We start from the raw sequence: 44,935 nt of genomic DNA, 5'->3' as shown, positions 1-44,935 counted from the left end.
CTGAGTAGTGAGTGCTGAGTAGTGAGTGCTGAGTAGTGAGTGCTGAGTGCTGAGTAGTGAGTGCTGAGTAGTAAAGTGAGTAGTGAGAGTTCATTTATAGCCGTAGTCACATAGGTTAGGACAGTGTTAATTGCTCAAAGGCTTGAAAAAACTGGGTTTTTACTCAGCATTTAGCACTCAGCACTTTGCTTTAGTTATGGAGGCTGAGTTTTGTTGATGTTTTTGTTTACTAACTGATATACGAAGACCGCCAATAATTTTGCCTACTTCTTCTGCTTGATTTAAAAGTTGGTTGAATTTGGCTTGATCGAGATAGCCAACATCTAGAGCTATATAAAGTTGAGAACGCAATTCTGCACAAGATGACTTCGATATCGAAAGAAACTGATGAAATTCTCCTAAATAACTTCTTTCAAAACCCTCTGCAATGTTAGACATGATAGACACTGCTGCTCTTTGTATTTGTCCTGATAATCCAAAGTCTCTAGCAAACGCGCCCTGCTGAGTAACCTGATAAATATCTTTAGTAAGAATTCTTGCTTTTTGCCAAGCAATCAAATCTTCAAAACGCTCAACTTTACTCATTCTACTGACTACTCAATTTTCAAAATTGACACTAAATAACTTAGCACTCAGAACCCAGCACTCACTACTCAGCACTCAGCACTCAGCACTCAGCACTCACTACTCAGCACTCTTAAACTTAGTCGCTTCTTAAAGCATTGATTGGATCTAATTTAGATGCGTTCCGTGCTGGAATCACGCCAGCAATTAAGCCAACGGTTAACGAGAGTACAAAGCCAGCAACGATCGACAAGAAAGAAATTACAAAGGGAAATTTGAAAACGCTTGCAGCTATAAAGGCTAATAAAACGCCAGTCACCATGCCAATACCTCCGCCGACAATGGAAATCACGATCGCTTCGGCTAAAAATTGATTGAGAATGGCTGAATTAGTTGCTCCTACGGCTTTGTGAATCCCAATTTCCCGCGTCCGCTCAACCACAGAAACCAGCATAATGTTAGCAATACCAATACCACCAACCACTAGAGAAATTCCAGCGATCGCTACCACCATGACTGTAAATAAACCCACAATATTAGTGAAGGTACTAACAATATCAGCTTGATTAGTCAGTCGGAAATCATCAGCTTGTGGCGGATAAATATTATGACGCAGCCGTAAAAGATTGGTAACTTGAAACTGAGCGGCTTCTAACTGCTCCTGATTAGCGCCTTTAACTAAAATTCCACTTACAGAAACGCCCACCAGGGCATTGTTCCCAACTAGTCTCTTCGACATACTAGTTAGAGGAATGAAAACTTGGTCATCTCGATCCATTGGCCCTTGAGAACCTTTAGGTTCCATCACCCCAATTACTTCATAAGCCTCTCCCTGAATCCGAATTTTCTCACCGATCGGATTTACACCCTGTGCAAAGAGTGTTTTTTGCACTGTAGGGCCAAGAATGGCAAGTTGTGCGGCACTATCTAGTTCTTCTTGAGTAAAATATCTCCCTTGTTGGGGACGGGTATTTCTGATTTCTGGGTAGTTCAAATCTGTGCCATAAATGGTAGTTGAGGTGTTTTGCCCTGCATATACAACTTGAGCGCTGCGTTGGAGATAAGCAGAAACCATCTGTGCTGATGGCGCTTGTGTAGCGATCGCCTTAGCATCTTCCCAAGTCAAGGTGCTGCTAGAACCTACTCCTTGACGGACATTCCCACTTCTTGCTGCACCCGCCAAGATTTGGATCACATCTGTACCCAATGCTTGTATCTGTTGCTCAACCCCTTTTTGCACTCCCTGACCAACAGAAGTAATGGCAATAACTGAAGAAATCCCAATAATTACGCCCAACATAGTTAGACCCGTGCGTAATTTGTTACTCCACAGAGTCTCTGCCGCCATTGTCAAGATTTCCAGCAATGGTACTGTGCGGGTATTCTTCGCTTTATAAAAGCCCTTAAATATCTTAAACATAATGTTTTATTTAAAACTAACTTTAAGGGGAACCACCGCCTTGAGAACGACCACCACCTGAACGACCTCCGCCGCCATCTGCTCCTCTTCCGCCTCCTCCGCCTCCTCCGCCTCCACCTAGACCAGGGAAAACTCCTCCTCTTGGTGTTGATTGCGGACGCGATCCTGGTGGGAAACTGAGCAATACCCTTTCGTCTCCTGTCAATCCAGACTTAACTTCGGTAAAGTTATTCGCGGTGACGCCAGTCTCTATGCGAGTAAACACAGGTCTGTTATTTTTTCCTTGCACAAACACGCCTGTAGCATTTTCTTGGCGAACCACTGAAGCCGTTGGTACCACTAGAACATTTTGAACTTGACCGACTTGAAAATCTACTTCCGCATTCATCCCAGACCGGAGTAGTCTTTGAGGGTCTGAAAGTGATACTCTCACTTCAAAACTGGTGACGTTTTGCTCTACTATTGCTTGGGCAGCAATTTGGCTCACTTTACCTTCAAAGGTCTTTCCTGGGTAGGCATCTGCTTTAATCGAGACTTTTTGACCAAGGCTGATTTTGGAAATATTTGTTTCCGCTAAATTGGCGACGACTTCATTTGTAGAAGCTAGAGACAAGATTGAAGAAGAAGAAGAAGAAGCTACTTCACTACTGGCAGTTGTAGGTGTCACGAAAGCACCTGGATCGGCATACTTCTTTGTCACTACACCATCAAAGGGTGCGCGAATAATCGTGTCATTGATTTCGGCTTGGATGTTTTGCAGCGAACCACGAGCCGATGTTACCTGGGCGCGGGCTGCGTTAATATCTTCTTGGCGCGTTCCGGCTTTCAAAAGTGCCAAAGCTTGCTGTCTCTGCTTTACTACAGCTCGTGCTTGCTCAACGTCTTCTGGACGCGATCCGGCTTTTTGCAGAGCCAGTGCTTGCTGTGCTTCATTTACATTCGCTTGGGCACTGTCACGATTGGAGCGGCTTTGGTTAAGAGTCTGAAGGGAAATACCGCCTGCATTGTAAAGTTGCTGATTGCGAACAAAATCATCTTCTGCTTGGCGAAGGGCGGCTTGAGTGCTTTGTAAGCGTGCCTGTGCTTGGGCAATATCTTGGGAACGATTACCTGCTTGTACCTTTTGCAGATTCGCCTCGGCTTCGTCTAATGCTCCTTGTGATTGGGCAATATCTTGAGGACGATTACCTGCGATCGCTTTTTGCAAATTTGCCTCGGCTTGTGCCAATTGTCCTTGTGCAGAGGTAAGTTGCCCCCGGAGGTTGGAATCATCCATGTAAGCGACAATCTGTCCTTGCTTGACGATATCTCCTTCTTTCGCCAACAGGCTTTTTAAGATGCCGGAATTTTTTGGGCTGAGGTTGATTGACCGCTCAGGTTTCACTGTTCCGTTCGCTGAAACTGTAATTGTTAAACTCTGTCTTTCTACAGGTCTTGTCAGCACCCGACGGCTGGCTTGTTGACGCGGAGCAACCGTTACTTGGTAATAAACGGCATAGCCAATTCCACCCAAAAGGCAAAGAGCAATTAGCCAAGAGAGCCAATTACGTCTGCCCTTTTTTTTCTTGACCTCTGGAACCAAAACTGATGAATCTACGGTATTTGGTGTATCAATTTTCATATCCATTTTGTTTATAAGGAACGGCTACCAAGCTACTTATTTACGGCTAAAACTATAGCCTGGTAGCCTAATACTGACAATTATTTTTAGTTTTTAGTGTTTTAAAGGTTTATTTGCAGTACCAATCCACTAGGAAGTCTGAAGTAATCATCACGCACTCTTACTAATCTCCCAGCCGGAACAATTTCCTGATTGGGAAGCAGAATATCCCCGTTAGGAAGTCTGAAGTAACCTTGATCGCGCAGTCTGACTATGGATCTAGCAGGAATAATTTGCCCATTGGGATATCTGATATCACCATTACCAAGTCTGACTACTCTGCTATTAAATTGGTTGTTACGATTCCAATTATCCCGATCTCTAGGGTTTCTGACTTCTACAGGATAGGTTCTGTCGTCGCGGTTCCAATTATCCCGATCTCTAGGCTTTCTGATTTCTACAGGATAGGTTCTGTCGTCGCGGCTCCAATTATCCCGATCTCTAGGGTTTCTGATTTCTCTAGAATTCGATCTGCTGTCGCGGTTCCAACTATCCCGATCTCTAGGGTTTCTGATTTCTCTAGAATTCGATCTGCTGTCGCGGTTCCAATTATCTCTGTCTCTAGGATCGGATCTGCCATCACGATCCCAATCTCGATCGCGATCGCCAACAACGTAGACTTTCGTCTGGGCGTTTGCAGGCGCAGTCAAGAGAGTAGGAACAATTATCACAGCAGCAACTAATACTATCGATATACGGTTTGGTTTCAACATAGAATTGATTCCTTATTTGGATTAAAGTTCTATTTTGCTGAATTCAAACTTCAGCAATCTTTAGATAGTTATTTTTGTTTTGGCATTAAGGTGTTTAATATTTACCTCGTCGTATAAATTCATACATAATAATTATTGATCAAAAAATTGAAACCAATGTATGACGAAAGTCACTAGTAATTCCAGGCTGATGTATGACCAAAGTCACCAGTTTTTTAAGATTGAGAAATTCAGATCCTAATCTCTAACTCCTATAAAAGTAGGGCGTAAGGTCTTGCGCCCCTACCGCGTGGTCGATTTAGCTGAAAATAGTTGTAATACCTAATTCCCCACTGCTTATACTCCCTATTTAATCTTGGCTTGGTACAATTCCTTGCCAGACAATATCCACAAGACTCTGGATAAATGGTGATACTTCTGTTGGACGCTCTCCAAAAAATTAAAAATTTGGTGTTATTATCTTAAACCCTTGCTCACGAGCGATCGCGGCAGAGAGCAAGAAGCAGTATTCCTCCTGCCTCCTGCCTGGTTGTTGAGCGACTTGCCCTGAGCGTAGTCGAAGGGAGTCGAAACACTGCCTTCTGCCTTTATTTGTAAGATTTTGCTGCCGTCAAGAGCGCAGATCGTTTAAGCTAGCTGAAAGATTCTTTGATTAGTGGCTTAAAGGCGGTAGTGTGCCTAAACATGTTCGTTTGATTTCTCTTTTAATAGTCTGTAGTTTATGGAGTATGCCAAAAGCCGCTAACGCGCAGGCATTAATACCCCATACACTGCAACTAGATGCGACAAAGTTAGAAAAGCAGGGGTTGAGCTTGGCACAAGAGGCGGCTCAACTAGCTCAGTTTCAACAGGTTGAATTAGCTTTGCCACGAGCGCGGCTGGCTAGTCAACTGGCTCCGGGGAATGATAAAGTGTGGTTGCTCTTAGGTGGATTGCAACTGCAAACAAAAGAGTTTGATGGGGCGATCGCTAGCCTGAAAAAAGCACAATCTATCAATCCTAAAAATGGTGATATTTTGTTTGCTTTGGGTTCAGCAAATTTTCAGCAGAAAAATTATCAGGCTGCTGCTGTCAATTATCAAGAAGGTTTGAAGTTAAAACCCAACGATCCAGAGGGGTTATTTGATTTGGGTAATGCTTACTATTTGCTGGGTAAATTGCCAGATGCGATCGCCCAATACAATAAAGCTGTCTCCCAAAATAAAAAATTCTGGCCCGCGCTGAACAATATTGGTTTAATCAACTACGAACAGGGTAATATCCCCGAAGCAATTAAGCGATGGCAATCTGCTGTAACCCTTGATAAACAAGCAGCAGAACCTTTATTGGCCTTAGCGGTGGCACTATATACTAAAGGCGAGCGCCAACAAGGACTAACGTTGGGAGAAACTGCACTCCGTATCGATTCGCGCTATGCTAATTTAAATTTCCTCAAAGAAAATCTCTGGGGCGAGCGTCTACTGTCTGATACGAAAAAATTCCTAGAATTACCCCGTATTCAAGCAGCCCTACAGCAACCAGCAAACTCATCATCAGCGCCTACGCCTAGAAAACAGCCGACTCAATAACAGTGCTGAGTGAGGAGTGAGGAGTGAGGAGTGAGGAGTGCTGAGTGCTGAGTGAGGAGTGAGGAGTGCTGAGTGCTGAGTGCTGAGTGCTGAGTGAGGAGTGAGGAGTGCTGAGTGAGGAGTGAGGAGTGAGGAGTGAGGAGTTATGAATTTACGAGTTCAAATATTCAACTGTTAATTCCAAACTCTTTACTCAGCACTCAGCACTCAGCACTCACTACTCCTTACCACTTGCCTAATAGTACCTTTTCGTAGTACATCTATACTAGATAAATACAGGAATTATCGCCCAAAAACATTTGCGGGCGAGTATTCCTGAAATAAGTCTTTAATTCTCAGTTTTCGTCTGTGGGTAGAAGTGCGATGATTTGGTCAACGAACTGTTGATGATCAACAACTGGCTTCGAAATGTAGCCATCAGCACCGCTTTGCTTGAGAAAGTTCTCGCGATCGCCTTCCATTGCATGTGCTGTCACCAGAATCACAGGTAAGTTTGCTGTTTTTGGATCGGATTTTAACATTTGTGTAATCTTGATTCCATCAACCGACTTGCCTTGGTAAACACTTCTGGAGAGAGAAACATCCATCAAAATTAGGTCGGCTTCTCCTGATTGGGCAATTTTGATGACTTCTTCCACATTTTCGGTGTGTTTCACACCCAAGCCGCCACGCTTGGACAAAATTTTGGAAAAAACACGAGCATTAATTAGATCGTCTTCGACAATTAAAACAGTTTTCATGAGAATTTTAGTTATAGAGGTGAAGAGATTCAAGAATTCCAGAATACAAAATTAAGAAATGCAATCATGATCAAAAGAAGTCAGAAAACAGAATTCAGAATTCAGAATAACCCAGCAGTCAAGTCAGGCGTAACAGTCATGGAAAATTTTTTTCTTCTCCCAAGGGGAGATGCTAAGAGCGAACACGCACGTTTAAAATCGCTTGCTTTAAACCTCGATTCTCTATCCAGTCTCACAAAATCCATTCTGGATTCTGTCTCCTGAATTCTGAATTCTTCTTCGGTAAGCATCATGCCTACTAAGTTTATGTAGATTATACTCGTGTGCATCCTTTTTAATAATCAATATGCATCTTCGTCATCAAGGATGATACTACTGCTTTTTCTTCTGTGACTATCAAAATTTTGTTATGAATCTCATTTCATCCGTTATGCTGTGGTTGCCGCAGTGTTGAGTTCCATCGGCTTTTGTGTAGTTAAATTTCAGGGAAAAAACTCATGGCAAAACAGTTAAACCTTCTCTCAACGGGACAGGTAATTCCAACAGCCCTGCACACCGAGATGCAACGGTCTTATCTAGAATATGCCATGAGCGTGATTGTCGGGCGAGCGCTACCAGACGTGCGTGATGGCTTAAAACCAGTGCATCGGCGCATTTTGTATGCAATGCACGAACTCGGTTTGGTACCAGATAGACCCTATCGAAAATGTGCCCGTGTAGTGGGTGATGTGTTGGGTAAATACCATCCCCACGGCGACCAATCAGTTTACGATGCTTTAGTCAGGCTGGTGCAGGACTTTTCTAGCCGCTATCCCTTGCTGGCAGGACACGGTAACTTTGGCAGTGTCGATAATGACCCACCAGCGGCGATGCGCTACACAGAAACGCGTCTCGCACCGATCAGCCATGAGGGAATGCTGACAGAAATTGGTGAAGAAACTGTGGAATTTGTCGGTAACTTCGATAATTCCCAGCAAGAACCAACGGTGTTACCTGCTCAGTTGCCGTTTCTGTTACTCAATGGCTGTTCTGGTATTGCCGTGGGAATGGCGACAAACGTTCCACCCCACAATCTGGGGGAAGTTGTCGATGGGTTAATTGCCTTAATCGACAACCCAGATTTGCCAGATGAAAAATTATTTGAGCTAATTCCAGGGCCAGATTTTCCCACTGGTGGAGAAATAATTGGTGAAGCGGGAATTCGAGAAGCGTACACCACAGGTAAAGGTGGAATTCTGCTGCGGGGAGTTGCAACTCTGGAGGAAATTCCAGCCGCGAGAGGAAACAAGCGACGGACGGCAATTATCATTACAGAATTGCCTTATCAAGTGAATAAAGCTGCCTGGATTGAGAAGGTAGCGGATTTAGTAAATCAAGGACGCTTGCAAGGAATTTCCGATCTTCGGGATGAGAGCGATCGCGAAGGGATGCGGGTGGTAATTGAACTCAAACGCGACACCAATCCCCAAGAAGTTCTCCAGAATTTATATCACCAAACTGCTTTACAAATGACTTTTGGGGCAATTCTCCTCGCAATAGTGGATGGACAACCCCGCCAGTTAAGTTTGCGTCAACTCTTGCAGGAGTTTTTGAGATTCCGAGAAGAAACGCTGAACCGTCGCTACAATTACGAGTTGGGTAAAGCCCAAAGTCGCGTGCATTTGGTCGAAGGTTTGCTGAAAGCGCTGTCGAATTTGGATGAGGTAATTCAAATTTTGCGCCAAGCTCCCGATGGTAGTACGGCAAAAATTAACCTTTGTAGCCGACTGGATTTGAGCGAGGTACAAGGAGATGCAATTCTCGCTATGCCGTTGCGCCGCCTCACTAGTTTGGAACAGCAAAATTTGCAGCAGGAATTTGAGCAGATCAGTGAACAAATTAGGTTATTGGAGCAATTACTGAGCGATCGCCGCGAATTATTGAAGGCGCTGAAAAAAGATTTGCGATCGCTCAAGCGCAAATACAGCGATCCCCGACGGACAAAAATTGGAGAGGAGCAGAAGTTTAGGGTAGAAGAGCAGAAGGGCAGAGGGGCAGAAGGGCAGAGGGGCAGAGGGGCAGAGGAGGAGGAAATTAAATCTTCTGAACCAGTTGAAGAGGCAGTTTTAGAATTTACCCAACGAGGTTATGTCCGCCGCACCCAGCCATCTGGGAGAAAGTCAAAAGCTGAAAATGGCCTACACGATAATGACTTCATTATCCAAACTGTTTTAACTGACACAGGGAAAGACTTGCTAATACTAACGGGTGGCGGCAAAGTGTATCCGGTGAATGTGGGAGAAATTCCGCCAACTACTGGGCGTTCCCCACGGGGAAAACCTTTGATTACGATGCTCAGTAGCACTGCTCAAGGCGCTCAAGAAGCTGTGGTCAGCCGCTTTTTGCTGCCAGAGAAGCTCGAAACTAGACAGATGATTCTCCTAACCAAACAGGGAAGAATTAAGCGTCTGTCTTTGGAAGAATTTACTAACCTGACTCGGCGCGGAATCACGATTTTGAAGCTCAAAGACGATGATGAGTTGTCATTTACCCAGTTCACCGCTCCAGGGGAGCATCTGATTTTAGCTAGTTCCGGTGGGCGACTGTTGCGCTTTGCGGTTAATGATGAACAATTACCGATTATGGGTCGCACAGCGATGGGTTTACAAGCATTTCGATTATTGAGAAATCAGGAAATGGTTGGCTGTGTCACTGTCGGTAAAGATGATCAACTACTGCTAGTTACTCAAGAAGGATATGCCAAGCGGATGGCTGCGAGTCAGTTAAGAGCGGCTAATCGTGGCGATTTAGGCACGCAAGCGCTGAAATTTGCTAGCAAAACTGACAACTTAGCTGGTATGGTCATGGCAATTGCATCTGGCGAGATAGCTTTAGTGACGAATAAAGAGCGAGTAGTGCGGATACCTGTGGAAACAGTGCCGATTTTAGGTAGAGATGTCAAAGGTGAAAGCATCCTCCAACTCAACCGCGATGAAAAAATCATCACTGTTGCGGAAGTGCGATCGTAAATTAGGGCGATGTTCAACTTGCGACAAGCCAACTTGCAGGATTTAGAGGCGCTAATCCAACTGCGTCTCGAACTCCTGCGGGAGGTTGGCGAGATTAAAGGTGACTCTGATACCGCAAACCTAGCAGAAGCAACTCAAAAATATCTTGGCGAAAAAATGCCGTCGGGTGAGTTTTTAGCTTGGGTAGCTGAAGTGGATAATCAAATTGTTGCCTCTAGCGGCTTGGTATTTTTTCAACGACCCCCTTACAACGGCAATCTCTCTGGCTTAGAAGCGTACATTATGAACGTGTATACAATTCCCATGTGGCGAGGACAGGGAATTGCTACAGCATTGTTAAAGGAAATTATCAGCTTTATGAGAGCAACTGAGGCAAAACGCCTCTGGCTTCACGCCACTGAGGATGGTAAACGCGTCTACGAGAAGCTTGGTTTTGTCTCCACTTCAAAAGAAATGGAAATTGTCTGGTACTAACTTAAATTATCAATAACTTTTTTCTTTTAAAATGCAAAATATATTTAAAATCAAGCACTTTAAGTAAAATATTTGATAATTAATTTCAATAAATGAGATTATTTATAAAGGTAAAAGTCTGGGTAACATTTCTTTTAACTCAACAAATCTCACTGAAGGCTGATGTTTTAATCTGTATAAATAGCTATTTCTATTTATGTCAAGGTCTAGAAACAAAAGTATAAAAAATGTTGCCTTTATGAAAATATTTGTTATATTAGTTTACATAAAGCAATAAAGCTTAAGAATTAACTTTGGAGTTCTAACCATGACAAATGCAACTACAACAAAAGCCACTACTCCTGTAATTGAAGATCGCAACGCTTGGCGTTGGGGCTTTACCCCACAAGCAGAAGTTTGGAATGGTCGCTTGGCAATGATTGGCTTTTCAGCAGCCGTTTTGGTTGAGGTTTTCTCTGGTCAAGGCTTCCTACATTTTTGGGGCATCCTGTAAGTTTTAATATTCAAGATGACCTATAAATAAAAAAACCTGGAGTGCTAATTCACTACCAGGTTTTATTTTTTGTCATTTATCAGTTGTCATTTGTCATTTCTTTATTCACTAATGACCAATGACTATTGACTACCGAATATATTCCTTGAGAACGCTGTTACGATTTGGGTGGCGTAACTTGCGGAGTGCTTTCGCCTCAATTTGACGAATCCGTTCGCGGGTGACGTTGAAAATCTGGCCGATTTCCTCAAGGGTTTTCATCCGACCATCATCCAAGCCGTAACGCAATCTGAGAACATCGCGTTCGCGTGGGCTGAGACTGTCGAGGACTTTTTCAAGGTCTTCGCGCAGAAGATTTTTGGAAACTTGGTCTTCTGGTGTCTCACCATCTGATTCAATAAAATCGCCCAATCGAGAATCTTCTTCTTTACCAATAGGCGTTTCTAATGAGATAGGTAATTGGGCAGATTTAGCAATGAACCGCAACTTCTCAATGGTCATTTCCATCCGAGTAGCGATTTCTTCTTCAGTGGGTTTGCGACCCATTTCTTGAGATAGTAACTTGGTAGTTTTCTTAATCCGAGAAATGGTTTCGTAAAGGTGAACTGGAAGACGAATTGTGCGGGATTGATCTGCGATCGCACGGGTAATTGCTTGACGAATCCACCATGTAGCGTATGTAGAAAACTTATAACCTTTTTCGTGGTCAAACTTTTCAGCGGCACGAATCAAACCGAGACTGCCTTCCTGAATTAAGTCCTGGAACGACAAACCACGATTCATGTATTTCTTAGCAATTGAAACTACAAGACGGAGGTTAGATTGCACCATCTTGTCTTTCGCCCGACGACCAACATGGAGGCGATAACGAAAGGCTGGTAGTGGCAGTTGTACTGCTTCTGCCCATTCGCTATCTCGAGGATCGCGATCTAATTGCTCACAGAGTCTTTCGCGGACTCTCTCTAATTCCAGCAAATCGGCTATTTTCCGCGCCAATTCAATTTCTTCGTCTGCCCGCAACAGACGAATTCTACCAATTTCTTGCAAGTAAAGCCGAATTGAATCTTCGGTATAGTGCTTTTTCTTGCTTTGTGTCCGACGACGCGATTTAGCGGCTTTTCCAGACTTTGCGTCGTCCTCATCAGACTGAGGCTCTAAAAATTCCTCGTCACCTTCATCGATGATCAGCAAGTCCTCTTCATCGTCTATTAAGAGTTCTTCTAACTCGAGCTCAGGCTGATTCATTATTTCTAGGTCAGGCTGATATATGCTTTCGAGTACGTTGTTAGCCTGGTTCATGCCGCGTTCCTCATGCTCCTTGCAGAATCAATTACTCAAGATGTGTTTACTGCTCTTTTAAACGAGCCAATTGCCAACCGAAAATAAGTTTTTTGGCAGATTTGCCAGAGATATTTTCGGACGTTTTACGCCTCCGGTAGGAGGGTTTTTACTTTAGTTTAAGCAAATACTAAAGGTGACTTGCTCACTTTAGTAAATGTTATATGTGTTGCTATCACATATTGCTTTCAACTAACTGGTCAAAAAAAATACTTGCCTTTATCAAAAAAATTGCCACTCTATACAAATGAGTTCAGACTGTTGGCAGATTTTCGTATAAAGACTCTTTCGATTGTAGCCTGTTTCACAGAAATTGCACTCTTTTTGTGTATTAATCATGAATTCATTAAGCAACTTTTAGCTACTTTCACCAAAAAGACATTGAAAACGGGATTTGTACCGTGAAATTTTTTCTCCACTTTTCGGAATTGCAGTGGCGCTCTTATTACATTACAAAGTAAGTACGCTTGCTCCTGCCGAATTTCATGTGTTTTACACAACATTAATTACTGAGAAAGAGTGCATTTTATGTTAACTCAGACTATTCGTCTTAACCTACCCATTTTTACATTTCCTTCATAAATTAAGCATCCCTTAGACTAAAACGGGTCTTGTCCTTGGGTAAATACAACAACGGTGGTGGTGCTTGCCTGAAAGCAGTTAACCTTCTGCGTACTGACTACCTTAACTGAGGAGTTGAGGCGGTGGCAGAATCGACCTGATAGAAGATCAATTTAGGTTTACTAATTTGGTCTTATTCACACGTTAGCGCACTGTGGCGATTTCAGCCCTATGAAACTTGACAAACTTTTCTTATTGTATACAAGGATATTTTAATCAATTCAAAAACAATTTGTCCTGCGAACTTGCCAATATCGTCTTATCTTAGGCAAAAGTACATTAGATACATACGATACGATCGCGATCGCCACAGCAGTACATGAAGATATTAACAAGTTTTCCGGCTTATGGTGTGTACTTCCAACAGCTATTACCTCGAACCCAAAGAACCCAGCAGATTACCTGATGATTTGGTTACAAAGCTTTTTTGCGTAATCAATTGTAAATTTCAATACTTTTGTTTCGGTAAGTTTTTGTCATCTTATAATGAGAAATCCTCAAAATACTTATTAATTGCTGTTTTATAGATGATATTCAGTTATTTACTGAAAGCATAACAAATGTATCTATCGCTGGTGGTTCAGATTAATCAGCAAGTCAGAGCAAAGAGTATTATCTGGACTAAATGTCCAATAAAGTTGGTAGTTATATTAAGAGTCGAGTATTGATTGTTTGGAAAATATTGACAATAAGCAAACTATATGGTTTTTGATAACCGAGAAACTTGAATTTTTTGTAGTATTTGTAGGGTTACATTGTCACTTGTGTGACAAGTCAAACTAAATTTTTAATTGATTGTTAGCGACTAGTTCAAAGTCATGGTGGCTTTGAAAACTACCCCTAACGAAAACTGGAAACTATGAACTTTACTGAACTACCGTGGTGTTGGGGTGGTGTTTAGACTTGTAGGAAAATTAGGTGGCAGAAGTACCCGATCAACTACATGAACGATGCCGTTGCTAGCTGGGATATCTGGCTGAGTTACCTTAGCGTTGTTAACTGTGATTGAGTTGCTAGTACGATCAACTGTGATTTTAACGGGACTACCCTCACCTGTTTTAACTTCTCCAGATGTCAATTGCTGGGAGGTAATTCCCCCAGGGATGACGTGGTAGGACAGAAGCTTGACTAATTGTTGTTTGTTGGCTGGCTGTAAGAGCTGGTCTAGAGTAGCTTTTGGTAAAGCAGAAAACGCAGCGTCAGTAGGCGCAAATACTGTATAAGGCCCTGGTGCAGCCAATTGTTCAGTTAATCCGGCAGCTTGCACTGCTTGGATGAGAGTTTTAAACTGTCCTTGACTAGCTGCTGACTTTGCCAATTCTGCTAAATTTTGGGTGGCAATAGTGGCAGTAGGAGTTGGCGTGACGGGCAAGACAGTTGTTGAAGGGACAGTTACTGTAGGAGTTTCTGCAACAGGTTGAGCGCAGACAGACAGAGCAACTAAGCTACCGATGCCAATAATATTGAACAATGCTTTTCCTACTATGCCTTTGCTCGCTTTCATCGCTTTGTGTAGAATCCAGTTAAATCAGGAATTATTAACAAGAGTTAATGAATTTGTGGATATAGTCACTCATCTAACGACATAATTAATTTATAGTAAAAATATTAATACAATAAATTTATAAATTACATAGCTTGTCATCGTCCAAAAGAAGTAGTTTTTATAGAATTTAGGATATAAAGTCTTGAGCAAAATTTGTTGCAGAAATATCAAGTAATATTTCAAAGTTAAAGATCCCCGATTTCTTTGATAAATCGGGGATCTTGTTTTTTACAAATGATTTAGGATTGCTGATATTTAGATATCTAAATCGGTGAAGTTGAGTTTAGAGCCATAGGTTTCGATGAATTCTCGTCTGGGTGCGACCCGATCGCCCATTAAAATTGTAAAGATGCGATCGGCTTCTGCGGCATCCTCAATTTCGACTTGCTTCATTTTGCGAGTTTCTGGGTTCATGGTGGTATCCCAGAGTTGTTGTGGCATCATTTCACCCAAACCTTTGAAGCGTTGGATGGTGTAGTTAGCGTTAGCGGGGAATTTAGCAATTGCTTGATTTTTTTCGCGATCACTATAGCAATATTCATGATTACGTCCCCGTTCTACTTTATATAGTGGGGGACAAGCAATATAAATAAAGCCTTGTTCGATAAGCGATCGCTGATATCGATAGAAGAATGTTAACAACAAAGTCCGGATGTGCGCCCCATCTACGTCAGCATCAGTCATAATGACTATGCGGTGATAGCGCAATTGAGTGGAATCAAATTCATCACCTTTGACACCTAAACCAAGGGCTGTAATTAACGATTGAACTTCGTTATTTTTATAGATTTTGGCATCGTCGGTTTTTTCAATGTTAAGAATTTTACCACGTAGAGGCAAGATTGCTTGAGTGCGGCGATCGCGTCCTTGTTTGGCACTCCCACCCGCTGAGTCTCCTTCCACGATGAATATTTCCGATTCGTTGGGATCGCGAGAACTGCAATCTGCTAATTTACCAGGTAATGGCGAAGATTCTAGTACAGATTTGCGCCGAACTAATTCCCGCGCATGACGCGCTGCTTCTGCGGCTTTGAAAGCTTGGATAGCTTTATCTAAAATTGAGTCTGCGATCGCAGGATGAAATTCTAAGTACTCCGTGAGGACTTCTCCTACCAAAGAATCAACAATGCCTCGAACTTCAGTGTTACCGAGTTTGGTCTTGGTTTGCCCTTCAAATTCTGGATCTGGGACTTTAACCGAAATTACCGCAGTCAAACCTTCGCGGACGTGTTCGCCACTGAGGTTAGGTTCATTCTCTTTAATTTTATTGCGCTTGCGAGCGATCGCATTTAATGTCCGAGTCAGAACTGCTTTTAACCCTTCTAAGTGCGTACCACCATCTACTGTACGAATATTGTTAGCGAAACCTAGAATATTATCCGTATAAGCATCAGTACACCATTGCAATGAAACTTCCACTTGTACGTTGTTGCGTTCCCCCTGCACATAGATAATTTCTTCATGCAGTGGCTGCTTCTCGCGGTTCATGTAAGCAACGTACTCTTTGATCCCACCCTTGTACTCGTAGGTTTCTACCTTGGATGTATCGCTTTTTAGTAGTTCTAAACGGTGGTCACTAAAGGTAATTTTGACACCTGCATTCAGATACGCCAATTCCCGTAGGCGACCTGATAAAGTTATGTAATCAAACTCAATGCTAGTTGTAAAGATTTGGGTATCTGGCCTGAAAGTGACAGAAGTTCCAGTTCTAGCTTCTTTATAAGGCTTGACTTGCAGATCGCTAACCGGGATACCGCGTTCATAGCGTTGGAGGTGAACCTTTTTATCTCGCCAAACTGTAACTTCCACTACCTCAGATAGGGCATTAACAACAGAAATACCAACCCCGTGTAATCCTCCAGAAACTTTGTACCCACCGCCGCCAAACTTACCACCGGCGTGTAGTACCGTCATGACGGTTTCCAAAGCCGATTTTCCGGTGCGCGAGTGAGTATCGACGGGAATACCGCGACCATCATCTGTTACAGTTACTGAACCATCAGCGTTGATATCCACCTCTATATGAGTGCAATGACCTGCCAAAGCCTCATCGATTGAATTGTCCACCACCTCGTAAACTAAATGGTGGAGTCCTCGCGGCCCAGTGGTACCAATGTACATTCCTGGTCTTTTGCGGACGGCTTCCAGACCTTCCAGAACTTGAATCTGATCGGCACTGTAACTGCTCGTCATGTAAACTCTCCTGATGCGTGGGGTTGAAATCGCCTAAAGGCAAATAAAAGTAAAAACACTCCAAAATTGTAACACAAAAGCCTTGCTGGCGTCTGTAGGGCATTTTCAAGAGAAGTTTATACTGGGGTTGCAGTACTGTGCAATAGGGGCAGAGGAGCAGACGGGCAGGAGAGCAGGGTAAGCTGAGGGAGATGAGGGGTCAAGGGAGAATTATTTAACAATTTTATTCCTTATGCCCAATGCCCAATGCCCAATGCCCAATGCCCCATAACAAATGACAAATGACAAATGACAAATGACAAATGACAAATGACAAATGACTAAATTAATTGTGATTTGTGGGGCGACGGCAACGGGTAAATCGGGTTTGGCTTTGGCTTTGGCAATGCGCTTAGGTTCTGTAATTCTTGGTGCTGATTCTCGTCAAGTTTACCGTGAGTTTGATATTGGGACGGCGAAACCAACTGTAGCTGAACAAAAATTGGTGCAGCACTATCTAATAGATATCTGCGATCCAACAGACACGATGACAGTAGCAGACTATCAGGAGCAAACACAAGCCTTAATTGCTTCTGTAGATGTTACACCACTTTTGTTAGTTGGTGGCACTGGTTTATATATCCGTTCTATTGTCCAAGGAATGAAAATTCCGAGAGTTGCACCACAGATGGAATTGCGATCGCAGCTTGAATCTCTCGGTCAACCACAACTCTACGCCATGTTACAACAAGTTGACCCAGTTGCAGCACAAAAGATTCATGCTAATGATTCAGTGCGGACTTTACGAGCACTAGAGGTATATTATGTTTCTGGATATCCCATTTCCGAACAGCAAGGGGAGAAACCACCCAATTATCCGATTTTGCAAATTGGTTTAGATTGCGATGTTGAAAAGTTGCTTGCTCGTATTCAGCACCGTACTGAGCAAATGATAGCAGATGGTTTGGTTGCTGAAGTGGAGTATCTTCGTCAAAAATATGGCGCTGATTTGTCTTTGTTGAATACTTTGGGCTATCAAGAAATCAAGCAATATTTGGCTGGGGATATTTCCTTAGATGAAGCCAAAGAATTAACAGTTTTGCATACACGACAATTTGCCAAGCGACAACGCACTTGGTTTCGAGCTTATCCACAAATTCAATGGTTTGATTCAAATGCTCCTGATTTATTAGAGAACGTTTGGCATCGTATTAATGAGTTTATAATTCGCACAAGTTAGTGAGAATTTTTTGGCCCATGCAAAGACGCAAATATTTTTGCGTCTTTACAGTGAGTGTTCTACAGATTGTCGGGATCTACGCCCATAGCCCGTAGCCTATCTGCTAGCAATTGGGTGCGTTGTTCTGCTTGTTCGGCGCGTTGTCGTTCTTGTTCGGCACGTTGTCGTTCCTGTTCGGCGCGTTCATCTCCAGTCGATAAAACATTACCATCTTGGTAGCACCAGCGTAACCAAGTATCTTGTCTATCTTCAAATTTACCTTCCCACAAAGTTACACCTAAACCAACTTGTTCTAACCAATTTTCTGAAGTTTCAAAGTAGCGCCTTCCTCTAAGTTCATAAACGCGTAGTAGTTTTTCTCCTAATTGCTGATTTTGGTCATATACAATGTAGTAGCTAGCCCGCATTTGTTCATAAATTTTCAGCTTTTTCCCAAGTTCATCACCTTCTTTATTAGAGACAATTTCAATCACGACTTCTGGAGGTTTGCCAAAACGCCAAACCATATAACAACGATTTTGTTTTTCCCACCAATTTTGAGGTACTTGTACATCTAAGCTGAGAAAGATATCGGGTACAATTGCGGGTTGACCGTCTGTATGGTAAATACCGACATTAGCTGCTGCTAAAAAAGTCTGCTGCTGTAGAGTACTGTAAAGAGAGCCAACCAAGAGACGTTGTTGTTTTTCAGAAGCAAAATTGTCCACAGGTGTATCATCTTCAGTAACTAGCTGGTTGGCATCTGGCACATAGTAATCATCATCATTGATTAGAACTTGCTGAACCATGATTTTATCCAGTATTTGAGAGCGTTATTTCTAGGTTACTAGATTGGGGATAGGAGGGTGCATTGAATCAATATTTAATACTGAAAAATTCTGAGGAGTAGTCATCAATGGAATCTTTTTCAGAACTTCTGAAACTTTCTAGGCTACTAAATGATTTCAAACAACCCTGGTTTATAGCGGGTGGATGGGCAATAGACCTTTTTATAGGAGACGTAACTAGGGTACACAAAGATGTAGAAATCGCAATATTTAGGAAAGACCAGAACAGCCTGAGAAAATATTTATTTGGCTGGGAATTTACTAAGGTTGTTAATGGAAAAATGCAGCCTTGGAATGAAAACGAATGGCTAGAGTTACCAATACATGAGATTCATACTCATACTAAAAATAACTTATTATTGGAACTAGAGATTCTTTTGGATGAGTGTTCACAAAGCGAGTGGAGATTTCGCAGAAATCTTGATATTGCACGTCCATTATCAATGATTCGGTTACGTTCTGATATTGGTATACCGTTCCTTGCTCCAGAAATTGTACTCTTATACAAAGCTAAGAATCCCAGGTCTAAAGACGAAGATGATTTTTATCGTGTATGCAGGTTACTAGATGAAGAACGTCAAGTTTGGCTTAAACAAGCAATCACTGTGTGTTACCCCCGACACCATTGGCTTACAAAACTTGATGCTAGCTGAAAAGGAGTGCGATCGCTTTTACTCACTTTTGACTGCTATTCTTGCAACAATAGTAATTACAGCTATACTAACCAGCCTGCAACATCTACCTTGAACTTTAAAAAACTATGCTTACCCAAGATAAAAAACAACGCAACTGGAAACCCATTCTCAAAGCATTCGAGGCTGTCCTTGGCAAAAATGGTGTCGTGCAACGCCGCGAAGAACTCATTACCTATGAATGTGATGGTTTAACTGGCTATCGCCAACGTCCGGCTGTGGTGGTGTTACCCAGAACTACAGAACAAGTTGCTCAAGTTGTGAAGATATGCAATCAATATTCTATACCCTTCATCGCACGCGGTTCTGGTACTGGTCTATCTGGCGGCGCTTTACCAATAGAAGATTCTGTTTTAATTGTCACTTCGTTAATGCGGCAAATCCTCAGCATTGATTTAGAAAATCAACGGACAGTTGTACAACCAGGGGTGATTAATAGTTGGGTAACACAAGCTGTTAGTGGTGCTGGATTTTACTATGCTCCTGATCCTTCTAGTCAAATTATCTGCTCTATTGGGGGCAACATTGCCGAAAACTCTGGTGGTGTACATTGTCTCAAATACGGTGTTACTACTAACCACGTTTTAGGATTAAAAATTGTCACACCGGAAGGGGATATTATCGATTTAGGCGGACAAATTCCAGAGATGCCTGGTTATGATTTAACAGGTGTTTTTGTTGGTTCCGAAGGCACATTAGGAATTGCCACAGAAATTACTTTGCGAATTCTCAAAAGTGCAGAATCAATTTGTGTGCTGTTGGCAGATTTTACTAGCATTGAAGCTGCGGGGGCAACTGTTTCTGACATCATCAGCGCCGGGATTATTCCTGGTGGTATGGAAATGATGGATAACTTCAGCATCAATGCTGTTGAAGATGTTGTAGCAACTAATTGTTATCCCCGCGACGCTACTGCTATTTTACTAATAGAAATTGATGGTTTGGAAGTGGAAGTTGTGGGGAATAAACAGCGAGTTACGGAAATTTGTAAAAAAAATGGTGCGCGTAATGTCACTTCTGCTACTGACCCAGAAACTCGGTTGAAATTATGGAAAGGACGCAAAGCCGCTTTTGCTGCGGCTGGACATTTAAGCCCAGATTATTATGTGCAAGATGGTGTAATTCCCCGGACTCAGCTGCCTTATGTTTTACATGAAATTGAGGCATTAAGTAAACAATACGGTTATCGTGTTGCTAATGTATTTCATGCTGGCGATGGCAACCTTCATCCGCTAATTCTTTATGATAATTCTGTGTCTGGTGCGTTAGAGCAAGTAGAAGAGATGGGTGGAAAAATTCTTAAACTTTGTGTCCAAGTCGGTGGTAGTATTTCTGGTGAACATGGCATTGGTGCAGAGAAAAAATGCTATATGCCACAGATGTTTAGCCAAGTTGATTTAGAAACTATGCAATGGGTACGGCAAGTTTTTAATCCTAAAGGGTTAGCAAATCCTGAAAAGATATTCCCCACACCACGGACTTGTGGTGAAGCAGCAAATGCATCGGTACTCAAACAATTTGAAGGTGTGGAAAAATTTTAAGAAAAAAGAGTTCAGGAGTCAGAATTGAGGAGTCAGGATTCAATACAGTTCAGATAAAACCAAAACACTTGTAGAAACGGCGATTTATCGTGTCTTAAAACCTACGATTTTGTACAAGTAGCGCTTAACTGAACCGTATTGAGTTAGGAATTAAGGAGTTTGAAGTCATTCATTAGGTTTTGGTATCGTTAAGTATACTTATAACCAAAATAGCTCCGTATTATTTAAACTATTCTGATTCCTGAGTTCTGAATTCTGAGTTCTTAATCACCATTTCTTTACATCATCCGGAGGATTACAACTTTATTTTGTAGTTATATATATTCCGATCGTACTAGGTCACGCTTACAAATGAATCGGTTTGCTCGCTGTTGTATTTCTTACTTACTGTGTTTGGGATTAGTAGTCGTTTTAACAGTTTTTTTACCCTCTTCACTGCCAGTTTATTCCCAAAAAACAAGTCCTTTAACTACAGAAATTCGCGGCGTTTGGATCACTAATGTTGCTAGTGGTGTACTATTTGTCCCTTGGGGTATTAATCGTGCTATAAATCAATTATCTGCTCTCAATTTTAATACAATTTATCCTGTAGTTTGGAACCGAGGACATACTTTTTATAAGAGTGCTGTAGCTAAAATGACTACAGGCTCAGAAACTCAACCTTTGCTTAACTTCATGCACGGTGGACAGGATGTTTTAGCAAAGATAGTGACACTTGCTAAAAATAAAGGTTTGAGAGTCATTCCCTGGTTTGAATACGGGTTTATGACACCGCATTACTCACAATTAGCAAGGCGTTATCCTGATTGGTTGACAATTGGGCAAGAAGGTATAAAGTCTACCCAAGATGCCCCACCAGAAGAAATTGATAATATTTTAGTAAGTAAGCTGGCTTGGTTGAATCCTTTACATCCGCAAGTGCAAGAGTTTATTCAAGAGCTAATTTTAGAAGTAGTTAGGGATTACGATGTGGATGGTATTCAACTTGACGATCATTTTGGGATGCCTGTACAGTTCGGTTACGATCGCTTCACTATAGAACTATATCAGCAAGAACATCAAGGCAAAAGTCCCCCTACCGACCCTTTTAACCCAGAGTGGATGCGGTGGCGGGCAGACAAAATTACTGATTTTATGGCAGAAATCTATCAAGCTGTGAAGGCAGTTAAGCCCAAAATAAAAATATCTCTGTCTCCCAACTATCAAGCTTTTGCTTATAAATACTATTTACAAGATTGGGAAAATTGGGTAAAAAAAGGTTTAGTTAATGAGTTAATTTTGCAGGTGTATCGAAATGACAAAAAGTCTTTTATCGCTCAACTAGAACTTCCATCTATAAAATTGGCTCAAAGTCTAATTCCTGTAGGGATTGGGATATCAACAGGAACGGTAAGTAATCCGGTGAAAATGGCACAAGTTAGAGAACAGGTTCAGGTAGTACGCGATCGCAATTTTGATGGTATCTCCTTTTTCTACTGGGAGAGTCTGTGGGGTTACATTGTACCGGAATCACCCCAACAGCGACGCAAAGGTTTTTTTGAGATGTTTCATGCAAAAACTGTCAGACTATTACAAACAAAGAAACTTTGATGCCATTCGCGCCTAATAATACTAAATTTGGCTTTACGTTGCTGTGGACTGTAGCTACTTTTGGCGGATTTTTATTGAGTTTACTCTTAATTGAAGTCGGCGAAAAGCCAGATGTTGGGGTGGTAGAGGCCGCTATTGGCGGATTTGCGATCGCACTTCCTCAAGGTTGTCTTCTCAAACAACCTATATTTTGTATCAGGTGGATTTTGTCAAGTCTTTTGGGTTGGAGTATTATCACTGCGATCGGTATTGGTGCTGTGGGTTGGATTGTACCTAGCACTCAGATTCTTCCTCTGAGAATCCTGTCAGGGGCGGTTTATGGTGCCCTTGGCGGCTTGGGGATCGGATTGGCACAATGGTTAGCAATTACTCAGCCTGTAGCGTGGCGATGGATATTTGTCTCTGCCGCAAGTTGGGCGGTTGCTGTCCCCGTGGGTTCTGCTGTGGGAATAATCTGGCGCTACTTAAGCCAGTTATTTTTAGGTGAAGTCATCGGCTTAGGCATCACTTGGCTGCTAGTTGGTATCCTCACAGGAATCAATGCTCACAAATTGCGATTGTAAGTTGCTACTCCCTTTATTAAGAATAATAAACTTAATTGATATATACTTAGGTTTGTACTTAGATATATGCAAAAATTTTAAAAAACTGTTAAAAATAAATTACAGTAAGTTTGCCCTCACCTGCAAATGTATTTTCACCTTCAAAAAGCAGGATTTTGTTAAGCTGACTCCTATTAGCTTTCCTAGATTTCTGACAAGAAGTAGAGAAAGATCACAATTTCGATGAGCAACAGCTGACAACACTTTGCTATAGGCGCTAAAGTGCATCTACTACAAGCTTAACGACAAGAGAACGCCTAGAAGAGTCAGTAATACAAGAGTGGGACTCTCGCATGAATATAAATCCAGTGGAATCAACTATGGAGTTGACAAAATTATCACCACCTCAAATTCTTTTCGGCAAAGAAGTAGATGAAAAAAGTAGTAGCGAGCAGTTTCTACTAAGCATTTATGATTCTGTACAGGCATCAATATTTGTAGTTGATGTTTTGGAGGATGGAGATTTCCGATATGTGGCTCTTAATCCCACTCATGAACGGTGGATAGGGATTCGCTCAGACGATCTCCGGGGCAAAAAACCAGAGGATATTCTCTGTGCAATTGATGCTGCAAAGGTGCGTCAACATTATGCTGACTGCGTGCGATTCGGCAAAACTATTTCTTACGAACAATGTTTGCAATTCCAGGGAGTTCCCACTTGGTGGAGTACGACTCTCACGCCACTAAAGGATGCTAACTCCAAAGTTTATCGATTAATTGGTACTAGTAGCAATATTACTTCTGTCAAGCAAGCAGAACAGGCAGTTGGACTCCAGGTTGAACGAGAGCAACTGCTAGAAGCGATCGCTGGACGGATTCACCAATTAGTAGAATTAGAGACAATTCTGCATCAGACTACAATTGAACTGCGGCAATTTTTGAATTGCGATCGCGTGTTGATTTATCGTTTCGAGGCTAATGGCAGTGGAGTAATCATTGCCGAATCAACTGTAGCTGCTAGCGATCCCCTATTGGGCAAAAACATCACTGATCCCTGCTTCAGTGGCAAACATCCAGAACACTACAGACAAGGTTGCATTCAAGTTGTCGAAGATATTTATGCAGCCGGCTTGCATCCTTGCCATATAGATTTCCTTGCATCTTTGCAGATAAGAGCCAATCTTGTCGTACCGATTTTTCAAAAGCAAGATATGTGGGGGCTATTGATTGCCCAGAATTGCCGTGAATCGCGTCAATGGCAGCAAACAGAAACTGACTTACTCAAGCAGTTGGCAACTCAAATCGGCGTTGCAGTCCAACAGGCAGAACTTCATCAACAACTCCAGGATCTCAAAGCCAAGATGGAGTTACAGAAGCAGAAGCACATCAGTCAGTTGCAGCAGGTGCGAAACTTTGAAGCCTTGGTGCGACACATGACAGAACAAATCCGCGACAGTCTGGATCAAACTCAGGTATTGCAGACACTTACCCAGGAATTAGCAAAATTACTAAACCTTGAGCGTTGCCAAATTGAACTCTACAGTACTTGTCAAACTCTAGTTACTATTGCTTACGAATACAGTATTAATTTGCCTCAACGTCAAGGATTAACTAAACAGATTGCAGACCATCTTGAAGTTTATCAGCCGCTGTTGCAAAAACAACCATTGCAATTTTTGGAAATTGTACCGGGATGGCAACCAAAGTTGCTAGTTATGTCCCAGATGGCTTGTCCAATTTTTGATACTCAAGGGATTTTGGGAAATATTTGGTTAACAAGACCATCACAAGAGGCTTTTGACGAATTTGAAATTGAGCTAATGCAACAGGTAGCAAATGAATGTGCGATCGCCATTCGTCAAGCCCAGCTTTACAAACAAAACCAGGCACAGGTAAAAGAACTAGAAAAATGCGATCGGCTCAAAAACCAATTTCTCAGAACTTTATCCCAAGAACTGCGGACACCAATAACAAGCATCAGCCTTGCAGTCCAAACTCTCGAAAGTGTCCTCACACCAGCAGAAATATCAGAAATAGAAATAGTGCCGCAACTCTTGCAGATTTTGCATAATGAGTGTGGGCGAGAAAGCAAGTTAATTAACGACCTACTCACACTTACATATCTCGAAGCCGAACCCGATCCCCCAACCTTGATTGCCATTGACTTTCAAAGCTGGCTTCACCCCATTATCGAGTCTTTTCGAGACCTCACCAACTGCCAGCGACAGCAGTTAAACCTGACTGTCGATCGGGCGCTGCCGCCTTTAGAGACAGATATCACTGATTTGGAGCGGATTGTCACCGAACTACTAAACCATGCCTGCAAATACACCCCAGCCGGGGAATTAATTTCAGTCTCTGCTCAGTTGATCGGGAATGCAGTCGAGCTTAATATTACCAATTCGGGAATAGAGCTTACCAACAATGAACTCTCACGGATTTTTGAACCTTTCTATCACCTTTCCAAACACGATCCTTGGAAACATAGCGGCACAGGGCTGGAATTGGCATTAGTGCAGAAAATGGTCAGACATTTAGGCGGCTCAATTTATGTAGAGAGTGCAACAGGTCAAACCACCTTTACCGTCAAATTTCCCCTTTAATTCGTTTTTTGGGCATAGCACTGGCAAATCTGTTAGAAGTTTGCTATCATGGTTATTCGTGCGGGTGACTAGCTCAACGGTAGAGCAGTAGACTCTTAATCTATTGGTTGCGGGTTCAAATCCCTCGTCACCCACTACTTTCAGCTATCCAAATTTTCTCTCAGTTTTCTCTCCAGGCATAAACCCAATTTCCCCTACGAGACAGAATTGCAAAGGATAGCTGGAATACAGAAAATTTATAAGTTAGACTTGATAATATAATTTTTGCTTATAGCTAATTTATAAAACCTGTCTTTGATGATTCCTAAGAACTTGCTAGAAAATTTTTAATATAATTTATACCAAACTTTACTTTTTTAAAATTTGTGCATCAAGTTGATTTCATAGTGGTGCTGTCTCTGCGTTAGAGTGCTATCACCTAATATTTATAAGTATATACTTTAGTGTGCTAAAAATTGCATAATAGGCAACCTTTTTGCGGAAGGTTGCCTATTAGTGGTCTTTTAAGCTAGTCTGAGAAGAACATTTTAAATCTAAGTCTCTTGTCAGTCAATCTGGTAAGAGGCTTTTTATTTCAGCAAATAACCCAAATACCCAGCTAGAAATAGCTTGGAATATTCAAGTAACACAGATTGAGCTTGGGTATCTACTACGCTACGCATCGCTATAACTACAAAAATAACTGCGAACATAGTGAACAAAATTGTTTCTTTGTTCATAATTCATTAAATCCACTTAATCAGTTGATACAAACGATATCATTCACCTGGCAAATATATCATCCGCATAAGTAACTAAAAAATAATTTATATCTAAGACAATTTACTGTTGACAACGAAAAAAATATAGCCTACACCCAAAATTCTTAGTTTAATCCTAACCCAGCACTACTAAGTTTTTAGTATGCTTTACTACATCAGCAAATGGGACTTTTTAACTGGCGTATTTCAATCCTACTATTTACCCAAATAATAGAGACGCAAAATTTCGCGCCTCTACGTACCTAGTCTATTACTTGTTTACGTTCCCCAGGCAAATCCAAAATTGGCGCGATCGCCTCCGATAACATCAGAGCGATCGCACCCTTAAACCAAATACTTAAACTTCTGGTTCAATACCGAGCGATCGCAATTGGGCAGTTAAGCGATCGGCTCTTTGCCTTTCCTCTTCCGCTCTCTCCTCACCAGTCAACAACAAATTACCCTGCAAATCCCACCAACGTAACCAGGGTAATTGAGCGTTTTGATATTCTCCTTGCCATAAACCTAACTCAACTCCCAAGCGGGTAATCGGATAATGTCCGCGTTCATTTGCTGCTAATAACTGATATTGTCCACCAATTAATTCATAAACTTCTAAGTTGGCTTTATTCACTTCATAAATACCATAAAAAGCCGGATGAATTACTTGCTCATAAATCCAGAATTTCCCCTGCCAAGGGGTTTTATCTCGTTCTTCAGTACCATCCCCAGAAACAAATTCCAAGGCAATCAAGGGTGCAATAAATTCTCGCCACAGTACATAAGACCTCCGTGTTTGTCCATCGAGCAAAGGCGGTACATTCCCTACATAAAACCAATCTGGTGCTTCTGCCCCTCGTTCTGGCGGATCTGTCAAGCGCCAGTAAATACCTAAGTCCTGACCTATACAATATTCACCTTCAGGATGTAATTGTTTGAGGATAGGTGTTATCGAGTCAGTGAGTAAGATGCTTTGGGGATGCTCTTGCCAATTTTTCACAAATGTACCGTCTGACTCTGGTAGCTGCGTATGATCGGGGAAAGGAGTGAGGGCGGTGGATGGATCAGTTGCAGAGGTCATAGATCTAGCCTCGCGCTGGGGGTGAAGTTTATTTTTTAGTTTAGCTTGCGTACTTAACCAAGTTTTACTCGCAGTTAAGAATCCTTTGAGGTAATTAAAAATTGGAGCAAAGCAAGTTGACGAGCTTCACTCCCGACTAATCTCAAAGTACACGCAGTAAGCTAGGAATGCTTTCGATCGCTGATAAATTCTGAATTTCTGCCAAAGCTTGCCTAAAATTGCCTTCGCGTACATCATGGGTAACAACCACAATCTCAGCTAGTTCCCCTTGAAAGCCTGTTTGGACAACTGACTCTAAGCTAACGCCATAGTTGCCAAAGCAAGTACCCAATTTACCGATAACTCCAGGTTGGTCATTAGTGAGGAAACGGGCGTAAAATCGAGTTATCAATTCTGCCATCGGCGCAATTTGGCAGTATTCCTGATGTCCACAAGTTAATAATGGATTTGCAACTGCTGTATTGGTTTTGAGGACAGCAACTAAATTTAAGATATCCGATGTCACAGCACTGGCGGTTGCACCAGCACCAGCACCGGGGCCAAAAAACATTACCTGACCGATGGGTTCTCCTTCCACAAGAATGGCATTGTAAACGCCGTTGATGCTAGCCAAGGGGTGGGCTTTGGGCACTAAGGTGGGATGAACTCTGACGGAAAGGGGAGATGAGGGAGTATCACGTTTAGCGATCGCTAACAATTTAATCACAAATCCCAATTTTTCGGCGTAGGCAATATCTGTCTTGCTAACTTGCCGAATCCCCTCAGTATAAACATCTTGTAAGTTGATGCGTCCACCAAAGCCTAATGATGCCAGGATGGCAATTTTATCAGCTGCGTCTAAGCCATCCACATCGGCTGTGGGGTCAGCCTCAGCATAACCCAAACGTTGGGCATCAGCTAAAACATCATTGAAGTTGCTGCCTTCTGTTTGCATCCGTGTCAGGATGTAGTTTGTTGTACCGTTAACAATACCCGTTACAGTATGAATTCGGTTAACACTTAAAGATTGCTTTAGGGGTTGAATCACTGGAATACCACCACCCACAGCCGCTTCTAACATTACGTATACGCCAGCTTGATTGGCAGTTGTGAAAATTTCTGCTCCAAAGCGGGCGATCGCTGCCTTATTGGCGGTGACTACATGCTTACCATTACTTAAAGCTTTGAGAATGAGCGATCGCGCCGGCTCCAATCCACCCATCACCTCGACAACTATATCTACCGCTGGATCGTTGACAATTGATTCTAAGTCTGTTGTTACTACTTCCGTAGACAATTCTACTGCACGGGGTTTATCTAGCGATCGAACTCCCACCCGAGAAATTTCTATCTCTTGCAACAATGGGTGACGCCCAGCGCTATCTTGCAACAACTGCACTGTTCCCGTTCCCACGGTGCCTAATCCCAGTATTCCTAGTTTCACACCCACAATTTTTGCACCTAATTCATTTTTAAGTGCTGAGTGCTGAGTGCTGAGTGCTGAGTAGTTATCAGTACTTAGTACTTGACCACGCAGAACTGAGAACTCTTTCCTCAGCTATTTACAATATTCATAACAAAACAATTGTAGGGTGAGCATTGCCCACCCTACTAATTCATAACTTAGAACTCAAAACTCAGCACTTAGTAAGTTTCTACTTCATAGCTTAGAACTCAAAACTCAGCACTTAGCACTCAGCACTTAATAAGTTTCTACGTGCCAGCGATGAGCTTTCTTGAGTTGCTTCTGGTAATCACTCCAGGTTACGCCTTCCTTAGCAGCAGCAGTAGTTAAGGCTGCATCAATACCTTCTTCCATACCTCGCAAACCGCAGATGTATGTGTGGGTTTTTTCATTTTTAATCAACTGCCACAACTCATCAGCATGTTCTGCTACGCGGTCTTGGATGTACATTCTACCGCCTTGAGGATTTTTCTGTTCGCGGCTGATAGCAGCAGTGAGGCGGAAGTTATCAGGATATTTTTGTTGAATTTCTTCCAGTTCTTCCTTATATAAAAGGTTTGGAGTTGTCGGAACGCCAAATATTAGCCAAGAGAATCCTTTAAATTGGTATTCTGGGTTAGCTGCTCTTTCCGCATCTTTAAACTGACGCCACAGATAAGCTCGCATGGGGGCAATACCTGTTCCGGTTGCCAACATAATGACATTAGCTTCAGGATCATCGGGTAACAACATTTCCTTACCCACAGGCCCAGTAATTTTTACCTCTTCCCCTGGCTTGAGGAAACACAGGTGTGTGGAGCAAACACCGTAGACTGTTTCGCTAGTTTCCGGGTGCTTATATTCCAACTGGCGGACGCATAACGATACTGTCTTATCATCCACATCATCGCCATGACGAGTTGAGGCGATGGAATAGAGTCTAAGTTTCTCTGGCTTACCGTTCTTGTCTAATCCTGGTGGAATAATTCCAATACTTTGACCTTCTATATACTTCAAATCCCCTGCGGAGATGTCGAATTTAAGGTGTTGAACAATACCAATACCACCTTCTTTGACTAGCGGTTCGTTAGATATTACCTTGCCAATAAACGGAGCATTGGGACGGTAAGTGTTAACAGGAACGTCACCGTGGTCTTTTTTGGCTTTCGCTTGAGTCATGGTGTTGCCTTTCTTGTCCTTGTTCTTGAGCTGTTCTTCAGCTGATGATTTAGTGAAGCCTTTGGCTTCACTACCAGCATTTACAGGTGTGGCTTTACCATTCCCTTCACTGTCAGCATTTTCCCCAGATGTCGCTAACTCGCTGACAACGCTATTAGCATTCCCAAGTGAGGCTTTACCATTAACTGGCTCTAGAGCAGTTACAGGTTGGATGCTAACAATTGTGCCGCCTAGACGAGTGATACGTCGCATTTCTTGATTCATGCGGTTGTAAGGCACTCTGATGAACACACTGCCACTTTTCCGAATTGGGTAGTTAGTTTGATCGGTTTCTTCACTCTGACGCAAACCCACTACTTCATAAAGGAAGATGCGGCTACCTAATTCTGTGTTGGCAGCACCCTCAACAGCACCTTGATTGTACATTCGTTCTACCACTCCGATAATTTACTTAACCGTTTTTCAAAAAAACTATTCCCATCCCATGCCAGCTTTAGTTTACCGGATTTTCGTTTCACAAAACTGGCCCTGAAGGAAAAACGGCATCATTAAATTAATGCCTTGCTAAGTACACTCACCAAAGACATGCAGGCATAGCAAAAAACACACCTGTTCACCTTCTAAGGTAAAGGATAAGTCTTGTGGAGAATGTTAATAATGAATCAATTTAATCTTTTTTTCGTTAACTATCACCCCATCAGGGAGATAGCTTTTTATCTTAGTACCCAATGAGCAACTCACAATAGCAGATATTCTCAGAGGGGTGCTTTGCTCGGTGTAAGCTACCGCTCAGTTTACCTTTAAAAGCTACCTTTGCGCTTGCTTACTCCAGGGGTTTCAATCGGAGAATGCCACGAGAGGATGGTTTTCTTGCAATTGGTTTTACTTCTCCAAATCTACTACTTTTCTGGAATATTGTTAGCTATCTTCATTACCTGTCTATGAAAAACTACATAACTAGGACAACTCTAGCTACAAACATCACGAGATAGACAATCATAATTCAAGCAACCGTAATTAGTTTCACTTGATGTGAAAAATCTGTCAACCTGTTATCAGTACTTTGCCATAACGTCAACGCTTCTATATGAGTATATCCATAAATTTACAGCCAATAATTTGAGTCATGCAAGTTGTTTCCTCATTCGTTGGATAGATTTTTACTTTGAATATTAAGTATTGTCGAGCAGAAATTCCAATTTAGGTACATGATAAAATTTGCGGTAATTAGAAATTATACCTTATAGTCTTGATTCTATAGAGTCATAAGTAGCAGACTGATAAAGGTGCAACCCTGATAAACAGTGCTGATCCCCATTTTTAAATTAACAACTAAATTAACAAAAAAATGATTGAGGAACCACGCTAATTCTTCTCGACAGCAATCTTGTATGGGATACCCCCTTCTGTTAAAATCAAATATATCACTAGGATTAAATACTTACCGGCACCAACATTCAGGCTAGTCCGACGAGTAGCAACTTAAAAGAGTAGGCAGGAGGCAAAGGGCAGAAGGCAGGAAGAAAGAAGTATGAATGAAATTTTTTTATTTCTAGGTCAAAAGGCCAGTTTAAAAATAAGAATTGTATTGAGCCAAAAGTGCCTCGGGATTCAAGGCATGTACAGCTTAAATCCCACGCTTTTAAACGTGGCTTACTCCTGCCTCCTGCCTCCTGCCTCCTGCCTCCTGATTACTTTGTTGTCTACCCGCTTGGTGTCTTATAGATGTGCTAGGTAGCAAGAACGCAGGATAAACCAAAGGGGTAAACTCCTGGCTTCAGAATCTGCTGTGTGAAAAATTATTGACACAACTTTAGTATTTTAGAGGAGATTTATGACAAGTAAGCCGGAACGCGTGGTACTGATTGGAGTAGCCGGAGACTCTGGTTGCGGTAAATCTACGTTTTTGCGTCGTTTGATCGATTTGTTTGGTGAAGATTTAATGACAGTCATCTGCTTGGATGACTATCACTCCTTGGATCGCAAACAGCGCAAAGAAACAGGGATAACGGCACTAGACCCCAGGGCGAACAATTTTGACCTAATGTATGAGCAAATTAAAGCGCTCAAAAGTGGTCAAGCGATTGATAAGCCGATTTACAACCACGAAACTGGCTTGATCGATCCGCCAGAGCGGATAGAGCCGAATCATATTATAGTTGTTGAAGGGCTGCATCCTTTATATGATGAGCGGGTGCGATCGCTAATCGACTTCAGTGTTTATTTTGACATTAGCGATGAGGTCAAAATTGCCTGGAAAATCCAGCGAGATATGGCTGAACGCGGTCATCGCTACGAAGATGTGTTAGCGCAAATTAATTCCCGCAAACCTGACTTTGATAAATTTATTGAACCACAAAGAGAATTTGCTGATGTGGTTCTCCAGGTATTGCCCACAAACTTGATCAAAAACGACACCGAGCGCAGAGTCCTACGGGTACGTATGCTTCAGCGGGAAGGTAAAGAAGGCTTTGATCCAACCTACCTATTTGATGAAGGATCAACAATCAATTGGACTCCCTGTGGACGCAAGCTGACCTGTTCTTATCCTGGTATGCAACTGTACTACGGTTCAGATGTTTACTACGGTCGCTATGTCTCAGTACTAGAGGTGGATGGTCAATTTGACAACTTGGAAGAAGTCATTTATATCGAAACCCATCTCAGCAATACATCCACAAAATATCAGGGTGAATTGACTCACTTGTTACTCCAGCACCGCGAGTATCCAGGTTCCAATAATGGAACTGGCTTCTTCCAAGTGCTTACAGGTTTGAAGATGCGTGCTGCTTATGAGCGGTTGACAGCTACGGAAGCAAAGTTAGCGATTCAGGTTTAAAGCAGCAGTGTTTGTGTCAAAGCTTATGGGGGCGCTTCCGGGTACCCCCTTTTTTTGTGTTATTAAATACATTTTAACTACAAAATAACTAGCATACATTTATCTTACTTACGCATATTTACCTTATAGTTAGTGGTTTTTATCAATATCAAGAAGATACTAACGACTGAAGTATAAATATTGTTATGATTTCAGAAATTAGTAGTTAAACTAAATACTCACATTTGGTTAACGAAAAAACTCTCGATGGAGGAACTTCCTTTGTCTCGTCGATATCTATTTACCTCTGAGTCAGTCACCGAAGGTCATCCAGATAAAATCTGTGATCAGATTTCTGATACTATTCTGGATGCCCTATTGACACAAGATCCGAGCAGTCGTGTCGCCGCTGAAGTCGTAGTTAATACTGGTTTGGTGTTAATTACTGGTGAAATAACCACCAAAGCTAATGTAAATTTCGTCAATCTTGCCCGGAAAAAAATTGCCGAAATTGGTTATACCAATGCTGATAATGGCTTTTCTGCTAACAGCACCAGCGTTCTACTGGCTATAGACGAACAGTCACCCGATATTGCCCAAGGCGTTAACACCGCCCAAGAAACCCGCGAACAAGATAGTGATGAACAATTTGACAAAATTGGCGCGGGCGATCAAGGTATAATGTTTGGTTTTGCCAGCAACGAAACACCAGAACTGATGCCTTTACCCATCAGTCTCGCCCACCGCATTGCTCGCCGATTGGCAGCAGTCCGTAAAACAGGTGAATTGTCATACCTGCGTCCTGACGGTAAAACCCAAGTAACCGTAGTCTACGAAGATGGACGTCCAGTAGGTATTGACACGATTCTAATTTCCACCCAGCATACAGCTAGTATTGGTGAAATTACGGATGAGGCGGCGGTACAAGCCAAAATTAAACAAGACCTCTGGTCAGCAGTGGTTGAACCTGTTTTTGGCGACATTGACGTTAAACCCAATCAGGAAACACGTTTTTTAGTCAACCCCACTGGCAAATTTGTCGTTGGTGGCCCTCAAGGAGACTCTGGTCTAACAGGACGGAAAATAATCGTTGATACCTACGGTGGCTATTCACGGCATGGTGGCGGCGCTTTTTCTGGCAAAGACCCCACGAAAGTAGACCGTTCTGCTGCTTATGCGGCTCGCTATGTAGCGAAAAATATTGTTGCCGCTGGTTTGGCAGAAAAAGTTGAAATCCAGCTATCTTATGCTATCGGTGTAGCACGACCAACAAGTATCTTAGTGGATACCTTTGGCACTGGCAAAGTGGATGAAGAAACCTTACTGGAATTAATCAACAAGCACTTTGAACTGCGTCCAGCAGGGATTATCCATACCTTCAACTTACGGAACTTACCAAGTGAACGAGGCGGACGTTTTTATCAGGACGTCGCGGCTTACGGTCATTTTGGGCGTGCTGATTTAGATTTGCCTTGGGAACAGACCGATAAAGCCGAATTGTTGAAGCAAGCAGCGAATGAGTCACTTTCGGCAGTAGTTGCTCAAGCATTGACTTAGGCTTATACGCTACTGTAAAAAGTTAGTTTATCTACGTGAGGGTATTGGCAACTTAACAAGTTACTAATACCCTTATTTTTTAGTTATCACCTGAATATCGAAAAATAAAACAGGAGTCAGAATTTATAATTCATAAGTCAGAATACTCTAACCATGTTCGTTCAGCATACCGTTGACAAATGACCAATGACAAATAACAAATGACTAAATCCAAAAATAAGTCAGGATAAGAGTCAAGATAGTTAATGGTAGACCAAAACGTAAATGCTCCCAGAATGATAACTGATAACCAAGTTTTGCAACAGCCTCAGCAACAATTAAATTAGCAACTGAACCTAACAAAGTTAGATTACCAGCTAAGGTAGATCCTGCTGCTAATAGTAACCAGGTTTTGGTATCTGGATGAGGAAGTAAATGTTGTAGTAACAATACTGCTGGAACATTAGAAACTAAATTTGAAAGCAGAGCAGTAATTCCTAATATGCTCAGAGGATTATAAACTAAACCGCTAAATAAATTCAATATTCCTAATTTTTCTACTCCAGCGGTAACAATAAATAGTCCAGAAAACATCACCAATAAATCCCAATCTACTTTATTTAAAACTCGTTGCGGTTTGATTCGTCTAGTAATAAACAGTAAACTGGCAGCTATGAATGTTGCTTGGGCTGTGGGTATTCCAACTAAGAATGCAATTAATAGTCCTCCTGTTATCAATAAGCTTTTAGTAAGTAACGGTTTAAATATGCGGTAACGCACTGGGGTTACACTCGGACAAGATTTAGTAGAACGAACATCAGGATAAAGCCACCACAATAACGCAATTTGGATCAACAAACTTACTAATGCAATAGGAGTCAATGCTTTCGCAAAATCAAGATAGCTGATACCAGAAAAAGAACCAATCAAAATATTTTGCGGATTGCCACTTAAGGTAGCTACTGAACCCAGATTAGTTGCTCCCGCCAAAGCAAGTAAGTAAGGAATAGGATTGAGGTTCAAAGTTTGGGTTAAACCGAGAACCAAAGGAGTCAAAATTAGAGCGATGGTATCGTTCAGAAAAAAAGCCGAGAGAATTCCACTGCCGAAAGTTAGAACAATTAGTAAACCCAAAGGACTACGGGTAAAGTGTGTAACTGTATCAAGGCTTAATTGGAAAAAACCAGCGTAAGCTAAGTTTGTACTGATTACCATCATGCCAAACAGGAAAATCAGCGTTTTATAGTCTATTGCTTGCCATGCTTCTTTGAGGTTTAATACCCCAAATGCCATCAGCAAAGCTGCACCAACTAAAGCAATACTGGCTCGGTTCATCCGCAAACCAGGGAGATATCCTAAACCCAAACCTATATAAGTCAGCCCTATGATGATGTATCTGAAAACAATCATGATTTCGCTAGATGCTTTTGATGTGATGCTTTTCTATTAACTCCTGTTTTTGTTTCAGGTACACAGAACCAAAAAACTGCTAAAGCTACAACTGCGTAGGCATAGCCCGCCGCAGGTATCGCTGCTAAAATCAAAAACCAACATTCTAACCAGCACAAACAATAATGGTAGTGTTGAGCATCCCTTGAGTAACATTCAAGTAATCCGTACATTTAGTCAAATAAACTACTATTAACACGGGAAACACACCAAAAATCTCGCCTTGTGTGCAATAAATTAACCTACTAAACCAACGATAATTGAAGCTAGCAGATTACCTGCATAGTTAAATGTTTAATTACGCCCTAGCCGCCTATCTAACCCTCTTTTTTCTTAGTAAATCCTGATATATATAGCTTTAACGAGAAAAGCATCTAAGTAGGAAATTAATGAAAAAGAATAATTCGTCTGCACTAAAGCCTACAACTACAAGCTTGCAAGTTCGTCGTTTCCGATTATCCTTTCTCTACGCCGTGCCAATTGGGGTATTAGGCGGGCTGATTGGCTTAGGGGGTGCAGAGTTTCGACTGCCAGTCCTGGCTGGCACATTGAACTATTCAGTGCGGCAGGCTGTACCTTTGAATCTAGCTATTAGCTTGATTACGATCGCTGCTTCTCTGATAATCCGGGGCAGTACACTTTCTTTGAGTCAAGTTATTCCATTACTTCCTGTGGTTTTCTCCTTGATAACTGGAGCGGTTATCACAGCCTTTTTCGGAGCAGCGATCGCAGGAAGGCTCTCAAACGAACAGCTTGAGCGCATCATCTTAATGTTATTAGTAGTGATTGGTATTGCCCTAATAGTCGAGGGTTTTCTACCTCAACAAATACCAGCTCTTTTACCGCCTGCTTTAAGTTGGCGTATTCCAGCAGGTATTTTATTTGGTCTAGCAATTGGGCTGGTAAGCAGTTTACTTGGGGTTGCAGGGGGTGAAGTGATTATCCCAACACTTGTTTTTGCTTTTGGTGCGGATATCAAAACAGCAGGTACAGCCAGTCTTATCGTTAGCTTACCAACTGTACTGGTAGGGGTTATCAAATATGCTAGTCGAGGTGCATTTGCAGATCGTACACTCTTGGGCAATACTATAGCGCCTATGGGAGTTGGTTCGGTGATTGGAGCCATAATCGGAGGAATGCTTGTCGGTATTATTCCACCACGGATACTAAAGGTCATACTAGGGATCATCTTGAATATATCCGCGTTTCGGGTCTTTCATAAAGTAAAGTCTTCTAATGGGAAATAACAAAGCTTTTCAGATTTTGATTGCACTTTTTGTGTAGATATTGGTAACAATGCCCATAAGAAACCCCCTCTGCTTTTACCATAGTAAAGTGATTACACCGCAGAGGGGTTTCATTTATTTTAATATTTTTGTAGAGGCAGGTTTTAAGGATAATTCTCGCAAAAAACTAGTTTATTTGATTTAAAACCCGCCAAAACCTATGTTGTATTTGATTTTAACCTGTGTACTCAGTTGGTCTATTTCCAATCGGGAATTTGAGCGTCTTCTCCACCAATCCCGATTCCAGTGTTAAATATTTCCGCATCAGTAAGATTTAGATCGTTCATTGATGCTTGATACACATTAGAATCGTGAATTGTAGCACGAGTAAAATTTACTCCGTTGAGATTAACTTGCTTCAAATTCACATTGGTTACATAAGCAGATGTTAGGTTAGCACCTGCCAAGTTTGCACCAGTTAAGTCAGCACCTTCGAGGTTAGCTCCTACAAAGTTGGCTCCTTGGAGCTGCGATCCTCTCAAATCAGCACCAATTAAATGAGCCCCACTGAGGTTAGCTCCTGATAGATTGCATTTAACACATTCCCCAGTTGAAAGCAGCTTTTGTAAATCCTGTGGATTCTCAGCTCTAACCGAGCTAGCAAAAAATAGGGGAGTTGCTAAGGCAATGGCCGCTAATAGCTGGAGTTTCATAATTTTCCCCCTTAATAATCAAGTTGCGTCCGTTCTGTCCCTCACAGTTCTATTATCTCACTAAACTTCGTGAGGTCAATCTCTCTTGTGACAATCTATCTTCTGACAAGTTAATTGTGATTTGAAACACAGATAAAAGTGATGTCAAAAATGCCATTAATTTCGATTTTTTGGCTATTTTTACCAAAATTTTCTCCAAAAATGGCAGTCTTAAATCACTATTAAATCTTTTTAAAAGTAAAAACTGGCGCTACTTCCTATAGCTAGTTATAGAAGTATTTATACTTATCAATTGATGGTTTAGTTTAATTCCTCAGAAATTCTCGCATATATTGATTAACCAATTCCGGCTGTTCTTGCTGCACCCAATGACCACAATTGGGTATGTACTTGATTTGGAAATTCCTGACATAGGCTGCGGTGTCGTAGGTTAGCTCCTTGCCGAGTGCAATGTCATTTTCTCCCCAAATCATCAGTGTTGGCACTTCTAAAACGTTCCAATTTGGATTTAGCATTCTCTGCTGAAAAATATTGCGGTAGTAGTTCAACATTGCTGTGAGGGCACCCCGTTTTGCAACGGCATTTTTATAAGCGTCAATATCTGCTTTGGTGAAAGCACTCTTGTTCACTGCTGTACCTTTAAAAGCTGTTTCAATTGCTTGGTAGTCTGAAGATTGTAAGAGTAATTCTGGTATCCACGGTAATTGGAAGAGGAATATGTAGTTACTACGTAGCAACTGTTGGGGGGTGCGTAACCCTTGGGCAAATTTGGCAGGATGAGGCAGGTTAAGAATAATTAATTGTTCTAACATTTCGGGGTGACTGTATGCAAAATTCCAAGCGATCGCACCTCCCCAATCATGTCCAACTAATACACATTTTTGGTATCCTAATCCTTTAATTACTCCCTCAATATCTTTGATAAATTCAGCCATTACATAAGCTGATTGCTCATTTGGTTTATCACTATCGTTGTAGCCACGCAAGTCAAGAGCGACGACTTTAAAATCTTGGGCAAATTCTGGTATTTGATGCCGCCAAGAGTACCAAAACTCAGGAAACCCATGCAACATCAACATTAATGCCCCTTCACCTTGGGTAACGTAGTGTAGTTTTACCCCATTGGTAGTTATATATTCGTGTTTACAAGAACTTTCTATTAAAGACATAATTAATCTAAATTCAGCATTAAAAAACACTAAATAATAATACTGAACAAGTTTAATATTATTTTGAGCAGCCTCACATCTATTGAAAGACAGTATTACGATCGTGCTTTTTTGCAAAAATATTAGACAATTTGTCTTGAGGTAGATGTGAATCGTAGGTAATTTTGGTAAAAGGTAGATATAATAATTTTCCCCAACTACCATGACACAACAGTTGACAAACCATGCTTCATTGTGGGTTGAGCGACTGGGACGGTTTGGCTATGTTTCCAAGGGAGTAGTTTACGGTATCGTTGGACTACTGGCAGCACAGGCGGCTTTTGGCAGTGGTGGTAAAACAACTGATACCCAAGGCGCTCTCCAAACAATCGTTAACCAGCCATTTGGTCAATTTTTGCTGGCTTTAGTTGCAATTGGCTTGATTGGATACGTAATCTGGCGTTTTGTACAGGCAATTAAAGACCCAGAAAATAAAGGTAATGATGTCAAAGGTTTGGCAGTGCGAATTGGTTACGCAGTTAATGGCTTGATTTATGCAAGTTTAGCCTTAACTGCTGTGCAAATCGTTATGGGTACAGGCAGCGCTAAAAATAGTAGTGATTCTACTGAAGATTCGACAGCACGTTTGCTTTCTCAACCCTTTGGTCAATGGTTAGTTGGAACTGTGGGGGTGTTTGTAATTGCTCTAGGCTTCTATCAGTTTTATCAAGCTTTTAGTGGCAAATTTCGTAAAGAACTCAATTTAACTGAGTTAAGCAACACAGAAGCCCAATGGGTAATGAGGATTTCCAGATTTGGTTTAGCGGCACGGGGTATAGTATTTTGTATTATCGGTTGGTTTTTAATTGAAGCTGCAAAACAGTCGAACGCCGCTACCGCCGAAGGTTTAGATGAAGTATTACAGACGTTAGCGCAACAGCCTAACGGAGCATGGCTTTTGGGTATTGTGGCACTAGGTTTAGTTGCTTATGGGATTTACACAATAATACAGGCGCGGTATCGTCGGCTAGTCAATGTTTAGACGGTGCAGTGCCGAGAATTTAAATTTATAGAAATGGCAATAATAGAAACCCGTGGTATATGGCTGACGACTACTGATAGTAAGGTTCTCAGGTCAAAGCAACGCATTGCTGAGGCGATGGATGTGCTTGCCGAAACGGGATTTAATGTGGTGTTTCCCGTTGTTTGGAACAAGGCAGTAACTTTATATCCCAGTCAAACAATGCAGCAGACATGTGGAGTCGAAATTGACCCGATGTCTGTAGGTCGCGACCCTTTAGAAGAGGTGATAGTTGAGGCGCGGCGAGTCGGGTTGAAAGTCATTCCTTGGTTTGAATACGGTTTTGCCAGTTCCTATAATTTGAATGGTGGTGTACTTTTACAGAAAAAGCCGGAATGGGCTGCGCTTGATTGTAATGGTAACTTACTGAAGAAAAACGGCTTTGAGTGGTTGAATGCACTCGACTCACAGGTGCAAGAATTCTTGTTGAGCTTGGTGCTGGAAGTTGTAAAGAATTATGATGTGGATGGTGTTCAAGGAGACGATCGCTTCCCTGCATTACCCTGTGAAGGTGGCTATGATGAGGTAACTGTCAACCGCTATCGCCAGAAATTTGATCGCAATCCCCCACAACACCACAAGGATAGGCAATGGTTACAGTGGCGTGCAGATATTCTCAGTGAGTTTTTGGCGTGTCTCTACCGGGAGGTGAAAGCGGTTAATCCTAATTTATTAGTTGCGATCGCACCTAATATTTATGATTGGGCATTCCAGGAATATCTGCAAGATTCACCCGCATGGCTGAAGCGGGGAATCGTTGATATGATTCAGCCGCAGATTTATCGCCGTGACTTTAGGAGTTATCAGGCGATCGCTGATAAACTGGTAAACCAGCAGTTTACAGATACAACACTGCCCAAGTTAGCACCAGGAATACTGATGAAGCTTGGCTCTTATTGCATTAGTCCAGAATATCTGGTGCAGGCAATTGAATACAATCGTCAACTTGGCATTCAAGGAGAGGTATTCTTTTTTTACGAAGGTTTGCGCGAGAATAACAATACCCTTGCTAAAGTTTTGCGCAATGGGCCTTATGCTAAGTCTGCATCATTTCCTACTCTGTCAGATTTGAATGCAGGTGGTGTGAGTCACAAGACGACACCTTCTATTTGGTCAGTAGCAGAAAATTTGTTAAAAAAGATTTTTTAAGGGAAAAGGCGCGTGGAATATAAGTTGCCAGTGGAAAAGGTAATTCATACTTTAAAAGAAGATTTACCGACACTTTTTGAAAAAGATATTTCTTATGACATTTATACACAGGATATTTATTTTAAAGACCCGGTGAATACATTCAAATACAAATTTAACTATCGCATTATATTTTGGACTTTACGATTTCACGCTCGGCTATTTTTTACTCAGATTTACTTTGATGTGCATGAAGTTTATCAGTCAGCCGAAGACACGATTTTAGCAAAATGGACGGTGCGGGGAGTGTTGCGCGTTCCCTGGAAAGCTGGGTTGCTTTTTAATGGCTATTCAACCTATAAACTCAATCAAGATAATTTGATATACAAGCATATCGACACCTGGGATAGAAAGCCTGGAGAGATTTTACGGCAGTTTTGGCAAAGCGAAGGAGATAGTTAGTTAGCTATTATATCATTGACGGACTAGTAGGTAGGTTACGGAGTTTGACCAAACATACTCTACTAGTCTATGAAAAATGCTGAGTTCCGTTAGTGGTAGCAGTACGTTTGGCCCGTACCTCCTAATAAAAATAGCTTAACCTCACCCCGATAAAGCTGTGCTTTATCTCCTCCTCAAAATATTAAGAGCAGACAGAAAAGTTTCTTTTTAACCGATTACGAACCTTGCAAAAGGTCATTAATTGAACTTATACTCTGTTTGATTTGCTCTGTCAGAGAAGTTCTTAAGAAGTCCAGGTTTACTGTTGAAAAATTGAGTAGCCCCAAAGCATATAATAGGCTCAAAAGACCAATAAATAAAGCTAAAAATCTTCCAAAACAACCAGGATTTATTTCAATGAAAGCTAATTTAGATTGCCCTATTACAGCAATCGTTATAAAAACAATTCCTACTATTAAAAAGGTGCTGTTTGGAGTTAAATCTGTCATTGTTCGATTAAGATGCCTTAGCACTTTTATTGTAGCTACTATTAGTTCAAATTTCTGCCCTTGCCATATGCAAAAACATAAAAATTTTGCAACTCAACATTTACCCTAACCTAATAAGGCTCTGGCTATTGTAGTATCGGTGTTGTAAATTCTCGTGTGCTATGATTTAGAATGACATATTTTGATTTTGAAACTTATTGAGCTATAAATAGCTTGATTGTCTCAATTGTGTATAAATTTTTCTATCTCACTCAGATATTTAAGGAAAAACCTAGATTCTGCAAGAAGCGAACTAACTGATGTGTCTCTGGCAGAAATTCAGATATCATGAATTTGCGGTTGATTTAAACTCAATTTTGCTTCTTACGATTTTGCTGAAACTATCCAGTGGTAAAAGTTTCAGCATCAAAAAGCCAAAATTTCATTACTCGTGTACTAGACGTTAATTTAGTTTATATATTAAACTGCACTAAGACGATAGGAATAGTGGGTTTTTATGGAAAGCGTCCAAAACGTTAGTCAAGAGTTGAATGGAACAAAAGACACAGCACTAGAGCAACTACAAAAGTCTACTCCAGTAGAGTTCAAAAAAGATATTTTCAAAAAACTCAGAGGTGGATTTTTTGTAGTACTGGGATATTTATTATCACCACTATGTTGGTGGAATGACCTACTATTCAATCTGCCAATAGCTTATGGGTTTGGGTATGCATGTAGTTTACTTTCCCCAAAATTGCTTCTACCTTATTCAATTATCGGATACTGGCTCTCTAACATTGTGGGAATTCTCTTGATGCAATTCGGTTCTAAGGACATTTTTCAAAAAGAACCTCAAGAGCATAACCTCAAAAAAGAATTGTTCACAGGTCTAATCTCTTCAACACTTTATACCCTGTTGATTATGCTATTGATTCAGTTGAAGATTCTTGATTCTCCTATTTTATTCTCCAACAGTTAATTTAGTTTATCACCTTTCCACAAAAGAATTCATAGTATAGGTGCACATCTGTGCGTCCATACTATTCTATACTATGTATATGTAGTAGATATAGCAATGTATGGAAGAGTTACGAAGAAAAAACCCTGATTTATTGAAGAAATCGGGTTTCTGAACTCTTGATGGAGAGCAAATCAGCAAGCAAGAAGATCAATTTTCATCCAATTTTAAAAATTCACTTAAATTCAACAATTTTGGGGCCTCCTTACTTACAATTAATGGCAGCTTACCATTCCATTTTTCTATTGCTTGCCTTTGCAGAATTTCTAGAGTTAAACCATCACGTAATAATCTGTGTGCCTCAGCTTCTCCTTTGGCTAAATTAACTTTTGCTTCAGCCTCTTTTATGGCTTTCAGTGCTATAAACTCTGCTCGTTTTGCTTCTTGTTCAGCAACCTGCTTTGCCTCCACCGCCTCACCAAATCGTTCTGAAAAATGGACATGAACTAAAGAAATATCATCAACTGCAACGTGATAGCTACCCAGGCGTGTAGACAATGCATCATCTACTCCACTTTTGACTTCTCCTCGTTTAGTAATAATTTCTTCAGCCGTATACTTTGCTATTACCGCTTTTAGTACTTCTTCAACGGCTGGGCTAATAATCCGAATAACTACATTTTGTTCATCTCCAATTTCCTGAAAAATGACATTTGTTTCCTGGGGAATAATATGCCAATTGAGAGCTACATCGGCAAAAACATTTTGTAAATCTTTGGAAGAAGCCTCAGCAGAAATTTCCTGTTTTTGGACTCTAATACTCAACTTTTTCACAGTATTGACTACAGGAATAATTAAGTGAAGTCCTTCTCCTAATATCTGGTTTTGTACTTCGCCAAATTTCATTAATACACCACGTTCTCCTGCATTTATAATCACACAAGGCGTGAGGAAGAGAGTTATCAAACACAAAAGAGCGGTCAGTTTACCGGCACTGTTAAAACTTGTAATTTTTATCATCTGTGTGAACCATGTGTGCATCTTGCATAGAGACACATATTTAGGAGTTATGGGCTTCTTCCCGTCATGATTTTAGCTCGACTTGATCCAAAATTAAGAACATTCTCGACTCAATAGCAACTGCCCATTATTCAGCCGATATAGACCTTGCGGTTCGATAATCGGATTATCGTACCTGCTTTCCCCACTCCTCTGGCATTTACAAGAGCAAAGGCTATGGCTTCCCACATCAAAGAAGGCTATATCACTGGCGTTGATATTCACATTGCCTGCATCTCCTCGTCCACTAGTACTGGCTAATAATCTTGCATTATTAGTGACAAAAGTGACTTGGTGGTGATATTAATGCCACCAGCTTTACCTACCGCTCCCGTCTCTGCAATACTAAAGGCAGTACTAGCAGTTCCATCAAAGCGTACTGTATCGCTGGCATTAATGGTTACATTACCAGCATCTCCCTGTCCCAAAGTGCTAGCACTCAGTTGTGAACCATTTTTCACAGACAGCGACCTGGCATTAATAAGAAATACGCTTCCCGTCCCGCGCTAACATTAAATTCTCCAAAACTATGAAATAGATTGATTTGGCGAATCGCACCGCCTGTAATTACTTCCATCGGTTGTCCCTGAAAGTTGCCTATAACTTGAGAGAAATCAGCCCCAAGTGTATTGTCAGGTACGATATTACTTTGCTGTGCCTGGGTTTTAGCAGTCAAGATACTGACAATTAACCAGCCCAGTAACCCTGCCAGTCCAAACTGCAAACACTTGTGTAATCCGTATTTTCTCGTCATAAGACGCGCTTTCATATAGATTCTTTGAGTATCTAATAAAACTGCACCTTTGGACGATAAACAAGCTAATATTCGTTAATTATGCAGTTTTCTGCAATCAGGCGATGTCTGACAAAGACTGGACGGCGATAAAATAAATATGTCCTAAGCTTAGTGTTTTTATAGTTAGCCAAACGATAAATTGTTAGTGTGAGCGCTCTACAAATGGAGATTGCAAGTACTATAATAATCAATCTGAATTAGTTTTTTTGTCAGACAACCATAACAAAAAGCCCCATCCTTCTAAGGATGGGGCTTGATGTATGAATAATGAGACCTGGCATCGAGCTATTTTTGCGTAGGGCAACCCCTAAACTATCGT

38 protein-coding genes and 1 tRNA gene are annotated in these 44,935 nt (G+C 41.5%); 19 read left to right on the top strand and 20 right to left on the bottom strand.

What is annotated here, in order from left to right; all coding sequences use genetic code 11:
• Positions 1-177 precede the first annotated feature (177 nt).
• The 4 genes from RMY27_RS25555 to RMY27_RS25540 form a co-directional block, all read right to left on the bottom strand.
• Complete coding sequence (locus RMY27_RS25555) at positions 178-585, bottom strand: four helix bundle protein (protein WP_322667672.1); 408 nt, start codon at positions 583-585, stop codon at positions 178-180.
• Between the two features lie 118 nt (positions 586-703).
• Positions 704-1,984 (bottom strand): ABC transporter permease, encoded by a 1,281-nt coding sequence (locus RMY27_RS25550; RefSeq protein WP_416212365.1) that lies wholly within the window; start codon positions 1,982-1,984, stop codon positions 704-706.
• A 22-nt stretch (positions 1,985-2,006) separates the two neighbouring features.
• Positions 2,007-3,605 (bottom strand): efflux RND transporter periplasmic adaptor subunit, encoded by a 1,599-nt coding sequence (locus RMY27_RS25545; protein ID WP_322667684.1) that lies wholly within the window; start codon positions 3,603-3,605, stop codon positions 2,007-2,009.
• Between the two features lie 101 nt (positions 3,606-3,706).
• Entirely contained in the window at positions 3,707-4,357 is a 651-nt protein-coding gene (locus RMY27_RS25540; RefSeq protein WP_322667671.1) for a hypothetical protein, read from the bottom strand.
• A 674-nt stretch (positions 4,358-5,031) separates the two neighbouring features.
• Here RMY27_RS25540 and RMY27_RS25535 point away from each other — a divergent pair.
• The gene (locus RMY27_RS25535) at positions 5,032-5,925 is read left to right on the top strand and encodes a tetratricopeptide repeat protein (protein ID WP_322667670.1); all 894 of its coding nucleotides are present in this window, start codon (positions 5,032-5,034) and stop codon (positions 5,923-5,925) included.
• Between the two features lie 335 nt (positions 5,926-6,260).
• On the opposite strand, the gene RMY27_RS25530 is transcribed toward RMY27_RS25535, so the two are convergent.
• On the bottom strand, positions 6,261-6,665 hold the full coding sequence (locus tag RMY27_RS25530) for a response regulator (protein WP_289796406.1): 405 nt from the start codon (positions 6,663-6,665) through the stop codon (positions 6,261-6,263).
• A gap of 497 nt (positions 6,666-7,162) precedes the next feature.
• Here RMY27_RS25530 and gyrA point away from each other — a divergent pair, with 497 nt between their 5' ends.
• From gyrA to RMY27_RS25515, 3 genes are all read left to right on the top strand, one after another.
• Positions 7,163-9,673: a DNA gyrase subunit A gene (gene gyrA, locus RMY27_RS25525; RefSeq protein WP_322667669.1), complete on the top strand. Its 2,511-nt coding sequence runs from the start codon at positions 7,163-7,165 to the stop codon at positions 9,671-9,673.
• A gap of 9 nt (positions 9,674-9,682) precedes the next feature.
• Positions 9,683-10,147, top strand: coding sequence for a GNAT family N-acetyltransferase (locus RMY27_RS25520; RefSeq protein WP_322667668.1), 465 nt, complete (start codon positions 9,683-9,685; stop codon positions 10,145-10,147).
• Between the two features lie 307 nt (positions 10,148-10,454).
• Positions 10,455-10,640, top strand: coding sequence for a chlorophyll a/b-binding protein (locus RMY27_RS25515; RefSeq protein ID WP_322667667.1), 186 nt, complete (start codon positions 10,455-10,457; stop codon positions 10,638-10,640).
• Positions 10,641-10,769: 129 nt separating this feature from the next.
• On the opposite strand, the gene rpoD is transcribed toward RMY27_RS25515, so the two are convergent.
• The 3 genes from rpoD to gyrB all read right to left on the bottom strand — a co-directional run bounded on the left by rpoD (position 10,770) and on the right by gyrB (position 16,338).
• Positions 10,770-11,939: an RNA polymerase sigma factor RpoD gene (rpoD, locus tag RMY27_RS25510; protein WP_094353188.1), complete on the bottom strand. Its 1,170-nt coding sequence runs from the start codon at positions 11,937-11,939 to the stop codon at positions 10,770-10,772.
• Positions 11,940-13,473: 1,534 nt separating this feature from the next.
• Positions 13,474-14,103: a fasciclin domain-containing protein gene (locus RMY27_RS25505; protein ID WP_322667666.1), complete on the bottom strand. Its 630-nt coding sequence runs from the start codon at positions 14,101-14,103 to the stop codon at positions 13,474-13,476.
• Positions 14,104-14,400: 297 nt separating this feature from the next.
• Positions 14,401-16,338, bottom strand: a complete 1,938-nt coding sequence (gene gyrB, locus RMY27_RS25500; protein WP_322667665.1) for a DNA topoisomerase (ATP-hydrolyzing) subunit B — start codon at positions 16,336-16,338, stop codon at positions 14,401-14,403.
• A 316-nt stretch (positions 16,339-16,654) separates the two neighbouring features.
• On the opposite strand from gyrB, the gene miaA reads away from it, so the two are divergent.
• Positions 16,655-17,557, top strand: a complete 903-nt coding sequence (gene miaA / locus RMY27_RS25495; protein ID WP_322667664.1) for a tRNA (adenosine(37)-N6)-dimethylallyltransferase MiaA — start codon at positions 16,655-16,657, stop codon at positions 17,555-17,557.
• Positions 17,558-17,616: 59 nt separating this feature from the next.
• Here the strand turns inward: miaA and RMY27_RS25490 are convergent, their stop codons facing one another.
• Complete coding sequence (locus RMY27_RS25490; protein WP_322667663.1) at positions 17,617-18,345, bottom strand: Uma2 family endonuclease; 729 nt, start codon at positions 18,343-18,345, stop codon at positions 17,617-17,619.
• Between the two features lie 107 nt (positions 18,346-18,452).
• Between RMY27_RS25490 and RMY27_RS25485 the strand changes: the two genes are divergently transcribed.
• From RMY27_RS25485 to RMY27_RS25460, 6 genes are all read left to right on the top strand, one after another.
• Complete coding sequence (locus RMY27_RS25485) at positions 18,453-19,037, top strand: nucleotidyltransferase domain-containing protein (protein ID WP_322667662.1); 585 nt, start codon at positions 18,453-18,455, stop codon at positions 19,035-19,037.
• 107 nt (positions 19,038-19,144) lie between these two features.
• The gene (gene glcD, locus RMY27_RS25480) at positions 19,145-20,617 is read left to right on the top strand and encodes a glycolate oxidase subunit GlcD (RefSeq protein WP_322667661.1); all 1,473 of its coding nucleotides are present in this window, start codon (positions 19,145-19,147) and stop codon (positions 20,615-20,617) included.
• Positions 20,618-20,968: 351 nt separating this feature from the next.
• Positions 20,969-22,207, top strand: a complete 1,239-nt coding sequence (locus RMY27_RS25475) for a glycoside hydrolase family 10 protein (RefSeq protein WP_322667660.1) — start codon at positions 20,969-20,971, stop codon at positions 22,205-22,207.
• Positions 22,207-22,770 carry a hypothetical protein gene (locus tag RMY27_RS25470; RefSeq protein WP_322667659.1) on the top strand — a complete coding sequence of 188 codons (564 nt, stop codon included), beginning with the start codon at positions 22,207-22,209 and terminating at the stop codon, positions 22,768-22,770. Before RMY27_RS25475 ends, RMY27_RS25470 begins: the two co-directional genes overlap by 1 nt.
• 332 nt (positions 22,771-23,102) lie before the next feature.
• Entirely contained in the window at positions 23,103-25,352 is a 2,250-nt protein-coding gene (locus RMY27_RS25465; RefSeq protein ID WP_322667658.1) for a GAF domain-containing protein, read from the top strand.
• A 62-nt stretch (positions 25,353-25,414) separates the two neighbouring features.
• Positions 25,415-25,486, top strand: a tRNA-Lys gene (locus RMY27_RS25460).
• 435 nt (positions 25,487-25,921) lie between these two features.
• On the opposite strand, the gene RMY27_RS25455 is transcribed toward RMY27_RS25460, so the two are convergent.
• The 4 genes from RMY27_RS25455 to petH all read right to left on the bottom strand — a co-directional run bounded on the left by RMY27_RS25455 (position 25,922) and on the right by petH (position 30,201).
• Positions 25,922-26,071, bottom strand: a complete 150-nt coding sequence (locus RMY27_RS25455; protein ID WP_322667657.1) for a hypothetical protein — start codon at positions 26,069-26,071, stop codon at positions 25,922-25,924.
• A gap of 379 nt (positions 26,072-26,450) precedes the next feature.
• Complete coding sequence (locus RMY27_RS25450; RefSeq protein ID WP_322667656.1) at positions 26,451-27,173, bottom strand: Uma2 family endonuclease; 723 nt, start codon at positions 27,171-27,173, stop codon at positions 26,451-26,453.
• A gap of 142 nt (positions 27,174-27,315) precedes the next feature.
• On the bottom strand, positions 27,316-28,602 hold the full coding sequence (locus RMY27_RS25445) for a homoserine dehydrogenase (protein WP_322667655.1): 1,287 nt from the start codon (positions 28,600-28,602) through the stop codon (positions 27,316-27,318).
• 252 nt (positions 28,603-28,854) lie between these two features.
• Positions 28,855-30,201, bottom strand: coding sequence for a ferredoxin--NADP reductase (gene petH / locus RMY27_RS25440; protein WP_322667683.1), 1,347 nt, complete (start codon positions 30,199-30,201; stop codon positions 28,855-28,857).
• A gap of 1,408 nt (positions 30,202-31,609) precedes the next feature.
• Here petH and RMY27_RS25435 point away from each other — a divergent pair.
• Positions 31,610-32,614, top strand: a complete 1,005-nt coding sequence (locus RMY27_RS25435) for a phosphoribulokinase (RefSeq protein ID WP_194044767.1) — start codon at positions 31,610-31,612, stop codon at positions 32,612-32,614.
• A gap of 261 nt (positions 32,615-32,875) precedes the next feature.
• Positions 32,876-34,150 (top strand): methionine adenosyltransferase, encoded by a 1,275-nt coding sequence (gene metK, locus RMY27_RS25430; RefSeq protein ID WP_322667682.1) that lies wholly within the window; start codon positions 32,876-32,878, stop codon positions 34,148-34,150.
• A 204-nt stretch (positions 34,151-34,354) separates the two neighbouring features.
• On the opposite strand, the gene RMY27_RS25425 is transcribed toward metK, so the two are convergent.
• Positions 34,355-35,539, bottom strand: a complete 1,185-nt coding sequence (locus RMY27_RS25425) for an anion transporter (protein WP_322667654.1) — start codon at positions 35,537-35,539, stop codon at positions 34,355-34,357.
• 428 nt (positions 35,540-35,967) lie between these two features.
• On the opposite strand from RMY27_RS25425, the gene RMY27_RS25420 reads away from it, so the two are divergent.
• Positions 35,968-36,825: a sulfite exporter TauE/SafE family protein gene (locus RMY27_RS25420; RefSeq protein WP_322667653.1), complete on the top strand. Its 858-nt coding sequence runs from the start codon at positions 35,968-35,970 to the stop codon at positions 36,823-36,825.
• A 236-nt stretch (positions 36,826-37,061) separates the two neighbouring features.
• Here the strand turns inward: RMY27_RS25420 and RMY27_RS25415 are convergent, their stop codons facing one another.
• Together RMY27_RS25415 and RMY27_RS25410 are read right to left on the bottom strand one after the other, a co-directional pair.
• Positions 37,062-37,517: a pentapeptide repeat-containing protein gene (locus RMY27_RS25415; protein ID WP_322667652.1), complete on the bottom strand. Its 456-nt coding sequence runs from the start codon at positions 37,515-37,517 to the stop codon at positions 37,062-37,064.
• Positions 37,518-37,822: 305 nt separating this feature from the next.
• Positions 37,823-38,686 carry an alpha/beta hydrolase gene (locus tag RMY27_RS25410; RefSeq protein WP_322667651.1) on the bottom strand — a complete coding sequence of 288 codons (864 nt, stop codon included), beginning with the start codon at positions 38,684-38,686 and terminating at the stop codon, positions 37,823-37,825.
• Positions 38,687-38,888: 202 nt separating this feature from the next.
• On the opposite strand from RMY27_RS25410, the gene RMY27_RS25405 reads away from it, so the two are divergent.
• Genes RMY27_RS25405 through RMY27_RS25395 form a run of 3 tightly spaced genes read left to right on the top strand, consistent with a single transcriptional unit; the run spans position 38,889 to position 41,336 of the window.
• Positions 38,889-39,707, top strand: coding sequence for a DUF1206 domain-containing protein (locus RMY27_RS25405; protein WP_322667650.1), 819 nt, complete (start codon positions 38,889-38,891; stop codon positions 39,705-39,707).
• A 33-nt stretch (positions 39,708-39,740) separates the two neighbouring features.
• Positions 39,741-40,895 (top strand): glycoside hydrolase family 10 protein, encoded by a 1,155-nt coding sequence (locus RMY27_RS25400; RefSeq protein ID WP_322667649.1) that lies wholly within the window; start codon positions 39,741-39,743, stop codon positions 40,893-40,895.
• Positions 40,896-40,907: 12 nt separating this feature from the next.
• On the top strand, positions 40,908-41,336 hold the full coding sequence (locus RMY27_RS25395; RefSeq protein WP_322667648.1) for a DUF2358 domain-containing protein: 429 nt from the start codon (positions 40,908-40,910) through the stop codon (positions 41,334-41,336).
• Positions 41,337-41,551: 215 nt separating this feature from the next.
• Here the strand turns inward: RMY27_RS25395 and RMY27_RS25390 are convergent, their stop codons facing one another.
• The gene (locus RMY27_RS25390) at positions 41,552-41,824 is read right to left on the bottom strand and encodes a hypothetical protein (protein ID WP_322667647.1); all 273 of its coding nucleotides are present in this window, start codon (positions 41,822-41,824) and stop codon (positions 41,552-41,554) included.
• Between the two features lie 496 nt (positions 41,825-42,320).
• On the opposite strand from RMY27_RS25390, the gene RMY27_RS25385 reads away from it, so the two are divergent.
• A complete protein-coding gene (locus RMY27_RS25385; RefSeq protein WP_322667646.1) occupies positions 42,321-42,782 on the top strand; it encodes a hypothetical protein in 462 nt (153 codons plus the stop codon).
• 189 nt (positions 42,783-42,971) lie between these two features.
• On the opposite strand, the gene RMY27_RS25380 is transcribed toward RMY27_RS25385, so the two are convergent.
• A complete protein-coding gene (locus tag RMY27_RS25380; RefSeq protein WP_322667645.1) occupies positions 42,972-43,781 on the bottom strand; it encodes a prohibitin family protein in 810 nt (269 codons plus the stop codon).
• 147 nt (positions 43,782-43,928) lie between these two features.
• Here RMY27_RS25380 and RMY27_RS25375 point away from each other — a divergent pair, with 147 nt between their 5' ends.
• Positions 43,929-44,081: a hypothetical protein gene (locus tag RMY27_RS25375; protein WP_322667644.1), complete on the top strand. Its 153-nt coding sequence runs from the start codon at positions 43,929-43,931 to the stop codon at positions 44,079-44,081.
• On the opposite strand, the gene RMY27_RS25370 is transcribed toward RMY27_RS25375, so the two are convergent.
• Positions 44,078-44,281 carry a hypothetical protein gene (locus RMY27_RS25370; protein WP_322667643.1) on the bottom strand — a complete coding sequence of 68 codons (204 nt, stop codon included), beginning with the start codon at positions 44,279-44,281 and terminating at the stop codon, positions 44,078-44,080. The two genes, RMY27_RS25375 and RMY27_RS25370, sit on opposite strands and share 4 nt — an antisense overlap.
• Complete coding sequence (locus tag RMY27_RS25365) at positions 44,278-44,574, bottom strand: hypothetical protein (protein ID WP_322667642.1); 297 nt, start codon at positions 44,572-44,574, stop codon at positions 44,278-44,280. Before RMY27_RS25365 ends, RMY27_RS25370 begins: the two co-directional genes overlap by 4 nt.
• Between the last annotated feature and the right edge of the window lie 361 nt (positions 44,575-44,935).

It is taken from the genome of Nostoc sp. DedQUE09 (genome assembly GCF_034530915.1).
Taxonomy (GTDB): Bacteria; Cyanobacteriota; Cyanobacteriia; order Cyanobacteriales; family Nostocaceae; genus Nostoc.
The sequence above is the reverse complement of the archived record's forward strand: the minus strand, read 5'-3'. Positions and strand labels throughout refer to the sequence as shown.

Bases quoted from the DNA above. Each gene is read 5' to 3' on its own strand.
- RMY27_RS25555 (WP_322667672.1), bottom strand. From the start codon at position 585: ATGAGTAAAGTTGAGCGTTTTGAAGATTTGATTGCTTGGCAAAAAGCA.
- RMY27_RS25550 (WP_416212365.1), bottom strand. From the start codon at position 1,984: ATGTTTAAGATATTTAAGGGCTTTTATAAAGCGAAGAATACCCGCACA.
- RMY27_RS25545 (WP_322667684.1), bottom strand. From the start codon at position 3,605: ATGAAAATTGATACACCAAATACCGTAGATTCATCAGTTTTGGTTCCA.
- RMY27_RS25540 (WP_322667671.1), bottom strand. From the start codon at position 4,357: ATGTTGAAACCAAACCGTATATCGATAGTATTAGTTGCTGCTGTGATA.
- RMY27_RS25530 (WP_289796406.1), bottom strand. From the start codon at position 6,665: ATGAAAACTGTTTTAATTGTCGAAGACGATCTAATTAATGCTCGTGTT.
- gyrA (WP_322667669.1), top strand. From the start codon at position 7,163: ATGGCAAAACAGTTAAACCTTCTCTCAACGGGACAGGTAATTCCAACA.
- RMY27_RS25520 (WP_322667668.1), top strand. From the start codon at position 9,683: ATGTTCAACTTGCGACAAGCCAACTTGCAGGATTTAGAGGCGCTAATC.
- RMY27_RS25515 (WP_322667667.1), top strand. From the start codon at position 10,455: ATGACAAATGCAACTACAACAAAAGCCACTACTCCTGTAATTGAAGAT.
- rpoD (WP_094353188.1), bottom strand. From the start codon at position 11,939: ATGAACCAGGCTAACAACGTACTCGAAAGCATATATCAGCCTGACCTA.
- RMY27_RS25505 (WP_322667666.1), bottom strand. From the start codon at position 14,103: ATGAAAGCGAGCAAAGGCATAGTAGGAAAAGCATTGTTCAATATTATT.
- gyrB (WP_322667665.1), bottom strand. From the start codon at position 16,338: ATGACGAGCAGTTACAGTGCCGATCAGATTCAAGTTCTGGAAGGTCTG.
- miaA (WP_322667664.1), top strand. From the start codon at position 16,655: ATGACTAAATTAATTGTGATTTGTGGGGCGACGGCAACGGGTAAATCG.
- RMY27_RS25490 (WP_322667663.1), bottom strand. From the start codon at position 18,345: ATGGTTCAGCAAGTTCTAATCAATGATGATGATTACTATGTGCCAGAT.
- RMY27_RS25485 (WP_322667662.1), top strand. From the start codon at position 18,453: ATGGAATCTTTTTCAGAACTTCTGAAACTTTCTAGGCTACTAAATGAT.
- glcD (WP_322667661.1), top strand. From the start codon at position 19,145: ATGCTTACCCAAGATAAAAAACAACGCAACTGGAAACCCATTCTCAAA.
- RMY27_RS25475 (WP_322667660.1), top strand. From the start codon at position 20,969: ATGAATCGGTTTGCTCGCTGTTGTATTTCTTACTTACTGTGTTTGGGA.
- RMY27_RS25470 (WP_322667659.1), top strand. From the start codon at position 22,207: ATGCCATTCGCGCCTAATAATACTAAATTTGGCTTTACGTTGCTGTGG.
- RMY27_RS25465 (WP_322667658.1), top strand. From the start codon at position 23,103: ATGAATATAAATCCAGTGGAATCAACTATGGAGTTGACAAAATTATCA.
- RMY27_RS25455 (WP_322667657.1), bottom strand. From the start codon at position 26,071: ATGAACAAAGAAACAATTTTGTTCACTATGTTCGCAGTTATTTTTGTA.
- RMY27_RS25450 (WP_322667656.1), bottom strand. From the start codon at position 27,173: ATGACCTCTGCAACTGATCCATCCACCGCCCTCACTCCTTTCCCCGAT.
- petH (WP_322667683.1), bottom strand. From the start codon at position 30,201: ATGTACAATCAAGGTGCTGTTGAGGGTGCTGCCAACACAGAATTAGGT.
- RMY27_RS25435 (WP_194044767.1), top strand. From the start codon at position 31,610: ATGACAAGTAAGCCGGAACGCGTGGTACTGATTGGAGTAGCCGGAGAC.
- RMY27_RS25425 (WP_322667654.1), bottom strand. From the start codon at position 35,539: ATGATTGTTTTCAGATACATCATCATAGGGCTGACTTATATAGGTTTG.
- RMY27_RS25420 (WP_322667653.1), top strand. From the start codon at position 35,968: ATGAAAAAGAATAATTCGTCTGCACTAAAGCCTACAACTACAAGCTTG.
- RMY27_RS25415 (WP_322667652.1), bottom strand. From the start codon at position 37,517: ATGAAACTCCAGCTATTAGCGGCCATTGCCTTAGCAACTCCCCTATTT.
- RMY27_RS25410 (WP_322667651.1), bottom strand. From the start codon at position 38,686: ATGTCTTTAATAGAAAGTTCTTGTAAACACGAATATATAACTACCAAT.
- RMY27_RS25405 (WP_322667650.1), top strand. From the start codon at position 38,889: ATGACACAACAGTTGACAAACCATGCTTCATTGTGGGTTGAGCGACTG.
- RMY27_RS25400 (WP_322667649.1), top strand. From the start codon at position 39,741: ATGGCAATAATAGAAACCCGTGGTATATGGCTGACGACTACTGATAGT.
- RMY27_RS25390 (WP_322667647.1), bottom strand. From the start codon at position 41,824: ATGACAGATTTAACTCCAAACAGCACCTTTTTAATAGTAGGAATTGTT.
- RMY27_RS25385 (WP_322667646.1), top strand. From the start codon at position 42,321: ATGGAAAGCGTCCAAAACGTTAGTCAAGAGTTGAATGGAACAAAAGAC.
- RMY27_RS25380 (WP_322667645.1), bottom strand. From the start codon at position 43,781: ATGATAAAAATTACAAGTTTTAACAGTGCCGGTAAACTGACCGCTCTT.
- RMY27_RS25365 (WP_322667642.1), bottom strand. From the start codon at position 44,574: ATGACGAGAAAATACGGATTACACAAGTGTTTGCAGTTTGGACTGGCA.